56 protein-coding genes, 1 tRNA gene and 1 pseudogene (1 of these 58 only partly in view) are annotated in these 56,102 nt (G+C 48.4%); 26 read left to right on the forward strand and 32 right to left on the reverse strand.

Annotation, left to right across the window (positions count from 1 at the left end):
- The first annotated feature begins 33 nt into the window (after positions 1 to 33).
- The 5 genes from PSE6802_RS0115950 to nuoK all read left to right on the forward strand — a co-directional run bounded on the left by PSE6802_RS0115950 (position 34) and on the right by nuoK (position 3,952).
- The gene (locus PSE6802_RS0115950; protein ID WP_019501049.1) at positions 34 to 1,212 is read left to right on the forward strand and encodes an NAD(P)H-quinone oxidoreductase subunit H; all 1,179 of its coding nucleotides are present in this window, start codon (positions 34 to 36) and stop codon (positions 1,210 to 1,212) included.
- A complete protein-coding gene (gene nuoH, locus PSE6802_RS0115955; protein WP_019501050.1) occupies positions 1,212 to 2,330 on the forward strand; it encodes an NADH-quinone oxidoreductase subunit NuoH in 1,119 nt (372 codons plus the stop codon). The genes PSE6802_RS0115950 and nuoH overlap by 1 nt, the downstream gene beginning before the upstream one ends.
- An 81-nt stretch (positions 2,331 to 2,411) precedes the next feature.
- Complete coding sequence (ndhI, locus tag PSE6802_RS0115960; protein ID WP_193372434.1) at positions 2,412 to 3,002, forward strand: NAD(P)H-quinone oxidoreductase subunit I; 591 nt, start codon at positions 2,412 to 2,414, stop codon at positions 3,000 to 3,002.
- A 3-nt stretch (positions 3,003 to 3,005) separates the two neighbouring features.
- Entirely contained in the window at positions 3,006 to 3,617 is a 612-nt protein-coding gene (locus PSE6802_RS0115965) for an NADH-quinone oxidoreductase subunit J (RefSeq protein ID WP_019501052.1), read from the forward strand.
- A gap of 29 nt (positions 3,618 to 3,646) precedes the next feature.
- Complete coding sequence (gene nuoK / locus PSE6802_RS0115970) at positions 3,647 to 3,952, forward strand: NADH-quinone oxidoreductase subunit NuoK (protein ID WP_019501053.1); 306 nt, start codon at positions 3,647 to 3,649, stop codon at positions 3,950 to 3,952.
- Between the two features lie 124 nt (positions 3,953 to 4,076).
- Here the strand turns inward: nuoK and PSE6802_RS0115975 are convergent, their stop codons facing one another.
- The 4 genes from PSE6802_RS0115975 to PSE6802_RS0115990 all read right to left on the reverse strand — a co-directional run bounded on the left by PSE6802_RS0115975 (position 4,077) and on the right by PSE6802_RS0115990 (position 6,944).
- Positions 4,077 to 4,517, reverse strand: coding sequence for a GNAT family N-acetyltransferase (locus PSE6802_RS0115975; protein WP_019501054.1), 441 nt, complete (start codon positions 4,515 to 4,517; stop codon positions 4,077 to 4,079).
- A 42-nt stretch (positions 4,518 to 4,559) separates the two neighbouring features.
- Positions 4,560 to 5,894, reverse strand: a complete 1,335-nt coding sequence (locus tag PSE6802_RS0115980; protein WP_026103336.1) for an FAD-binding oxidoreductase — start codon at positions 5,892 to 5,894, stop codon at positions 4,560 to 4,562.
- Between the two features lie 76 nt (positions 5,895 to 5,970).
- Positions 5,971 to 6,417, reverse strand: a complete 447-nt coding sequence (locus PSE6802_RS29235; RefSeq protein WP_019501056.1) for a hypothetical protein — start codon at positions 6,415 to 6,417, stop codon at positions 5,971 to 5,973.
- The gene (locus PSE6802_RS0115990) at positions 6,414 to 6,944 is read right to left on the reverse strand and encodes a hypothetical protein (RefSeq protein ID WP_156815552.1); all 531 of its coding nucleotides are present in this window, start codon (positions 6,942 to 6,944) and stop codon (positions 6,414 to 6,416) included. Before PSE6802_RS0115990 ends, PSE6802_RS29235 begins: the two co-directional genes overlap by 4 nt.
- Before the next feature lie 345 nt (positions 6,945 to 7,289).
- Between PSE6802_RS0115990 and PSE6802_RS0115995 the strand changes: the two genes are divergently transcribed.
- From PSE6802_RS0115995 to PSE6802_RS0116010, 4 genes are all read left to right on the forward strand, one after another.
- Entirely contained in the window at positions 7,290 to 7,628 is a 339-nt protein-coding gene (locus tag PSE6802_RS0115995) for a slr0373 family blue light stress response protein (RefSeq protein ID WP_019501058.1), read from the forward strand.
- Between the two features lie 123 nt (positions 7,629 to 7,751).
- Complete coding sequence (ycf46, locus tag PSE6802_RS0116000; protein WP_019501059.1) at positions 7,752 to 9,263, forward strand: stress-responsive protein Ycf46; 1,512 nt, start codon at positions 7,752 to 7,754, stop codon at positions 9,261 to 9,263.
- A 136-nt stretch (positions 9,264 to 9,399) separates the two neighbouring features.
- On the forward strand, positions 9,400 to 9,750 hold the full coding sequence (locus PSE6802_RS0116005) for a DUF1257 domain-containing protein (protein ID WP_019501060.1): 351 nt from the start codon (positions 9,400 to 9,402) through the stop codon (positions 9,748 to 9,750).
- Between the two features lie 231 nt (positions 9,751 to 9,981).
- The gene (locus PSE6802_RS0116010; RefSeq protein WP_019501061.1) at positions 9,982 to 10,332 is read left to right on the forward strand and encodes a DUF1257 domain-containing protein; all 351 of its coding nucleotides are present in this window, start codon (positions 9,982 to 9,984) and stop codon (positions 10,330 to 10,332) included.
- A 39-nt stretch (positions 10,333 to 10,371) separates the two neighbouring features.
- Here PSE6802_RS0116010 and PSE6802_RS0116015 read toward each other — a convergent pair whose 3' ends face one another.
- Positions 10,372 to 10,746, reverse strand: coding sequence for a hypothetical protein (locus PSE6802_RS0116015; RefSeq protein WP_156815553.1), 375 nt, complete (start codon positions 10,744 to 10,746; stop codon positions 10,372 to 10,374).
- A 113-nt stretch (positions 10,747 to 10,859) separates the two neighbouring features.
- Here PSE6802_RS0116015 and PSE6802_RS34110 point away from each other — a divergent pair, with 113 nt between their 5' ends.
- Positions 10,860 to 11,231 (forward strand): hypothetical protein, encoded by a 372-nt coding sequence (locus tag PSE6802_RS34110; RefSeq protein WP_019501063.1) that lies wholly within the window; start codon positions 10,860 to 10,862, stop codon positions 11,229 to 11,231.
- A 95-nt stretch (positions 11,232 to 11,326) separates the two neighbouring features.
- Here PSE6802_RS34110 and PSE6802_RS0116025 read toward each other — a convergent pair whose 3' ends face one another.
- From PSE6802_RS0116025 to PSE6802_RS0116035, 3 genes are read right to left on the reverse strand one after another with little or no spacing between them, the layout of a single operon-like run.
- Positions 11,327 to 12,508: an NAD(P)/FAD-dependent oxidoreductase gene (locus PSE6802_RS0116025; protein WP_019501064.1), complete on the reverse strand. Its 1,182-nt coding sequence runs from the start codon at positions 12,506 to 12,508 to the stop codon at positions 11,327 to 11,329.
- A 20-nt stretch (positions 12,509 to 12,528) separates the two neighbouring features.
- Complete coding sequence (locus tag PSE6802_RS0116030) at positions 12,529 to 12,735, reverse strand: hypothetical protein (RefSeq protein ID WP_019501065.1); 207 nt, start codon at positions 12,733 to 12,735, stop codon at positions 12,529 to 12,531.
- A gap of 60 nt (positions 12,736 to 12,795) precedes the next feature.
- On the reverse strand, positions 12,796 to 14,517 hold the full coding sequence (locus PSE6802_RS0116035) for an ABC-F family ATP-binding cassette domain-containing protein (protein WP_019501066.1): 1,722 nt from the start codon (positions 14,515 to 14,517) through the stop codon (positions 12,796 to 12,798).
- A 167-nt stretch (positions 14,518 to 14,684) separates the two neighbouring features.
- Here PSE6802_RS0116035 and argF point away from each other — a divergent pair, with 167 nt between their 5' ends.
- Positions 14,685 to 15,599, forward strand: coding sequence for an ornithine carbamoyltransferase (argF, locus tag PSE6802_RS0116040; RefSeq protein ID WP_019501067.1), 915 nt, complete (start codon positions 14,685 to 14,687; stop codon positions 15,597 to 15,599).
- Positions 15,600 to 15,810: 211 nt separating this feature from the next.
- Entirely contained in the window at positions 15,811 to 16,518 is a 708-nt protein-coding gene (locus tag PSE6802_RS0116045; RefSeq protein WP_019501068.1) for a hypothetical protein, read from the forward strand.
- Between the two features lie 139 nt (positions 16,519 to 16,657).
- Here PSE6802_RS0116045 and PSE6802_RS0116050 read toward each other — a convergent pair.
- The 5 genes from PSE6802_RS0116050 to rpe all read right to left on the reverse strand — a co-directional run bounded on the left by PSE6802_RS0116050 (position 16,658) and on the right by rpe (position 20,483).
- Positions 16,658 to 16,729: transfer RNA gene (locus PSE6802_RS0116050), tRNA-Val, on the reverse strand.
- Positions 16,730 to 16,850: 121 nt separating this feature from the next.
- Complete coding sequence (locus PSE6802_RS0116055; protein ID WP_019498766.1) at positions 16,851 to 18,152, reverse strand: NF041680 family putative transposase; 1,302 nt, start codon at positions 18,150 to 18,152, stop codon at positions 16,851 to 16,853.
- 368 nt (positions 18,153 to 18,520) lie between these two features.
- Positions 18,521 to 19,270 carry a HEAT repeat domain-containing protein gene (locus PSE6802_RS0116060; protein WP_019501069.1) on the reverse strand — a complete coding sequence of 250 codons (750 nt, stop codon included), beginning with the start codon at positions 19,268 to 19,270 and terminating at the stop codon, positions 18,521 to 18,523.
- Between the two features lie 48 nt (positions 19,271 to 19,318).
- On the reverse strand, positions 19,319 to 19,687 hold the full coding sequence (locus tag PSE6802_RS0116065; protein ID WP_019501070.1) for a hypothetical protein: 369 nt from the start codon (positions 19,685 to 19,687) through the stop codon (positions 19,319 to 19,321).
- Positions 19,688 to 19,793: 106 nt separating this feature from the next.
- Entirely contained in the window at positions 19,794 to 20,483 is a 690-nt protein-coding gene (rpe, locus tag PSE6802_RS0116070; RefSeq protein ID WP_019501071.1) for a ribulose-phosphate 3-epimerase, read from the reverse strand.
- A gap of 218 nt (positions 20,484 to 20,701) precedes the next feature.
- Here rpe and nrdR point away from each other — a divergent pair, with 218 nt between their 5' ends.
- Both nrdR and PSE6802_RS0116080 read left to right on the forward strand, forming a co-directional pair.
- A complete protein-coding gene (gene nrdR, locus PSE6802_RS0116075; RefSeq protein WP_026103337.1) occupies positions 20,702 to 21,172 on the forward strand; it encodes a transcriptional regulator NrdR in 471 nt (156 codons plus the stop codon).
- A 137-nt stretch (positions 21,173 to 21,309) separates the two neighbouring features.
- A complete protein-coding gene (locus tag PSE6802_RS0116080; RefSeq protein WP_019498649.1) occupies positions 21,310 to 22,101 on the forward strand; it encodes an IS5 family transposase in 792 nt (263 codons plus the stop codon).
- Positions 22,102 to 22,397: 296 nt separating this feature from the next.
- Here PSE6802_RS0116080 and nagA read toward each other — a convergent pair whose 3' ends face one another.
- The 4 genes from nagA to holA form a co-directional block, all read right to left on the reverse strand.
- Positions 22,398 to 23,432: an N-acetylglucosamine-6-phosphate deacetylase gene (gene nagA / locus PSE6802_RS0116085; protein ID WP_019501073.1), complete on the reverse strand. Its 1,035-nt coding sequence runs from the start codon at positions 23,430 to 23,432 to the stop codon at positions 22,398 to 22,400.
- A gap of 179 nt (positions 23,433 to 23,611) precedes the next feature.
- Positions 23,612 to 24,622 (reverse strand): S1C family serine protease, encoded by a 1,011-nt coding sequence (locus tag PSE6802_RS0116090; protein ID WP_019501074.1) that lies wholly within the window; start codon positions 24,620 to 24,622, stop codon positions 23,612 to 23,614.
- 104 nt (positions 24,623 to 24,726) lie between these two features.
- On the reverse strand, positions 24,727 to 26,667 hold the full coding sequence (locus PSE6802_RS32030; protein WP_019501075.1) for a hypothetical protein: 1,941 nt from the start codon (positions 26,665 to 26,667) through the stop codon (positions 24,727 to 24,729).
- A gap of 416 nt (positions 26,668 to 27,083) precedes the next feature.
- Positions 27,084 to 28,070, reverse strand: a complete 987-nt coding sequence (gene holA / locus PSE6802_RS0116100; protein ID WP_019501076.1) for a DNA polymerase III subunit delta — start codon at positions 28,068 to 28,070, stop codon at positions 27,084 to 27,086.
- A 40-nt stretch (positions 28,071 to 28,110) separates the two neighbouring features.
- On the opposite strand from holA, the gene PSE6802_RS0116105 reads away from it, so the two are divergent.
- Together PSE6802_RS0116105 and PSE6802_RS0116110 are read left to right on the forward strand one after the other, a co-directional pair.
- On the forward strand, positions 28,111 to 28,839 hold the full coding sequence (locus PSE6802_RS0116105; protein ID WP_019501077.1) for an undecaprenyl-phosphate galactose phosphotransferase family protein: 729 nt from the start codon (positions 28,111 to 28,113) through the stop codon (positions 28,837 to 28,839).
- Positions 28,840 to 28,897: 58 nt separating this feature from the next.
- Positions 28,898 to 29,518 carry a precorrin-8X methylmutase gene (locus tag PSE6802_RS0116110; protein ID WP_019501078.1) on the forward strand — a complete coding sequence of 207 codons (621 nt, stop codon included), beginning with the start codon at positions 28,898 to 28,900 and terminating at the stop codon, positions 29,516 to 29,518.
- Positions 29,519 to 29,794: 276 nt separating this feature from the next.
- Here the strand turns inward: PSE6802_RS0116110 and PSE6802_RS33540 are convergent, their stop codons facing one another.
- A complete protein-coding gene (locus PSE6802_RS33540; protein WP_156815555.1) occupies positions 29,795 to 30,121 on the reverse strand; it encodes a hypothetical protein in 327 nt (108 codons plus the stop codon).
- 151 nt (positions 30,122 to 30,272) lie between these two features.
- Between PSE6802_RS33540 and ilvD the strand changes: the two genes are divergently transcribed.
- Positions 30,273 to 31,958: a dihydroxy-acid dehydratase gene (gene ilvD / locus PSE6802_RS0116125; protein WP_019501081.1), complete on the forward strand. Its 1,686-nt coding sequence runs from the start codon at positions 30,273 to 30,275 to the stop codon at positions 31,956 to 31,958.
- A gap of 78 nt (positions 31,959 to 32,036) precedes the next feature.
- On the opposite strand, the gene PSE6802_RS0116130 is transcribed toward ilvD, so the two are convergent.
- Positions 32,037 to 32,432, reverse strand: a complete 396-nt coding sequence (locus tag PSE6802_RS0116130; protein ID WP_019501082.1) for a DUF2358 domain-containing protein — start codon at positions 32,430 to 32,432, stop codon at positions 32,037 to 32,039.
- A gap of 138 nt (positions 32,433 to 32,570) precedes the next feature.
- Between PSE6802_RS0116130 and PSE6802_RS0116135 the strand changes: the two genes are divergently transcribed.
- Together PSE6802_RS0116135 and PSE6802_RS0116140 are read left to right on the forward strand one after the other, a co-directional pair.
- Positions 32,571 to 32,822 (forward strand): CopG family ribbon-helix-helix protein, encoded by a 252-nt coding sequence (locus PSE6802_RS0116135; RefSeq protein ID WP_019501083.1) that lies wholly within the window; start codon positions 32,571 to 32,573, stop codon positions 32,820 to 32,822.
- 5 nt (positions 32,823 to 32,827) lie between these two features.
- Positions 32,828 to 33,106: a type II toxin-antitoxin system RelE/ParE family toxin gene (locus PSE6802_RS0116140; RefSeq protein ID WP_019501084.1), complete on the forward strand. Its 279-nt coding sequence runs from the start codon at positions 32,828 to 32,830 to the stop codon at positions 33,104 to 33,106.
- On the opposite strand, the gene PSE6802_RS0116145 is transcribed toward PSE6802_RS0116140, so the two are convergent.
- On the reverse strand, positions 33,103 to 34,227 hold the full coding sequence (locus tag PSE6802_RS0116145) for a THUMP domain-containing class I SAM-dependent RNA methyltransferase (RefSeq protein ID WP_019501085.1): 1,125 nt from the start codon (positions 34,225 to 34,227) through the stop codon (positions 33,103 to 33,105). The genes PSE6802_RS0116140 and PSE6802_RS0116145 overlap by 4 nt on opposite strands.
- Positions 34,228 to 34,481: 254 nt before the next feature.
- Between PSE6802_RS0116145 and PSE6802_RS0116150 the strand changes: the two genes are divergently transcribed.
- Both PSE6802_RS0116150 and PSE6802_RS31195 read left to right on the forward strand, forming a co-directional pair.
- The gene (locus PSE6802_RS0116150; RefSeq protein WP_026103338.1) at positions 34,482 to 35,189 is read left to right on the forward strand and encodes a DUF3386 domain-containing protein; all 708 of its coding nucleotides are present in this window, start codon (positions 34,482 to 34,484) and stop codon (positions 35,187 to 35,189) included.
- Positions 35,190 to 35,675: 486 nt separating this feature from the next.
- On the forward strand, positions 35,676 to 36,293 hold the full coding sequence (locus tag PSE6802_RS31195) for a DUF5684 domain-containing protein (protein ID WP_019501087.1): 618 nt from the start codon (positions 35,676 to 35,678) through the stop codon (positions 36,291 to 36,293).
- A 34-nt stretch (positions 36,294 to 36,327) separates the two neighbouring features.
- On the opposite strand, the gene PSE6802_RS0116160 is transcribed toward PSE6802_RS31195, so the two are convergent.
- From PSE6802_RS0116160 to PSE6802_RS0116195, 8 genes are all read right to left on the reverse strand, one after another.
- Positions 36,328 to 37,104 (reverse strand): energy-coupling factor ABC transporter ATP-binding protein, encoded by a 777-nt coding sequence (locus tag PSE6802_RS0116160; protein ID WP_019501088.1) that lies wholly within the window; start codon positions 37,102 to 37,104, stop codon positions 36,328 to 36,330.
- A 239-nt stretch (positions 37,105 to 37,343) separates the two neighbouring features.
- Positions 37,344 to 37,958 carry a hypothetical protein gene (locus PSE6802_RS31200; RefSeq protein WP_156815556.1) on the reverse strand — a complete coding sequence of 205 codons (615 nt, stop codon included), beginning with the start codon at positions 37,956 to 37,958 and terminating at the stop codon, positions 37,344 to 37,346.
- Between the two features lie 111 nt (positions 37,959 to 38,069).
- The gene (locus tag PSE6802_RS0116170) at positions 38,070 to 39,647 is read right to left on the reverse strand and encodes a calcium-binding protein (RefSeq protein WP_019501090.1); all 1,578 of its coding nucleotides are present in this window, start codon (positions 39,645 to 39,647) and stop codon (positions 38,070 to 38,072) included.
- Positions 39,648 to 39,913: 266 nt separating this feature from the next.
- Positions 39,914 to 40,996, reverse strand: coding sequence for a hydrogenase expression/formation protein HypE (hypE, locus tag PSE6802_RS0116175; protein ID WP_019501091.1), 1,083 nt, complete (start codon positions 40,994 to 40,996; stop codon positions 39,914 to 39,916).
- Between the two features lie 38 nt (positions 40,997 to 41,034).
- A complete protein-coding gene (locus PSE6802_RS0116180; protein ID WP_019501092.1) occupies positions 41,035 to 41,454 on the reverse strand; it encodes a putative toxin-antitoxin system toxin component, PIN family in 420 nt (139 codons plus the stop codon).
- A gap of 81 nt (positions 41,455 to 41,535) precedes the next feature.
- Positions 41,536 to 41,796, reverse strand: a complete 261-nt coding sequence (locus PSE6802_RS0116185; RefSeq protein ID WP_019501093.1) for a hypothetical protein — start codon at positions 41,794 to 41,796, stop codon at positions 41,536 to 41,538.
- A gap of 18 nt (positions 41,797 to 41,814) precedes the next feature.
- On the reverse strand, positions 41,815 to 42,957 hold the full coding sequence (gene hypD / locus PSE6802_RS0116190; protein WP_019501094.1) for a hydrogenase formation protein HypD: 1,143 nt from the start codon (positions 42,955 to 42,957) through the stop codon (positions 41,815 to 41,817).
- 150 nt (positions 42,958 to 43,107) lie between these two features.
- On the reverse strand, positions 43,108 to 43,335 hold the full coding sequence (locus PSE6802_RS0116195) for a HypC/HybG/HupF family hydrogenase formation chaperone (protein ID WP_019501095.1): 228 nt from the start codon (positions 43,333 to 43,335) through the stop codon (positions 43,108 to 43,110).
- A 190-nt stretch (positions 43,336 to 43,525) separates the two neighbouring features.
- Here PSE6802_RS0116195 and gyrA point away from each other — a divergent pair, with 190 nt between their 5' ends.
- The 4 genes from gyrA to PSE6802_RS0116215 all read left to right on the forward strand — a co-directional run bounded on the left by gyrA (position 43,526) and on the right by PSE6802_RS0116215 (position 50,615).
- On the forward strand, positions 43,526 to 46,135 hold the full coding sequence (gene gyrA / locus PSE6802_RS0116200) for a DNA gyrase subunit A (RefSeq protein ID WP_026103339.1): 2,610 nt from the start codon (positions 43,526 to 43,528) through the stop codon (positions 46,133 to 46,135).
- Positions 46,128 to 46,712 carry an NUDIX hydrolase gene (locus tag PSE6802_RS0116205; protein ID WP_019501097.1) on the forward strand — a complete coding sequence of 195 codons (585 nt, stop codon included), beginning with the start codon at positions 46,128 to 46,130 and terminating at the stop codon, positions 46,710 to 46,712. Before gyrA ends, PSE6802_RS0116205 begins: the two co-directional genes overlap by 8 nt.
- Before the next feature lie 514 nt (positions 46,713 to 47,226).
- The gene (locus tag PSE6802_RS0116210; RefSeq protein WP_026103341.1) at positions 47,227 to 48,801 is read left to right on the forward strand and encodes a calcium-binding protein; all 1,575 of its coding nucleotides are present in this window, start codon (positions 47,227 to 47,229) and stop codon (positions 48,799 to 48,801) included.
- 254 nt (positions 48,802 to 49,055) lie between these two features.
- Positions 49,056 to 50,615, forward strand: a complete 1,560-nt coding sequence (locus PSE6802_RS0116215; protein ID WP_026103342.1) for a calcium-binding protein — start codon at positions 49,056 to 49,058, stop codon at positions 50,613 to 50,615.
- Between the two features lie 430 nt (positions 50,616 to 51,045).
- On the opposite strand, the gene PSE6802_RS0116220 is transcribed toward PSE6802_RS0116215, so the two are convergent.
- From PSE6802_RS0116220 to PSE6802_RS35860, 4 genes and pseudogenes are all read right to left on the reverse strand, one after another.
- Positions 51,046 to 52,536 carry a DPP IV N-terminal domain-containing protein gene (locus tag PSE6802_RS0116220; protein WP_019501099.1) on the reverse strand — a complete coding sequence of 497 codons (1,491 nt, stop codon included), beginning with the start codon at positions 52,534 to 52,536 and terminating at the stop codon, positions 51,046 to 51,048.
- Entirely contained in the window at positions 52,526 to 53,308 is a 783-nt protein-coding gene (locus tag PSE6802_RS0116225; protein WP_019501100.1) for a TIGR03943 family putative permease subunit, read from the reverse strand. The genes PSE6802_RS0116220 and PSE6802_RS0116225 overlap by 11 nt, the downstream gene beginning before the upstream one ends.
- A gap of 127 nt (positions 53,309 to 53,435) precedes the next feature.
- Positions 53,436 to 54,488, reverse strand: coding sequence for a permease (locus PSE6802_RS0116230; RefSeq protein ID WP_019501101.1), 1,053 nt, complete (start codon positions 54,486 to 54,488; stop codon positions 53,436 to 53,438).
- Between the two features lie 99 nt (positions 54,489 to 54,587).
- A pseudogene (locus PSE6802_RS35860) lies at positions 54,588 to 55,081 on the reverse strand (IS1 family transposase).
- Between the two features lie 393 nt (positions 55,082 to 55,474).
- Between PSE6802_RS35860 and PSE6802_RS0116240 the strand changes: the two are divergent.
- Positions 55,475 to 56,102 carry the 5' portion of a site-specific integrase gene (locus PSE6802_RS0116240; protein WP_019501102.1) on the forward strand. 503 nt of this gene lie beyond the right edge of the window, so 628 of the gene's 1,131 nt are visible here — the first part of the coding sequence; the start codon lies at positions 55,475 to 55,477; its stop codon lies off the right edge, out of view.

Raw genomic sequence — 56,102 nt, forward strand, 5'->3', positions numbered from 1 at the left:
GCACATTAACTGTTGAGAGGCGATCGCGCTTATATGTTGATCGAGACCAAAGCCGAACGCATGGTAATTAACATGGGGCCACATCACCCATCCATGCACGGCGTACTTAGACTCCTGGTAACGCTTGACGGCGAAAATATCGTGGATTGCGAGCCAGTTTTGGGCTATTTGCACAGAGCAATGGAGAAAATAGCCGAAAACCGCACGATCGTGCAGTACCTGCCCTATGTGACGCGGTGGGACTACCTCGCTACTATGTTTACCGAGGCGATTACCGTCAACGCCCCCGAAAAGCTGGCAGACGTACCCATTCCCAGACGCGCTAGCTACATTCGCATGATTATGCTGGAACTAAGTCGGATTGCCTCCCACCTGCTCTGGTTGGGAACGTTTGTGGCAGATATTGGCGCGCAAACTCCCTTCTTCTACGTGTTTAGAGAACGGGAGATGATCTACGACCTGTTTGAAGCTGCCACTGGTATGCGCATGATGCACAACTACTTCCGCATCGGTGGCGTAGCAGCCGACTTGCCCTATGGTTGGGTCGAAAAATGCGAAGATTTTTGCAATTACGTACTTCCCAAAATTGACGAATACGAACGCCTGATCACGAACAACCCCATCTTCCGCAAGCGGGTTGAAGGTGTAGGCACGATTACGCGCGAAGATGCGATTAATTGGGGGCTTTCAGGACCAATGCTCAGAGCATCCGGCGTGAAATGGGATCTGCGCAAGGTCGATCGCTACGAGCTTTACCATGAAGTGGATTGGGAAGTACAGTGGGACACTGGTGGCGATTGCCTAGCTCGCTACTTTGTACGAGTGCGGGAAATGCGCGAATCGACAAAAATCGTGCTGCAATCCCTAAAAGCTTTACCAGGCGGCTCCTATGAAAACTTGGAGGCACAGCGCGTACTGGCTGGGCCAAAGAGTGAGTGGAATGCGATGGACTACCAGTTTATTAGCAAAAAACCCTCACCTACCTTTAAAGTTCCCTCTGGCGAACACTACGTACGTGTAGAAGCTCCCAAAGGCGAGCTAGGAGTCTATCTGATTGGAGAAGACAGTGTCTTCCCCTGGCGTTTCAAGATTCGTCCACCTGGGTTTATTAACCTGCAGGTTTTACCACAACTGGTAAGAGGCATGAAGATTGCAGATATTATGGCTATCTTAGGTAGCGTTGACATTATTATGGGTGAGGTGGATCGCTAGTGAGTACAGGTATCGATCTCCAACAAGCATTAATTGATGTTTTAGTTGGTTTAGGGCTAACCCCTGGGGTAGCTAAGGCAATCTGGATTCCCATCCCCATGATTGTTATAGTCTTAGTTACAACCATTTTCGCTTTAGTTTGCACCTGGCTGGAACGTAAAATTTCTGCCGCCGCCCAGCAAAGAATTGGACCAGAATATATGGGGCCGTTTGGGATGCTGGTTCCCCTGGCTGACGTTGGCAAACTCATCATTAAAGAGAATGTAATTCCTGCCAAAGCCGATCCATTGCTATTTAGCTTGGCACCGATAATTGTATTTATATCCGTCTTCCTCTGCTATTTGGTCGTTCCCTTTGGTCAGAATCTGCTGATCTCAGATTTGGGCACTGGCATCTTCTTCATGATTGCCATTTCCAGTGTTGCCCCCATTGGCTTGTTAATGGCAGGTTATTCCTCCAACAACAAGTACTCGCTCTTGGGCGGACTAAGAGCGGCAGCACAATCCATTAGTTATGAAATTCCACTAGCACTGGCAGTACTCGCCGTTGTGATGATGTCCAATTCTCTCAGTACGGTTGACATTGTCAATCAGCAAGGAAATCTCGGTATTTTGTCGTGGAATGTGTGGCGGCAACCAATTGGCTTTGTCATCTTTTTAATCGCGGCACTGGCGGAATGCGAACGCTTGCCCTTTGACTTGCCAGAAGCAGAAGAAGAACTGGTGGCGGGCTATCAAACTGAGTATTCGGGCATTAACTTCATGCTGTTTTATGGTAGCTCCTATGCCAATCTATTCCTGGCTGGTCTTTTGGTGGCAGTTTTGTATCTGGGCGGATGGGAACTACCTTTCCCCATCGATACTATTGCCAATTATTTAGGAGTGAGTGAAGGTACGCCCTGGTGGCAAATTATTGCCGCTTCCCTGGGGATTACCATGACGCTGCTAAAAGCATATGCCTTTGTGTTTCTGGCGGTTCTGTTGCGCTGGACTGTGCCGCGCGTACGGATCGATCAGCTACTAGATTTAGGTTGGAAGTTTCTACTTCCCGTAGGCTTAGCGAACTTATTAATCACAGCAGCTTTGAAACTCAGTTTCCCCTCTGCCTTTGGTGGTTAAGCCTCCCAGTTTAGGCATTCTGGATATTCTGCTTAATAGATCTAAAAAAGATTCATAAGATTCACAAATAGAGGCATTATGCTGAAATTTCTCAATAAAGTAGGCGACTACGCCAAGGATGCAGTTCAAGCCGCCAAGTATATCGGTCAAGGGATGTCGGTTACGTTCGACCACATGCGCCGTCGTCCCATTACCGTGCAGTATCCTTACGAAAAGCTGATCCCCTCTGAACGATTTCGCGGGCGCATTCACTTTGAGTTTGACAAGTGTATCTCTTGCGAAGTTTGCGTGCGAGTATGCCCAATTAACTTACCCGTCGTAGACTGGGAGTTTAATGCGGAAATCAAAAAGAAAGAACTGAAGAGCTACAGTATTGATTTTGGGGTATGTATTTTCTGCGGTAACTGCGTGGAGTATTGCCCCACGAATTGCCTTTCCATGACCGAAGAATACGATCTGTCCACCTACGATCGCCACGAGTTGAACTTTGATAATGTAGCGCTCGGTCGCCTCCCCACTAAGGTAACGGACGATCCGATGGTGACACCTATCCGAGAGCTAGCCTACTTACCTAAGGGTGTCATGGAAGGTCATGCCGTATCGCATACTGATAAGCGGGCAGGCAAGCGTCCAGAAGAAATTATTGATGAGCTATCAGGCACGGAGAGCTAGTGTATGAATCTAAGTGAGGGAGTCCAGGTCGTATCTCTGATCGTGTTGTCGGCGATGATGACTGCGGCAGCAATGGGTGTGGTGTTACTACCCAATATCGTTTATTCTGCCTTTTTACTGGGGGCAGTGTTTATTAGCATCTCTGGCATGTACGTTCTGCTGAATGCTGATTTCGTTGCTGCGGCACAGGTATTGATTTATGTTGGTGCAGTGAACGTTCTGATTCTGTTTGCCATTATGTTGGTGAACAAGCGCCAGCCCTATAAAGAAGTTAAGTCTAGCCTGCTGCGTAATGGGGTAACGGCGGTTGTATGCTTGGCACTATTTACTTTGCTGACTGTGATGATTACCTCTACGGGTTGGCAATTAACTCCGGTAGTTGCGGTCTTGCCTTCAACTCTGGTGTTGCTGGGCAAGCACTTCTTTACGGATTACCTGCTACCATTTGAGCTGGCTTCCATCCTGCTTTTGGTTGCCCTCATCGGTGCAATTATCCTCGCCCGTCGCGAATTCATTCCTGACATCCAGGAGCCTGGCACAGTTGCAACTGAGGAATCCTTAGAACTATTGGAAAGACCGCGCGAGCAGCTAGCCGCTTCTAGCTCGGAGTCATAGTATAAATAGTACTTTCGCTTAATACAACCATGTCTTTAGAAGCTTTTTTGATTATTGGCGCAGCCTTATTTTGTATCGGTATCTATGGCTTGATTTCCAGCCGTAATGCGGTGAGAGTACTGATGTCAATTGAGTTAATGCTGAATGCCGTTAATATTAACTTGCTTGCATTTTCTAACTTCCTCGACTCCACTAATATTCGCGGTCAAGTATTTGCCGTATTCGTCATTACGGTAGCAGCCGCCGAAGCCGCTGTAGGTTTGGCGATCGTACTGTCGATTTATCGCAGTCGCGACACCGTAGATATGGAACAGTTCAATCTCCTGCGCTGGTAATGCGATCGCCTCCGGCAAAGCCGGGGGCTTATCAACTTTGTCCGTCGTCACAGTGGAGATAGCCTTTGCACCATCATCGATTAACTATCGATGGCCTGCGTGCGTGCAATTTGCTATACCGCCACTACAAGCATAATGTATAGTGATAGAAATCTTCATCCTTGGTATATCCACGTAATTCATAGAGAGCTTGTGCTACAACATTGGAAATTTGCGTTGCTAAAATGATTCGGATAGCTTCTGTTTCTCGCGCAAAATTTTCCGCCGCACTCAGTAACAACTTTGCCAGGCCTTTTCCTCGATAGGTTTCCTCTACAAACAAATCGTTTAATATCCAAACCCGCTTCATTGACACTGAGGAAAAACTGGGATAAAGCTGAGTAAATCCAACAATACGCCCGTCATTACTGACCACAAATATAATCGAGTCACCTTTTTGAAAACGCTCTTGGAGAAATTTTCTAGCAGCTTCTAAATCCGAGGAAGATTTGTAGAAAATGCGATATTGGTCAAACAACTTTGACACTTCTTCAAGATGCTCAAGGCGAGCTTGAAAAACTTCCATCCGCTATCCTCACAAGTTATAGATATATCTTCGTTCTGCAAACTAACGCACCTCCATCCAGGCTCGCATTTTACCCGGATTCATCAAGCCGTAAGGGTCAACCATGCGTTTGAATTCTAGCTGTTCGTAGTTAATCGATTTCATGCCACCATCCTCAAGTATATAGGTGTGAGGATTGGCAATTAATACACCATGTTCTTCATGATATTGGATAATCTCATTTAGACGTTCTGGCGTGGAATAGCGTACCACCTGAATTGCGGCTGGAATTGCGATTCCATTCATGCGAATAAACTCCAGATGCATCATCACTTCGTCACCAAAATGCCCGTACATATGCTGTACCAGCTCCAATTGTGGATCGTTGGGGAAGAGACTTTGCAAATAAGTAAGTGAAGGATCGGCACTGCGAGCGTGCAATGTCGTATGATTCCAAGAGAACTCAACTAAACTCGTTCCTTTGTTTGCATCTTGAGCATTTTTCTCATAGCAGATGTTACCGCCGTACTCGCCGACCAAAGCACGAAATGGATCCAAGTCAGCTTCTGAGACTAAAATCAGAGCGCAGTGCGCCCCATCCAGGATATAGCTGCGGAGAGCGGCAAAATAGGAAGGGATTGGTGTAGCGTGAATGCTGACCATTTTCTTAATTATGCCATCGCAGTTACTTAGCGCCTGCCCAAACCGCGCTGCTGTCATAAAATCTGCAAATGTCACGATCGCCTCTGCCCAAGGATAGGCAGGTGCTAGTGGTATTTCCAATTCGGTAATGATGCCATTGACACCATAGGCATGGTTGACCCTTTGCACGTCGTCTCCGCGTAGAGCGATCGCTCTGGGAGTATCTTCGAGCGTGACAACTCTCACGGCACGGAGATTGCCGCGATCGCGAAGCTGACCGTACATAATCGAACCAATGCCGCCACTACCTCCAGCGATAAACCCACCCACCGTCGCAGTGCGTACTGTGGAGGGCACCATGCGAGTTTCCCAACCAATTTCCTGGGCTTTTTTATCGAGGGCGGCTAGTTTGATGCCCGGTTCTACGCAAGCTAGACCGGGCTTGAGCCATCGCACTGCCTGCATTTTGGTGATGTCGAGAATTACTCCCCCATGTAGTGGTACGCACTGCCCGTAGTTACCCGTACCGCTCCCACGCACGGTCAGGGGTACTTGATATTTCACGCAAGCCCGCGCCACCTGTAGTACCTCTGCTTCGCTAGCCGGGCGTACGACAATATCTCCCACTTTGCCGTTGAGGATTGGCTCTAGAATTGGGCTAAACCGAAAGTAATCCTCTGACAGTTTTGCCACTTGGGGCAATGCGGTAATTACTTCAATGCCATTTAAATCAGAGATAAATGTTGCCCAATCCATGACAATTTTCCTTTCCACGATAACTGTAGGGGCAGCGCCTTTTGCCCTAAACCCTTGTGCCTGCCCTAGATCGATATTATTGCCTTGTTTCGCTGATGGAAAGCCTGTATTGGTGGCGATCGCCATCCTTAGAGCTAACCCAGATTTGGTATTCGCCCGCCGCCCAAGCTCCAGACAATTCTGGATTGCTGCGATCGCGGCAAAAGCTACCATCGGGGCCTTTTACTAGCAAGGATACAGCCCCACCATCGGAGAATACTTTCACGCTCAGAAACCCGAATGGTGCTTTGAGCCTGATTCTATGATTTGGGTTTACGGCAGCAAAGCCCTGGCAATTACCGTTACTGTTAGATCCTGCCAAACTAGAGAGAGGCGTAGAACCGCTAGTTACTCCATTAAGGATCTGAGGATCGGGGGCGAATCTTGGGCTGAGCGCAGTTTGACTAGCGACAGGCAAACCTGCCGCTAAAAAAGATAAGCATGTCGCCATAAAAAGCCCCAACTGACCGCGTGGAAAACTCATTTTTGCTTGATTTCGCTCACAGATAACGTGTAATTAACTGATTGATTCGCATTTCTAGCCCCAACCCAAATTTGATAGCTGCCCTCTGGCAATCTCCTTGTGAGTTGGGGGTTGCGACCTCGATATTCATCGTCTGCACACATGACTAAGCCATTCGGGCCTTTAATCATCATTGTCGTGTCATCATTGACATTCTTTGTATAAACTAAGAAATCAACTAATGGAAAGTTAGCAGTCAGGTTAATGGTATGGTTGGGTTGCTCGCTGGCAAAACCTCGACAATTTGCCTGTCCGGATAAGCTGGTCATGCTGACCGAGCCGCCAGTGCGACCTTGTAATTTCACCGGATCTGGCCGGAAGTTGCGTGCTAAGGCTACCGCAGTCTGAGCGATCGCTGGGTTGAAGATCGCTGAATTGAGAATTATATAAGACGTACCTGCTAGTGTTGCTGCACCCAACCCTAAACTTAACCAAATTCTTTTACGCATTGCACGCATACTATCAGTCTCGAACTGTCTACCAAGCATAATTTTCTCCCGTTAAGCCACCGCGAATTATAGTGTGCCCATAATCGATTTGCATCGTAAACCCTTGCCACTAAACCCTATGACATAATTTATGACACATAGCCATAGATGACCTGGTTAATATCGAGGGTGTGGATCTCCGCCCCCACTCCGTCTTAAGCTTTATAGCGATGGCTGCATTAATTATGTATGCGTAATGACGTAAATCTTGTTTGGCTGTTGCAACGCCAGTCTAATGTTAAGTAATGTAAATATTTTGCCGTCAAGACGGTACGATATCTTGACAGTAACCTGAGTCGCCCATATAGTAACCAAATACCCGGGTATCTCACATATAAAGGAAATATGCAGGAAAAGCAAAAGGTGACACTATACCTCTCGACGGATCTACATCGACAATTAAAGATCAGATCGGCGATCGATCTGGAGTCGATGTCCGATCTAGCTGAGAAAGCGATCTCCTTCTACCTATCCCACGCGGAGGTCGTAGAGACAGCGGGTGTTGGACACGTTCATCAGGTGTTCAATTGCCCAGAATGTTCTCAATCATTGGTATTCAAAGATGGCGATCTGCTCGCTATTGGTGGCAGTCCCTCATTAATTGCCGAACCTAGCCAGAGGGTAAATAACTCGCAGCTCGATCGCAACGAGCTCGCACAAGACGAACAGCTAGTTCCTTGTTGATCTGAAATATTTCTAGATCTGAGTTTAGTAACGCTCTGCTCGCGGATAGCAATCGCGCATTTTTAACTTAAGCATTGGTTAGTAGTCAAGGTTGTATTGGCAGGCTTTATCCAAAGAAGCACTATGCAAGAAGAACTTAGTATCCTGATTCAATCCCAATATCCCTTGGTCTACCTCATCACTTCTGAGGAAGAAAGAGCAGAGCGTACGATCGCGACGGTTGCTCAGATCAAGCCCAGTAGAAGTGTATTCGTGTGGACTGTGACGCATGGCATGATCGAATACGGTCAGCAAAGCGGTACCATAACGCAGCACAATACAGTTTCGCCCGAAGCAGCGCTAGAATGGGTGGTCAGACAGAAGGAACCTGGCATCTATATCTTTAAAGATTTGCATCCTTTTGTGGAAAGCCCTGCAGTGACGCGCTGGTTGCGCGATGCGATCGCCAGCTTCAAGGGCATGCAAAAAACAATTATTTTAATGTCTCCCGTCCAGACTGTACCAATTGAATTAGAAAAAGAAGTAGTAGTGCTGGACTTCCCTCTACCAAAAATTGAGGAATTGGAGGAAGTTCTACTAGAACAGCTTGGCGTAACCCGCATTAAGAGACTGCCGACAGAAACCAAGGAAAAGCTCCTGCGTGCAGCACTAGGCTTAACGAGGGATGAAGCTGAGAAAGTCTACCGCAAAGCTCAGGTGACGACCGGTCGTTTAACTGAAGATGAAGTGGCGATTGTATTGTCGGAGAAGCAGCAACTAATTAGACGTAATGGCATCCTTGAATATCTCGAACATGATGAAGGTATAGATGGGGTGGGTGGTCTGGAGGAGCTAAAGCACTGGTTGACGCAAAGATCGAATGCCTTTACGCAACGAGCCAGAGAATACGGCCTACCTCAACCCAAAGGTATGTTGATCTTGGGCGTGCCGGGTTGCGGTAAATCATTAATTGCCAAAACTGCTTCCAAAGTTTGGGCGTTGCCTCTAGTCCGGTTAGACATGGGTAGAGTTTATGATGGTTCCACGGTTGGGAGATCGGAGGCAAATCTGCGCAATGCCCTCAAGGCGGCTGAGTCCATCTCTCCCATGATTCTATTTATTGACGAACTTGATAAGGCTTTTGCTGGTAGTGCTGGTTCAGCCGATTCCGACGGTGGCACTTCATCCCGCATCTTTGGTACATTCCTCACCTGGATGCAGGAGAAAAGATCGCCAGTATTTGTCATGGCAACCGCTAATCGCGTAGATCGACTACCTGGTGAGTTCCTGCGCAAGGGACGGTTTGACGAGTTATTCTTTGTCGATCTACCAAACTTTGAAGAACGCAGCCAAATTTTCCAAATTCACTTGAGCAAACGGCGCTCAGATGTTTCCCGCTTCGACTTACCCCAACTCTCTAGCGTGAGCGAGGGCTTTTCAGGGGCAGAAATCGAGCAGGCAATTATTGCTGCTATGTATGAGGCATTTGCCCAAGACCGAGAGTTTACCCAGTTGGACATTATATCCGCAGTTAAATCTACAACCCCCCTTTCGCGGACGATGACAGAGCAGGTAGCAGCTTTGCGCGATTGGGCACGACTGCGGGCTCGCCCAGCCGCAACTACCGTCGCTGAGTATCAGCGTATGGAGTTTTAAAAGCTTTCCCGGCTAGTGGCCGGGTAAAGGCTAGCTCATAAGTCGCCATACTTAAGGCTAGCAGCACAATACGTACCTTTTTAGGTAAGTATTCTCCCTCAGTTCACACTTATTCGTTTACAGGAGTATACCCATTATGTCTCACTTCAGCACTCTACGCACAAAAATTACTGATGCCGAAATCCTCAAGACCTCGCTACGCGATCTAGGGATTAGCGTCAAAACTGAAGCAGATGTACGCGGCTACAACGGTCAGCGCATTCGTGCCGACATTGTTGCCACCCTCGAAGGCGACTACGACCTGGGCTGGTCTCGCAATGCTGATGGCAGCTTCGATCTAATTGCCGACCTTTGGGGTGTTGCCAAGAAGCACAACCAAACTGAGTTGATCAACTCGATTAACCAGAAGTACGCCGTTAACAAGACCCTCAACGAAGTCAGACGACCTGGTCTTAGCAATGCTAACGTCAAACTCGTCGTGCAATAGCTCGCTAGGCTTGTTACGCCATAGCATTTGGCAATAGCTTGTCTATACAAATCTATTCTCCGGTAATACCCCAGTAACGCATAGTAAAGGACTGTAACGCGCGATCCGAAAATTAGTTAAGTTGTATGGCTAGATCGTAGCGATCGCGCTCCTCTCTATTAATCTTGGGTATTAGCAATTATTAGTATTATTTCCTAGTTATTTCTTAATTCATTAGGAGCAATCGCAATCATGTCTCACTTCAGCACTCTACGCACAAAAATTACTGATGCCGAAATCCTCAAGACCTCGCTACGCGATCTAGGGATTAGCGTCAAAACTGAAGCAGATGTACGCGGCTACAACGGTCAGCGCGTTCGTGCCGACATTGTTGCCACCCTCGAAGGCGACTACGACCTGGGCTGGTCTCGCAATGCTGATGGCAGCTTCGATCTAATTGCCGACCTTTGGGGTGTTGCCAAGAAGCACAACCAAACTGAGTTGATCAACTCGATTAACCAAAAGTACGCAGTCAATAGAACCCTTAACGAAGTCAGACGGCCTGGTCTTAGCAATGCCAACGTCAAACTCGTCGTGCAGTAAGGAGATCTAAAAGATCGATACTTTACTTACAATCGCAGGCTAGCCACCCTGGCTAGCCTGTTTTCGATCTTGCTGCTGCGGTCGACTTCCCTCTAAACCAATTGTTTCGAGGTATCTACGCTTTAATTCGTCGATGTGTAGTTGAGGAACACAAAAGCGATTGCGTGCATCTTTTTGCCATGTGTGGATTTCTTCGGTACGGCACGAGCGACATACCAAAGCTTCGATATCTCGATCGAAGCTGGAGTAACAGCCGCCGCAAATAACAGTATTGCTAAAGGGAAAGCGCTCTTGCCGCAGCCGTTGCCATACAGGTGTATATCTGTGCATACCCGGTAGGATTGGAACTCGCTCTGTCACGAGCGGTTCTTGGTGGACAGGACATACGCGAACCAGACTCTCTCCTTCGTTCATAAAACACTTGGGTATAAAGAAACCATCTTCCAAGAACATATTCTAATTACATATACCAACCCCGCAAGCAACCATCATGGCAAGATATTTTGAAAAATCCCGCTCAACTGGCGATGCCGAAAATACTGGAAGCACACTTGGAGAATTTTTTCCCATTTATGGGGTTAATGCATGGAGAGAGTAAACTATTGAGTTTCAAGGAATGTCATTTTTATCTTCCTGAAATCGATCGCCGATCTTGCATATTCGTATTGATGTATATGAAGGCACATGCCCCAATCGCGCATTTGCTCAAAGGCAATTTGCTGAAGCTAATTGATGTAGTTATAGAACAAGACGCGCAGATTTTAAGCAAGATTTATCCCAATACACCACAAAGGATTATAGCGGTTTTCAGATCGGAAAAAGTAGGGGGTTTGGGGGGCAACGCCCCCAAGAAGGGGTACCACCCCTTCACCCCGTCAGTGAAACCTGTTCTCAATTGAAAAACGCTATAAGCTGAACAATGAAGTGGGAATGGATTGGGTACGGCGTAATTTTGCCAGCTTCCCAGCAGTCGAAGAACCAAATCTATCACGTTCTATGCAAATCGCAGGGGTGAAAGTTGGGGAATAATATCATCGCTTGCACCGTTGGCAAAGGCGGCGAACCTGCGGGCTAAGGTCGGAACGTAGACCATAGGACTGGTAAAGCCAGAGAATATGTGGATATTGGCATAATCCGGTACCGCTCCAATTAAGGGCAAGCCATCTTGACTAAAAGCCACCAGGCAACTGTGCCACTGACCGGGTAGTGATGCGATCGCGGGTAAAACTTTACCCACTTGCGAGCGAATCTTAGCTTCGCTCTGTACCGCATCTACCTTTGCATGGGGATTAGTCAGGAGGCGGCTCAGTTGACCGATCTCGATCGTGCGATCTAAAAACTGAATTGCCCCAGGATCGATAGATGGCGGCGCTAATTCGCGATCGCTTTCATCCCATAGGGCATCGATTTCCCCTTGACTGGCATCTGTCTCAAATTGCATCCGTTGGTTTGTTGCTGGCATCACTAAGGCGCGCAACTTCAGATCTACGGGCTTTGTTTCGATTAGTTCGGCGTGGGTGAAATATTGCTTGATATGGATGCCAGCATCCTTGAGCAACTGACGGCTCATTCCACCGGCGCAGATCGCAACGTTATTGGCATGATACGTCGTTCCGTTGGCAATTGCACCCTGAGTCCTATGGCGATCGCACAGCAGGCGTTCGAGTTTGGCATGAATCAAGGTGCCGCCATGTCGCTGAAATGCACTACAGTAGGCTGCAACCAACCGCCTGGGATTCACATGGGCATGTTTGAATAGCAAAGCTCCAGCGATCGCCTTGGAATCGAGCAAAGGTTCTAACTCGCAAGCCTGAGATACAGAGACTAAGGTGGGTGCGATCGCGCCATCTCGATAACCTGCCAGAGTTCTTCGCACATCTTCGTCCAGCCCGATGGTCAGAACCAGATCCAGATAGCGAAATTCCGTATCAGCGCCTAACTCATCCGTAAGGTGACTTTGAATATCTATACCCTCAGTACAGAGTTGGCGTGTTAGGGGTGTTGTCCCCGACCAGTAGGGAATACCGCCGTAGCTATAGCGCGTGGCATTCGATGCGCGATCGGAGATGGGATATGGTTCGAGCAGCAGAACGGAAAACCCAACCCGACCTAGCTCGTAGCTGAGGGCAGCACCAGTAATGCCCCCACCCACCACAATCCAGTCATAGGTTTTCATGTTATGCATACCTATAATGCCTAGCGATCGTTTTCTATAGAAGCTCTAGCAAGCTTAACGGCGGTCAGGAAAAAGAAGACGCAGGCAGGTAAGCTAACTCCTAAAATTGCCCAGGTGATCGTGCTACCAAGTTCCGGCTCGCCCGAGGATAGCTCGTATATGCAGCCTACAAAAGCGATCGCGGCTATGACGGAAACTGCTAGCAATAGTTGTGCTTTGACGTACATTCTCGTTCTATCCTACATTTACCATCTCTCATCTTACCTTGAACGATGCTTTGCTTGGTTCTATCGTTTAGTTTTCTCTTTTTGCTTCTCTTTTTGTTTCTCTTTTTCCTTAGCTCGCTTAGCAGCATCCTTAGCAGCTTTGGCAGCCATAGCAGCAGCGTGAGCAGCTTCGCGCTTTTCTTCATCAATTTTTTCGAGATAGTAGGCATAGTCACCTGCATATACCCGCAGATCGCCATCGCGAATCTCGACAATCTTATTTGCCACTTGAGAGATAAAGTAGCGATCGTGGGATACGATCGCTACGGTACCATCGTATTCTTTTAAAGCTTCTTCGAGCATCTCTTTAGCAGGGATGTCGAGGTGGTTGGTCGGCTCGTCTAAAATCAAAAAGTTGACGGGTTGCAGTAGCATTTTCGCTAGCGCCAGACGGGCTTTTTCACCGCCGCTGATATCTGCAACTTTCTTAAATACGTCATCGCCGCTAAATAGGAATCTTCCGAGCAGACTGCGTACTTCCTCTTCCTTCATTTTGGGAAAGTCATCGTGAATCGTTGCCAGGACGGTCTTATGTAGATCCAGAGCCTCCGCTTGATTTTGCTCGAAGTAGCCGGGCAGGACGTTATGACCCAATTGAATTTCTCCATCGTTATATGGCTCTTGACCTACGATGATTTTGAGTAGAGTTGATTTGCCCGCACCGTTAGGGCCGAGAAAGGCAATGCGATCGCCTTTCTCTATTAATAGGTTTGCCCCCAAAAACAGAATTTGCTCGCCGTACGCATGGGTGAGGTCTTTAATTTCCACCACAACTCGACCGCTGCGACTGGCGGGTGGGAAGCGGAATTTTAACGTACGAACTCCGCCATCTGGAGCCTCAATACGCTCGATTTTATCGAGGAGTTTCTCGCGGCTCTTTGCCTGCGTGCTGCGCGTGGCACTAGCGCGAAATCTCTCTACAAACACCTGTTGCTTTTCTAAGTATTTCTGCTGGCGCTCAAAAGCACCAAGTTGCGCTTCTCTAGCTTCTTCCTTTTGGGTTAAGTAGGCGGAATAATTACCCAAATAAGTAGTAGATACGCCGCGCTCGGTTTCCACAATTTGAGTGCAAAGTCGATCGAGAAACTGACGATCGTGAGAAACAATCACCATAGGGGTTTTGAGATTCTTGAGATAGGTTTCCAACCACTCAATTGTTTCTAAGTCGAGGTGGTTCGTCGGTTCGTCCAGTAGTAGTAGATCTGGTTCTTGTAAGAGAATCTTGCCCAAACTCACGCGCATCTGCCAGCCACCGCTAAACTCATCTACAGTGCGATCGCTATCGCCCAATTCAAATCCTAGCTCCGGTAAAATTTTATCGATGCGACTCTCTAGCTCGTAGCCATTGAGGGCTTCAAATTGCCGCTGCAATCGATCCATTTGCTTGAGCAGTTTCTCAAAATCATCCCCAGGTTTGAGATTTTCTAGCTTATGGCTGACAATCGCTAAGTCTGCCTGAATCTGATTTGCCTCGTGGAATACCGTCCAGAACTCTGCTTTGATCGTACGCTGCGGATCGACCTCAAACTCCTGGGTCAGGTAGGCAATCTTGAGGCTAGAGGGTTTCACTACCTGTCCGTCAGTTGGTTCGATCTCCCCCGCAATAATTTTAAGCTGCGTCGATTTACCAGCGCCATTTACGCCTACCAGACCAATGCGATCGCCCGGTTTAACCTCCCAGTTTACATCTTTCAACACTTCGCCTGTCGGGTAAATTTTCTTGATATGTTCGAGGCGCAGCATATGGATTTCGCAATAAAACTTAACTTTATTTTAAGATTAGCATTGTTTGTGGCTGCGCATACGAACGACTTATGCTTTCTAAGTTAGGTAATAATGAGCGATAATTTATAGCTTCACAGCTTTTCGCTAGCTCATAACCAGCCACTGTAATAGCAGGTACACAAATAATGGGAAGTTTGCAGGGTCGAGATCTACTTAGCCTGGCCGATCTACAAAGTGCTGAAGTACAAGCGCTGCTTAATTTGGCGCACCAGCTTAAAAAAGGGGAATCAACAGGCCCAGACCTTCGCCACAAGACGCTGGGCTTGGTATTCCGTAAAGCTTCGACCCGTACGCGAGTTAGCTTTACGGTGGCAATGCACCAACTAGGCGGGCATGTTATTGACCTTGACCCTAGCGTGACCCAGGTGAGTCGGGGCGAACCGCTTGAGGATACAGCACGGGTACTCGATCGCTATGTCGATGTTTTGGCAATTCGTACCTTTGCCCAATCCGACCTGGAAACGTTTGCCCACTATTGCCAAATCCCCATCATTAATGCCCTGACCGATCTAGAACACCCCTGCCAAGCCCTTGCCGACTTGCTTACAATCCAGGAAAATTTTGGCAAGCTTCAGGGGCTGACCCTAACCTATGTCGGAGATGGCAACAATGTGGCACATTCACTGCTACTGGGATGCGCTCTAGTGGGTATGAACGTACGGGTAGCAGCGCCAAACGGGTTTGCCCCCGATCGCGAAGTCGTCGCCAAAGCTAAAAGCATTGCCCAAAATTCGGAAGCGATCGTGACTGACGATCCCAAATTAGCGGCTCAGTCCGCCCACGTACTCTACACCGATGTGTGGGCAAGCATGGGGCAAGAAGCCGAAGCCGACGATCGCATTCCTATTTTTCAGCCATTTCAACTAAATGCCGATCTGTTGTCCTTAGCCGATCCCAGCGCGATCGTCCTGCATTGTTTGCCCGCCCATCGCGGCGAGGAAATTACCAACGATGTAATTGAGGGTAGCCAGTCGCGGGTCTGGGATCAAGCCGAAAACCGCCTCCACGTGCAAAAGGCTTTGCTAGCAAGCATACTTTAGTCAGTCAACTAGAAAAAAACTGATTGCCCGACCAAACCTTGAGAGGTGGTTGTATGACTACTCAGGCGATCGCAATTCATACATATAGCGGTTTTCAGATGAAAACAAGAAGGGGGGGTGGGGGCGTTGCCTCAAGAAAGGGTTCCACCCTTCACTCCGTCGATAAAACCCGTTCTCAAGTGAAAACCACTATTGTAGGGAAAACAGCGTTATGGTAATGCAATTGGAGGGAGTAGTTCCTTTCGGGCGCTCTTTCGATGAGTACGTCAAAATATTCGATCTCACGGCACGCGATCTAAGTAAAACAATTTTGAGCGTGGCTGATGGGCCAGCTAGCTTTAATGCCGAAGGGACAAAGCTTGGATATCGCATCAAATCCATTGACCCGCTTTATAGCTTTACTGCAGAGCAAATTAGAAATCGCTTTTACGAAGTCGTTGACAATATTATCGAGCAGGTAGAGCGTACCCCAGACGACTGGTTGTGGGCGTATCACAGTTCTCCCAGGGGATTGAGGGAAAATCGAGAGCGAGCAATAAGCCTCTTTTGCGATGATTACGAGAACGGTAAGGAACAGGGACGGTACGCAATCGGTGAATTGCCCGGATTAAAGTATCGAGACTGCGAATACGAACTGGGTTTGTGTTCCCATTTCCTGTTCTTGTATTCCGACCATTTTGATGAGGCGTTTCATTTAGATTCCATTTTGGAAATGCTGAGAGTCTGCCAAGAGGTGAGAATTTTTCCATTACTAACCTTAATGCTACAACCGTCGCCGCATCTAAGAACAATAGTAGAATATCTAGAGAAAACAGGATATACCTGTGAAATCAGGAGAGTTTCGTATGAGTTGCAGCGCGGAGGGAATGAAATGCTGAAGATTACAAAAATTGCATCCTACACTGCCACACTGTGTTAGCTGACGGCTTAAGGGAATAACTCAAAAACCCGATCGCCTGGAACTAAAGCCAGAAGCCAAAAAATGAGAACGATTATCATTCTTATAAATATGATATATTGCTTCTAGCAAATATGGCTATACCTGGCTCCCAAACCAATGGGCGATACTGGACTCGAACCAGTGACCCCTTCCGTGTGAAGGAAGTGCGCTACCACTGTGCTAATCGCCCTCAGGCGGTTAATTATAGCAAAGATCGACAGGTTATAACTGGAGTTTAGACTAAAAGGCAACAAGAAGCATCTCGCTAGATAGAAACTAGCGAGAGAGAGGATAAAAGGGAAGAAGTTGAGCTAAGCAGTTGCAGCGGAAGCTTTTTTGAGGGGCTTGGCATAGCGTTTTTTGACAGTAGGATAACGAATCCGTTGGGTTCGTTTTTTCCCAAGAGGCCAACCTGGAGACTTACCGCGAGGTTTAGGGTCAGGGGAAGGAGAGCCAATCCTGACCAAAACTAAAGCAAAAGCATTTGCAACTCGACCAGGAGACAATTTAGTCATCGGTTTCTGCCAAGGCAGAGGAGAGTCTTGGACAAGTTCACGAGCGAGCCACAATTGCCAAGTAAGTAAAGGCATCAAGTCCGACCAAGTCTCCATCTGAGCAGGGGTAGAAAGCTGAGGGATTGTCCAATGGAGACGTTGACGCACCAAGCGATACCAATGCTCAATGGCAAATCTGCGCAGATATTTTTGCCATACCTCACTCAAGATTGGCTCGTCTTTAGCGACCCAAATCAACCACAGGGGTTTCGATTCAGGCATATCAAGACGTTCGACCAGAATGAGTGTAAAGGGATGGTCTGCGGCTTGCTTTAAGTGCAGGTTTGGCCATCGACGAATTTGCAATCGTCCCAGTTTAGGCTCTGCAATTGTGATGTCTGCTTGGGGAATAGACCAAGTGTCAGAGTCTTTGAGGCTAAATTTCTCTCCATGCTTATGGGGTCGCCCATGCCCCTCGTAATCCTTTGGGGCATGATACAGAACCCGGTTGGGGCGTAGCCTGAGCAGCTTGATACACGGGATGTCTGCTGTTTGCTGCAAAAATGGTGCGCACCCATACTCGCCATCCCCCAGGAAAAGCACAGTCCCAGGAATTTCCGCACAAACCAAGCGTAACTGACTAGCGGCTTTCTGAATCGGGTTCTCGAAACTGGTGATCCGCTCATGCCGCAACGGTAAGGCAAAACTCCCTTCTGACTCTGGAATCCAGGCAATTGTGCTGTATCCTTGCCCCACCGTAACAGGTTTGCTTCCTACTCCCGGTTGAGGTTGATGTTCGTAGGTGCGTTCTTGTAATGTCACCGCATAGGGACGCGACCAGGCTGTATGGTCGCCCGCCAATATCGTCACCTCTGCTGCCGGCATTTGCTGTATGTATTGCTTCATCAAGTCTTCACGTGGAGGATGACTATCTTGCAGTGCTTCATAGATACTCGACCACTCCCTCCGAAATAATGGGCTTAACGAAAGTTCCACAAACGATGAAACACTCCGACTCGTCAGTACCGCATCCATCAAGTCGAACAGCGCATCTCTCCCGTTCCCTATAATTTCGTACGTGTACTTGCGAAATTGCTCAAGTTTATCCAAACTAATCATGATGAAGCTGTTGATTTTATAGTCTTTTCAGCTTCCATCATCAAGCGGTCAGTCTGCAATGGCTGGCTGCTTTTTACCACTTTTTAGTCTAAACTCCAGTTATAATACCTGCCATCCTCGAAATTAAAGCGCATAGAGCAGCTACTTTTTTACAAAAAAGGGGCGCTGGTTCACCGTAGCTCATTTTAGATCTATTAAAAAACTGGCATCCGTACTGCCTTTTAACCAAAAATTGGTACGAACTTGGTACGAAATGTCCCCCAAAAGGCTCTGTAGCTATGGAAAAACACGATAGTCGCATTGGTGGCAAGTAAGGAAAGCCTGCCCTGCGTTCTGCCATCTTTATGACCCGTCAAACTGACGTTAACTTAAAATAAATCGCAATAACCTTGCTCTATCTCTATTTGCTCCAACACCCTCAGTCCACGCGGATCGCCTAGTTTTCTGATAGTGATCTTGGCATCATCCTGGACGCTGAGATCGTCGTCTTCCAATGCTCCAATCAGGGCATCTAAAGCATCATGATAGATATCGTCGCGGCGATGAGGGGCATCGGCAACTCTAAGCCGCAACAGCTTCCCTAATGACCAGGCACAATTACTTCGGACTGCAGCGATGCGATCTGACTGTAAAGTCTCAGTTAAAGATTCTATAGCACTGAGGTCGCCCAACTGCCCAAGCGCGCTGGCGGCCCACAGCCGCACTGCAGCAATATCATACTTTAGGGCAGAGATTAATGGGGCTAATGCGCGTCGATCCTTACAGGTACCTAAAGCCCACACGATACCTTTACGCACGTAGCCGTTCCATTCCTGGTCTAGCTTGGCAATCAAGGGCAATACGGCAGTAGTCGAGGGATTGCGCCCCAAAGCATAGGCAGCACTGACGCGTACTAGCGTGCAGTCATCTTGCAGCAGATCGATCAAGTGAGGGATAGCTCGTCGATCTTCAAGCTCGCAAAAAGCTCTGGCAGCCTGCATTCTTTCCAGAACTGACTCAGAATCTAACAAAGCCAACATTTCATCTGGATCGGGGCGCGGCAATTCCTCCTCTGGACGATCCAGCGGGCTGGCGAACGATGTTTCTATGTCTAGTAAAGCGATATCTTCATCGATCATGTTTCCTAGATTAGCGCTTAATAGTCCGCAACACAATTAGATCGCGAACTAGATTCGCGGGCTTTTGGAACGATTCGATCCGGGCAGCCCGATCTTTTGCCCCCTGTACAACCTGAACATAAGGTATATGGAGGTGACGAAGTAAGCCGAAGTAAAAGTCCCTTTTAGCAATTCTGTTGCGATCTGCAAGCTGTCCCCACCGCGATCTGGACTGCCTAATATTGCTGTAGATGCTAGCCAGACCAGAGCTAACAATATAGCTACTTTGCTAGTATCTTTGACTTCCTGACTGCTGCGATCGCCGATCGATGCCATCAATGCAGGAACTACCCCAAATATAGGTACAAGAGCGGCATACATCCACACTTTATTGGATAAGGAAAAACTGCGCGGTACTTTTGCTTTCGAGTTATTCATACGCTGTCCTCAGACCGGTTTTCTAGCTCTAAGGTGATTGTAAACCTTACACACAAAGTAGGGTGGGCATTGCCCACCCTACTACTATAAATTTTGTTATGCGCCTCTAGGCGTGAACTAATTCTGGACGCTTGCTGTGGCGGATATCGCTAATTGCTTTAGTGTAGTCGCTGGCTTTGAATACTGCCGAACCAGCCACAATGGCATTGGCTCCAGCTTCGAGGACTTGCCAGGTATTGTTGCCTTTTAGACCACCATCTACCTCAATCCATGGATCGAGACCGCGCTCGTTGCACATACGACGCAGGGCAGCAATCTTAGGTACTACTTCAGGGATAAAGCTTTGACCGCCAAAGCCGGGATTAACGCTCATGATTAATACCAGATCGCAAAGTTCTAGAACGTGTTCGATAAAGCTTAATGGCGTGGAGGGGTTGAGCGAAACGCCTGCCTGCTTGCCTAGTTCGCGAATTTGCCCTAAATTGCGATGCAGGTGAGGGCAAGCATTGTGTTCGGCGTGCACGGTGATGATATCAGCCCCTGCTGCCGCAAAGTCCGGCACGTACTTCTCCGGTTCTACGATCATTAGGTGCACGTCCAATGGCTTGGTTGTAGTAGGACGAATTGCCTCAACGATTAATGGCCCAATCGTAATATTAGGCACAAACCGACCATCCATGACATCGACATGAATCCAATCCGCGCCTGCTGCATCAACTGCACGAATTTCCTCTCCCAGACGGCTGAAATCAGCAGATAGGATCGATGGGGATATTACAGTGGTTTTTTGAGGCATGTTTTTTTCGTAGTAGTTATAAACACAGATTTATTTAATATTAACATTTGTAGAGTCGTAAAAATACTTATTGCTTGCAGCAGTCAGCGGTCAGCCTTAGTGAAGAAGTTTTGAACCTGGAGAACGATCGCACAAGATTTTTAAAAAGCTCAAAGCTGAAAGCTGAAAGCTATAATAATTGCCTAGGCTGCCTATTTTACGGATGTTTGGGACATTCCATGCTCTGCCCTTTCTGCCAACATACTGATAGTCGAGTGTTAGAGTCGCGCTCTGCGGAAGAGGGTCATAGTATCCGTCGCAGGCGGGAATGCCTGAAATGCAACCGACGCTTTACCACGTACGAACGTATTGAATTCGTGCCAATTACAGTGATCAAGCGCGATGGCACCCAAGAATCCTTCGATCGCTCCAAACTGTTACGCGGGGTCATCCGTGCCTGCGAAAAAACGGGAGTACCGCAGGAAAAGCTGGAAGCGACGATCGACGAGATCGAAGCACAGCTACAAATGCGGAGCGATCGCAACGTCCACAGCGTAGAGATTGGCGAGGCAGTTCTAGAGCAATTACGAGGAATCAGCGAAGTTGCTTACGTCCGGTTCGCCTCGGTCTATCGCCAATTCAAAGGAGTTCGGGATTTCGCCGACGCGCTCAGCCATCTCACAATTGATAACCAACTAACAAAAAATTAAGGGCACTCAGAGGCGCAGCCCCTACTGGTCGAGAAATCTCTTTATCAGAAAATTGGGTCTAAGAAGCCATTTAGGAAGTAAAAGGCGCACCAAAAGCAGGTATAAATACTGATGAAGTCTAGTATAAACCTGAAGAGATGCGCCGATCCTATAATACCGATTTATCCAACCAAGAATGGGAAATTATCGCACCCATGCTACCCAAACCATCAAAATGGGGTAGGCCACCCAAAACAAATATGCGAGAGTTACTGAATGCCATTTTCTATATACTCAAAAATGGTTGTACATGGCAGAATCTACCCCATGACTTTCCGCCTTACTCAACGGTCTATTTCTACTGGCAAAGGTGGGAAAGAACTGGGCTACTGGAGGAGATTAATCGCAAATTGAGCCAACAATTTAGGGAAAAGGTTAGTAAAGAGGCGACCCCAAGCTTGGTGAGTATCGATAGCCAGAGTGTGAAGACAACAGAAAGTGCGGGCAGTCGAGGTTTTGATGGCGGTAAGCAAATCAAGGGCAGAAAACGCTTCGCTATGGTTGACACCTTGGGCTTAGTTGTAAAGGTGTTGGTGTGTGCAGCTAACATCGGTGAAAGAGCAGGAGCTAAGCAGTTGTTACAGAATCTCACATCTCCATTACCACGATTAGAGAAAATTCTGGTTGATGCTGGATTCTCTGGTGATGAAATCACACAATGGGTCAACGACAACTTCGGATGGCTTTGGGAAGTTAGCAAACGGGCAGACAATCAGAAAGGTTTTGTAGTGGAGTCAAAGCGTTGGGTGGTAGAGCGAACCTTTGCTTGGTTAGGTAATTGTCGTAGACTAAGCAAGGATTATGAATTTTATGAGCAAATGTCTGAATCGTTTATTTACTTGGCTTTAATCCGCAAAATGCTAAGAAATCTGGCAACTGCGACTTCCTAAATGGGTTCTTAGGTAATTGTCGTAGACTAAGCAAGGATTATGAATTTTATGAGCAAATGTCTGAATCGTTTATTTACTTGGCTTTAATCCGCAAAATGCTAAGAAATCTGGCAACTGCGACTTCCTAAATGGGTTCTAAAACCCCGTGCTTCTAGCACGGCTTTTTGGTAAGATGTAGCTAGTCGCCATAGGGCATTGGGAGACTCTAAACGGACGTGGAGCGATGGTAAGACTACTTCGGTAGCGCGTTGCTGTGAAGCGTCAAGAATCACCGTTGCTTTAGCTCGGTGAGTATGTCAACCGACGATCCCATATCCAAACCAAGTCGTGGGCAGTGGTGGGGGTGCATTGTAAGACAACTGATACCACATCACCCGCCTAGGGGCTTGGGGCTCGATCTCTAGATTCATCGCAAGACGCGGCGCGGCGATCGCCAAATTAATTGCTTGTTCTTCTGCCTGAATAATCCCCCAATCCAGGAGATTCTTGATTGCGTTGAGCAAAGGAACGGTCGTACCTGAGAGCGTACCATCGGGTAACCTTGCCGTGCCATTGGCAACTGCGATTTGTCGATCGTCCCAAGGGTAGCTGCCATCTGGCAACCCAAGTGGCGCCAGGGCATCGCTGACCAGAAAAATCTTGCTTGTCATCCGATAGAGCAATTTCACCATTTGCGGCGAAACGTGAACGCCATCGGCGATTAGCCCGCACCAAACTCGATCGCTTAAAATTGCTTCTCCCAATAACCCCACATCGCGATGATGCAAACTGGGCATGGCATTAAAGGCATGGGTAACCATTGTGGCGCCGCGCTCGATCGCAGTTCTGGTTTGTTCGGCATTGGCCGTGGAATGTCCCAAGCTGACTACGATCTGGCGATCGCATAAAAACTGAATCGTGTCGCCCGTGGGATCGAGTTCGGGCGCGAGCGTAATTAGTTTAATAAATGCGGTGAAGTCGCCCAGTACTTTTGACAACGTATCGAGATTAAGCGGTAACAAATGTTCCTGAGGATGCGCCCCGCGCTTATCGGGATGTAGAAAAGGCCCCTCGAGATGAATGCCTAAGATTTTTGCTTCGAGCGGATCGGGAGCTTGCTGTTGTCGCTCGATCTCGGCGGCTAAGATTTCTAGCGATCGATGCAATTGCGCGATCGAAGTAGTTACGAGGGTGGGCAAAAATCCATCAATACCCTGATGATACAAGAAGCGACAAATCTCAGGCAGCTTGGTGGCGCGATCGCGATTCAGGTCATTAAAGGAAATGCCTAAGGCTCCGTTGATCTGGAGATCTACCGCGCCCGGTGAATAACAAATAACCAGACCTGTCATGTTTTAAAAAAGTTGAAGAATAGTTCTACTCCCATCAACCAGTCTGACCAACTCTCGACCTCATCTCTACTGAAATTGTCTTTTGCAGTCGCGAGCGAGTCAGCGGTATGACAGACAGCAAGGTCGTACCGCTGACACCACTGGGGATTCAGGGCATCCGGTGTCAGGTGAGGTAAGTCTCAAAACCTAACCCGCAAATTGGCAAGGCGGCGGTTGCGAGCGATCGTAATTACGGCTGACGATGGTCGTTGTTCCAGAAATTGGATAATTTGGACGACATCAAATAAGCGCTGACCATTTAAGGCTAGCAGGCGATCTCCTGGTTGCAACCCCGAATTACTAGCCACCGAACTGGGTTGTACGTCCTCTATTATGAGAGTTTCAGGATCGACGGTTACGCCTAAACGGTACCCCCCTCGCCGATTGGGAGAGCTAAACTCAGGTGCCCCAAACGGGTTGACTCTAAATTCTGGTTGTCTTGATTGTGGTTGTCTTGCTGCCGTGCGAAAATCCGCCGGAGAATTATTGCGGTTGCGTTGAATAAATTCGTTGGCAATAACCGCGCTGGTAGCAATGCCAATATTGGCACTGCCGGGGAACCCAGGTCTGACTACGGCCTTATTGACACCAATCATCTCGCCACGGGAATTTAGCAAAGGCCCGCCCGAGTTACCAGGGTTGAGGGAGGCATCGGTCTGTAAATTGCCATCGCGTCCCACCCGGCTGAGAATACCTGTAGTTAAAGTCCCAGACTGCCCAAATGGGCTGCCGAGCGCGAATACTCTCTGACCCACCAGGATGTTATCAGCCCCAGCGATGCGGATGGCAGGCAGGCGATCGCTAGTCTGCAATCTAATTAGCGCTAGATCGTTGCGGCGATCGGTGGCAATCACGGTGCCAGTGTACTGTTGACCTGAACTGGTAATCACCCTAACCTGTCCGTTAGAATCGCGCACCACGTGATCGTTAGTTATAACCAGGCCATCAGTACTGACTATACTGCCGGAGCCTGTTGCTCCACCCGCTCTAATTGTTACTACAGAAGGGTTTGCCAATCTGAAGACATCAATACCAACATTTTCTTGTCCTGAAAATTGAGATGGGGCTGCTACGCTAGACAACCCCAACACATTTGCATAACCAATTAATCCGGCAGAAAGTACCCCAATAGTAATCAATCTCAGCTTCATAGCAGTAGTACAACCAAATTATTGCCACTAGGCTAGCATTTAGCGATTGTATCTGGGGACAGGTTTTTGCAGAAATTAATACCAATTTGAACAGTTTCGTAGGGCTATATTACAGTTCTTAGTAGATAAGAACGAGTTCCAGTTTGAGTAGTGCCTGTGGCATCTTGGTAAGTAAATGTGCCATAGGCAGCAACATCACCAAAGTTGTTGATGGCGTTGGCGCGAATCAAAGTGACGTTACCACTGTTAAAAGTGGGACGTGCGGTCACCAGATTGTTCAGATCGAACATTATGCCATTTTGCCAGATAAAAGCAGCATCTTGCCCAGATGCATTTTGAGAGAAGCCAACCACTTGACCAAACTGATTAATCCCAGATGTTTCACCTCGGGAGCCCCCAAAGCTACCCAGGTCGATTTTAATGCCATTCTGCCAGAGGAAAGGAGAGCTAGTTGCTAGAGAGCCAGTACCATTGCTAGTCCAGCCAATAATTTGACCGACATCATTGATATCGCGGGCAACGCTCTGCTCGGCACCAAAAGTACCCAGATCGGTCAGGTTATATTCACCACCAACTTCTTGCCAGAGAGCGGCAGTGTTTATTGTTAGATCGTTAATTCCATCGCGATCGATTTGTCCGACGATTTGTCCTTTGCTATTGATGCCGCGAGCAGTCCCTGTATCTCCATCTAGATCTTCCAGGTTGACGATCTCACCATCCTCCCAGTAAATGGGGGAACTGCGATTGGAAGCAGTTGGAGTGGAACCCGGTCCGTAGATATGACGACCAGCAATCCGATTTTGATTGTTAATATCAAAGAAATAGCTCTCTACGCCGCCAAAATCGGTAATTTCTAAGCTATATCCACCTGATTCAGGTTCCCACCGCGTGGCGCGATCGGTAGACTGCCCTAAAATCTCGTCAGCCGCTCCAACAAGAACCGAGCGATCGTTGATGCCATTGACAAAGCCGCCCGCTCCAGGCAGTGTAATTGTCTGTCCGTCGTTGCTGCCACCAACTTTGAGTCCGGTACTGGGGAGCGGAGCGATCGCACCATTTTGCCAAATGAATCCCTGAGACAGATTAAATGTTCTGGTACCCACTGTTTGGGTTTGACCAGTTTCCGAGCGCCCTGAAATTTGACCTAGATCGTTAATTGTATTGGCTCGAACATTCTTGGCATTAGTGTTGAGCGCACCTAAATCGATCGCTTCATAACGATACGGTAGAGTGCCCGTAACCAGTACTTCCGAGCCAACGCTGACTCCCTTCAGTTTTGCTAGCAGGTCATTGCCTGCCTTAACTAGCGTGTTGCCGTTTTGAGTTGTAAATGCGAGCGATCGCCCCAACAAACTACTGCCCAAGTACAGGTTGTCACTACTAGCATTGAAGCCAGTTACAGTCACAGAGCCAGAGCCAGCTTCTAGAATAATGCGATCGATACCACTACCAACAGTAACGCTATCCTCGCCATTTCCAGCACTGATAATGTTGTTGCCATTGCCAGCGGCGATCGTGTCATTACCTCTGCCCGTGTAAATTACATCATTGCCACCACCCGTAGAAACATAGTCATTGCCTTTACCTGTGAGAATGCGATTATTGCCATCACCAGCGTAGATCGTGTTCTTTCCATCCCCGGCATAAATCACATCATTTCCAATTCCAGCAAAGATCAGATCCTTACCAACTCCACTAGTAATAATGTTATTGCCTGCACCAGCATCAATCCCATTACGTCCATCGCCAGCGTTAATAATGTCACGCCCACTGCCGGCGTAGATAATGTCATTACCTAAACTACTGGTCACAACGTTGTTACCTTCACCGGCATAGATCGTATAGCTGAGGTCGTCAACTGTAATTACATCATCGCCTGCTTGATAGTAGAGGATGGAACCCGCACCACTGCCACTACTACCATTGCGATTGGCAATTAGCAGCGTATCCAGGCTGGAGGGATCGCCAGTGGGTAATCCCGATCCCATTGATGTGGGGATAGGTAGTCCAGAAACATCATTAGAGGTGTTCGTTAAGTCGTCCATCGTCAATCAAAACTCCTTTGCCAAGTTTGGCTGTCATTAGGACATGTGAAACTAACTCTTAATTCAGAAAAACACTAAGCATCTCTAATTAAGAATATTTATTAATAACAAATTATTTTTCAAGACAATTTTCCCAACCCTGAGTTGGTAAAATGCGTCGCAATTATTTATAGCTGTAGACAAATCTGTTAAGACAGCGGGTGTAGGAGCCGCGCCCCCCACGTAAGGGATTTATCCCTGCACTCTGTCATTAGCCTCTTGGCTATAGCCATATCGAATAAGCCATGACATCAGCTTGTTCTTAAGTAGTAATTGAGAACAGTTGCAATTACTGATTAAGGATATAATCATAATTAAAAATTAATGTCAACTATGAATCATAGTTATTGATAATGACTTCAGAAACAAAACTTGCTTTAAGCTTTGCCAAGTAAGGTACATAGCTCTATAAGTGCAGTTTGCAAGGCGGCGGATTCATCCATACCGCGCTTTAAGCTAAATTCTAATCTCAACAAAATTGCTAGCGATCGCACGAGTTTGTCGCTGGTTAGGAACCTTACCTCTTGCTTGAGGAAATACAGTCGTTTGGGGTTGCCAATTTCAGCAGCGGCAGCAATTACTTTGTCGTCGCGCTCGCCAGACTCTTGCATCAGCTTGACCCAGAGCCAGGTGCGAAATTGTCCGGTTAAGGTGGCGCAGATTTTCAAGGCAGCTTCGTTGTTGCTTAATAGTTCAGCTAGTAGTGACAAAGCACGACTGGTGTTGCCCTCGCGGATGGCTCCAGCCAATTGCAAGCTGTTATGGGCGCTCGATCGCACCAACGGTGCAATATCTTTGGCATTAAGCGGTGCTGACCGTCCTTGGTGCCACAGCTTAAGTTTTTCCATCTCCATTACCAAACGGCGCGAGTCGCTTCCCACAGACTCGACCATCAGATCTACGCCATCGTCAGTAAGCTCTAAACCAAGATCGGCAGCTAATCGTCTAATTAATTGCGCGATCGCATTGCTATTCCAAGCGGGTATAGGCGAAAATTCCTGAATGGACGCATATTTTTGCAAAAGCTTGGTAGACTTTAGCCGATTGTCTGGCTTACTGGGTGTGGTAAACAAAAGATATGAGTTAGGTGGCAAGTGTTCTAAAGTCCTCTCTAGTTCTGCTAACACCTTTTCAGAACACCGCTGGGCAATATTAGTCTCAGACAACCAGGTTAAACGATTACCTATACCCAAAGGAGGAGTTGCAGCTTGATTGAGTCCATCTACGATCTGTATATCGTTAGTTGCAGAAAGCTTGACGTAGTTAAAGTCTAGCCATGCGGGGTCGAGTAAATCCGAGCGCAGTTTCTGTACGGCCTGTGCTAATTGATACTCATCTTCACCCCAGAAGAAGTAGGTTGGCATTGTATGATTGAAAACATGTGGTGTGAATGCAAGAGGTTAAATGATTACAAAAAGCCGATATGGAAAGGCTAGAGCAAATCGAACGCAGCTACGGGCAACCGAGCGCGTGATTGCTGCTACAGCCAAACATGTAAGACGACGAGCAGATGCCTATTCTAGTGGAGGGAAAAGGCTCTTCGATATTTTATTTTCTTTAAGCGTACTGATCTTATTTTCTCCGATTTACTTAATTATCGCGCTGTTAATCTATATAAACTCCCCCGGCCCCATCCTTTACGTGCAAAGGCGTGTGGGGCGTAACGGTCGTTTATTTGGCTGCTATAAGTTTCGGACAATGGTAGTCAATGCCGATCGCATTCTGACGGATATGCTCAATACCTGTCCGATCAGTCGCGCCGAATATGAGAATAGTTTTAAGCTCAAGGACGATCCGCGTATTACGCCGATTGGCAGATGGCTGCGCGTCACCAGCCTTGATGAGTTTCCTCAGTTCTGGAATGTTTTGGTGGGAGATATGAGCGTGGTTGGGCCTCGCCCATTAGTAAAGGAAGAATTACCCAAATATGGCGATGCCATCGATCGGGTGCTTACCATTAGACCTGGACTGACCGGGCTGTGGCAAGTGTCCGGGCGTAATGATATTCCTTATCCGCGTCGCGTGCAGATCGATATGCACTACGCCAAGCATCACTGCTTCTGGATGGATCTCTACATTATTGTGAAAACCATCGGCGTTGTGATATTCCCTAAGGGTAACGGGGCTTATTAACCCCATCACCGCGCTTGTCATTAGCTACGATCTCAATTAAAGCTTTTTAAGTTAGCTAATGTCAGATTGCTTGATTCACCCCATCACGGCTCAAAGTTTTGCCATCATCGATCGCGAAATTGGCGAGCATAGTTTTACCGCGCCTGAATATGCCATTGTCCGCCGGATTATTCACACCACAGCGGACTTTGAGTTCAAACAATTAACCAGATTTACCGATGGGGCGATCGCCTTCGCCTTAGAAGCGATCGCGCACCGTACCCCGATCGTGGTTGATGTCGGCATGGTCAAGCAAGGCATCGTCGGTTTATTAATTAAAACATTTGGCAATGAAGTAATTACCGCACTGGACTTTAGTTCCGAGCAAGCAGATCGCGGCGATCGCACCAGATCCGAACTCGGGATGCGGCAATGTATGCAGGCGTACCCCGAAGCAATATTTGCGATCGGTAATGCCCCAACCGCTTTGCTTGCCCTCTGCCAGCCTACAGATTTTATCTTTACGCCCAAATTAATTATTGGTGCCCCTGTGGGGTTTGTCTCTGTACTTGAGTCGAAAGCAGCACTGGCGCGATCGCCCCATCCACATATTCGCGTTGAAGGACGCAAAGGCGGCTCCCCTGTTGCCGCTGCCATCGTTAATGCTTTGGTGACACTTGCCTGGGAACGGCGATCGTAGTCGATCGATTTTCATCAGATTGGCGACAAAATTCTTTGTAGCTCCGCACAAGCGTCCTGCATGGAAGGTGGAGTGTCATTTGCGACGCATTTATGCCCAACGCATAACCAACCCTAGAGGCTCGAATTATATAGCCATAGACAGATTTGTTAGGACAGGGGGGTGTGGGGGCTGCGCCCCCAGGCAGGGGTGGAACCCCTGCACCCCGTCCTAAGCCTGTTGGCTATAGCTATACCTATCAACTTCGAGGTTGAGATGCCAAAGTCTTATGTTGACTTAGTCGCCGTACAATTCCCGATCGAATTTGTGGATGACTGTCATGTCATACTCATCCTGTGCTTCTGGGCTTTTTACCCTTGTGGTTGGTTCGCTAAGGAGATCTTTCTCTGATTCCAGTACGTCCGATTTTTTCCTAGGGTTAACGATTGTCCGATCTTTTTCAGTGCTTTTTAGCTCTGTGGATGGTGGGGTGGGGCCATCTGGAGATGGGGTAACTTGGGCGAAAAGAGGAGGGCTGAATGCCAAATTACTAAATATCAATGCGATCGCCAGTAAGGAGAAAGCTAGGCATCGCAGTGCTAATTGCCTGAATGATTTCAACATGGCTGCTTTGTGGTTTGCGTGCGAAGGCTTGCTGTAACTGAGTCATGACTAACAGGAGTTTAAAGAATTCCTAATAGCTTCAAAGACTTGTTAATCAATCCTTAGAATATAGGTTTAGTATAAACGATCGCACTTAAGGATATTAAAACCTATGCCAGATAACCGCAGAAGCAAGGTTGTGACTGAAGGCGTGCAGCGATCGCCCAATCGTGCCATGTTACGCGCTGTTGGTTTTAGCGATGCAGACTTTCACAAGCCAATTGTGGGGGTTGCCAATGGCTATAGCAATATTACTCCCTGTAACGTCGGTCTTGGCGATCTGGCCGATCGAGCTGTCGCCGAGTTAAAAGAGGGGGGTGCTATGCCGCAGGTATTTGGCACAATTACGATCAGCGATGGCATTTCAATGGGTACCGAAGGGATGAAATACTCGCTGGTCTCTCGCGAAGTGATTGCCGACTCCATTGAAACAGTATGTAACGGTCAAAGCCTCGACGGTGTCATCGCGATCGGTGGCTGCGATAAGAATATGCCTGGCGCTATGATCGCAATAGCACGCATGAATATTCCATCGATTTTTGTTTATGGCGGCACGATTAAACCCGGACATTACAACGGGCGCGACCTTACTGTAGTTAGCGCGTTTGAAGCAGTCGGTCAGTACAGTGCTGGCGAAATAGACGAGCAGGAACTCATGGAAGTAGAGCGCCGCGCTTGCCCTGGCGCTGGTTCCTGTGGCGGCATGTACACTGCTAACACCATGTCGTCTGCATTTGAAGCTATGGGCATGAGTTTGATGTACTCCTCGACTATGGCAGCCGAGGATGCGGAAAAAGCAGATAGTACGGCTCAATCGGCTGCCGTTCTGGTAGAAGCAATTAAAAAGCAAATTCTACCCCGCCAAATTCTCACTCGCCAGGCATTTGAGAATGCCATTGCGGTAATCATGGCAGTGGGCGGCTCGACTAATTCAGTGTTGCATTTACTGGCGATCGCCAACGCCGTTGGCGTACCGCTGACGATTGATGACTTTGAAGCGATTCGGGCGCGGGTGCCGGTGTTATGCGACCTGAAACCCAGCGGTCGCTATGTGGCAACGGATTTGCATAAAGCGGGTGGCATCCCGCAGGTAATGAAAATATTGCTTGTCAATGGGGTGCTGCATGGAGATGCCCTCACGATTACTGGTAAAACTGTGGCGGAACAGTTAGCGGATATCCCAGATCGACCCGATCCCGATCGGGATGTGATTCGTCCTTGGGATAAGCCGATTTACACCCAGGGGCATTTAGCGATTCTCAAGGGGAATCTGGCAACCGAAGGCAGCGTCGCTAAAATTACAGGGGTAAAAAATCCCAAAATTACTGGCCCCGCCAGGGTGTTTGAATCGGAAGAGGCTTGCCTTAGGGCTATTCTGGACAAACAAATTAATCCTGGCGACGTAATCGTGATTCGCTATGAAGGGCCAAAGGGCGGTCCCGGCATGAGAGAAATGCTGGCTCCCACCAGTGCCATTATTGGTGCGGGTTTGGGCGATTCGGTGGGATTGATCACGGACGGACGATTTTCTGGCGGCACCTATGGGATGGTAGTCGGACACGTAGCACCGGAGGCATTTGTGGGCGGGGCGATCGCCCTCGTCCGCGAAGGCGATTCAATTACAATCGATGCGGAGGCCAGATTATTACAACTGAACATCTCAGATGCCGAACTGGAGGAGCGCCGCGCTAACTGGAGACCTCCTGCTCCTAGATATACGAAGGGCGTATTGGCAAAATATGCCAAGCTCGTATCCAGTAGCAGCGTGGGGGCGGTTACCGACCTAAATTTGGGATAAGTTATTGACGCTCCCTTTCAAACTTCCATATCCTGGTGGTAAGGTGGGCATTGCCCACCCTACCTATTGATTTTCGATTCAGTTCTGCGATCGCCGGAATAGGGCGTGCTGTTTGATTACATCCCAACGCGAACAGTCCCAATAGTCAATGTGAGAAGCTATGAGATTGTCGGCGTTGAGCTTTAGCTCGCTCCAACCATCGACTGAGATGCGCGGCTTCCAGGGTAAAGGAGCATCCCAACTCATCGTCCAGCGGGTTTTAATTGTCGTATCATCAACGCGATCGATTTCGTGCAGTTCTAATTTGAGTGCTCTGAACCAGGTCGTGATAAATCCGATCATTAACTTATAACGACCCAAGCCACGAAATTTAAACACCGGATCTTGAAAGTAAACATCTTCAGCATAAATGCTGTAAGTCTGTGCGGCTGGAAATTTTTGATAATCCGCTTTGACAACCTCAACAAGATCCATGAAACCTTCTCCAACTGTAGCTTAGTTTTTCCCCATTCAATATAACAATTCGTTATTCCGATCTAGTGGAAGCTTTGTTTACAATGTTTACTTTGCAGATCGTGCTGCTATACTTGAAGCAGAGATATAAGCAAAGCCATGACGAAAGAAATTACTATTTCAACTCGCGTGACGGAAGAGATGGCAGAACAGGTGGATCGGCTCTCCGAACAGATTGGTCGAACACGTGCTTGGATTTTACATGAGGCACTACAGGCTTACGTTGCTTCCGAACAGGAGTTTATTGATGCAGTTCAAGAGGGTTTAAACGATCTGGCGCAGGGGAATGTAGTTGACCACGATCGGGTTGTGGCAGATTGGTCTCGTCGGCGTAATGAGTCTGGACAATAGTACTAATGTCTATTGTCTGGACTACTTCAGCTCGACAAGATGTGAATGCCATCTGGGATTTTATCGAGCAGCGGAACCCAGATGCAGCTGAGTTGGTAGAGAGTGCAATTTTGAAGTCAGTTGAAGGGTTGTTGCAGTTTCCAAAGCGAGGTAAGCCTGGGCGCGTTAAAGGAACGCGAGAACTTGCCCTACCAGGTTTACCTTATGTGGTGGTTTACCTGTTGGCGGAGTCTAGAATTGTAATTCTGCGGGTGCTGCATGGGGCGCAGAATTGGCCTGGCTAATAGAGTTCGTACTGCATCAACTGGCAGGGAATAGAGCCATTATGCACCGGAATTTGTCGCGACGATTTTAAGCCTATCGTGCTGGCAAGCGCTTTATTACCGCTGAGGATATATACTGCCCAGCCCTTAAACCGTTGCTTTAATACGCGACCCAGTTGCTTGTAAAACTCGCCCAGCTCGCGATCGCTTCCCAGACGTTCGCCATAGGGGGGATTGCATAGCAATACGCCGCAATCGGCAGGAGGTTCAACCCGATCGAGCGCGGTTTGAGAGAATTTCACGTGTTGAGCAACGCCGCACTGCTTGGCATTTGTACGAGCTTGCTGGATCGCGCTGGCATCGCGATCGCTGCCCAAAATCTTCGCTGGCAGGCGATCTAGCTGGCTGGCTATTGCTTCCCGTCGCAGGCGCTCCCACAGCAGTTCGTCAAAGTCCGGCCAGGTTTCAAACCCAAAGCGATCGCGAAACAGCCCCGGCGCGATCTGCAAAGCTGTTAAGCTGGCCTCCAAAGGCAAAGTTCCGGAGCCACAGAGCGGGTCGAGAAATGTCAAATCCGGCTGCCAGCCGCTTAGTTGAATGAGGGCAGCGGCGAGGGATTCCTTGAGCGGGGCTTTACCAACAGCGGGGCGGTAACCGCGACGGTGCAGACTGCTACCCGAACTGTCGAGACTAACCGTACAGCTCTCGCGCTCGATATGCACGTTAATTCGCACGTCCGGAGACTGGGTATCAACATTAGAGCGATCGCCTGAAGTTTGTTGCTGCCGATCGACAATGGCATTTTTAACCTGAAGCGCCGTGAAGTGGGTATGGTTGAGTCGATCGTTCTTACCCGTGGCATTGACTGCCAGGGTACGATCGGGCGTGAGGTATGCCTGCCAGTCGATTTTTTGAATACTGCGATAAAGTTCTTGCGCGTCGTGGCAGGGAAACTCGCCCAGTTTTAGCAAAACTCGAAAGGGAAGTCTAGCCCATAGATTAACGCGGTATAGGAGGGTGCGATCGCCCTCAAATGCCACCCCGCAGAATCCGGGAGCAATCGAACGCGCCCCCAAGCTTTCCAACTCTTGAGCAGCTAAATACTCCAAACCACGAGCTACCGTCGCAAAATATTCACCCATAGCTCAGAAGTATACCGACAAGTTGCCTATGGTTGGGCAAAAGTAAGCGAGGTATTCTGGTAGGCTTGAATAACTGATGTAACGAGGAACTATAAAGGTAATTTCTCGTAAATATAGCCATAGACAGATCTGTTAGGACAGGGGGTGTGGGGGCTGTGCCCCCACGCAGGGGTTCTACCCCTGCACCCCGTCCTAAGCCTAGTGGCTGCAGCTATAAAATACCAATTGACAAACCTCGATCGACAATTATTGACATGATTACTACAGAAAAAGTAGATAACAAAGCCCGCGATTTATTCCGCGCCGCCTATGAAAATCGCTATACCTGGGACGATCGCTTCCCTGGTATGACCGCAGATTTGAGCGTGACGATTGATGGCGAGACCCGCACGGGTAAGGCAAGCATCAACCCCGATCTATCTGTAAGCGTAACCATGGACGAGCCTAAATTGGTCGAGCGTACGACTCGTGCGCCCAGCGGCGAAGAAAAAACCGTCACTGTCGATGAAGGGCAAGAATGGCTGACCAATCAGTTGAGAGATGTCGTTACCCACCGCAAGCGCAAGTCCTTTGAAGACGCGCATGGTAAGTCGGAATTTTCCATGGGTGCAACGGATGAAACTGGAGCGGTAGAAATTCTGGTTTCCGGCGATAGTATGGGTTCCAACTACAAGGTGCGCAATAACGAGGTTTCTATGGTTAGCCGCGTCATGGGGCGTATCGGCTTTGTCATCAACCACCTGGCTCACCTCGACACGGGCGAAGGCTATATCTCTAGCGCCTATAGCGCCGTCTTCCGCAATCCTCAAACCAATGAGATCGTGCGGCAAGCCAAGTTTGAGGATAACTACGAAAAAATAGGCGACTACTATGTCATGACCAGTCAGGTCGTTCATTCCAACGAACAGGGTCAGCAAAAAAACTACGAAATCAATTTTACGAATATTCAGTTGCTAGCTTAGTACGTTAAGACTGACTGGCAGCACCCGTTTTTGTCACCTATTCTTTAGTCTTCAGTATCTAACCTTGGCAACCCTGCTGAGGTATTTTTGTTTAGTTGAGGACAGATTCTGTTATACCAAATCAGTACGCATTATCCCTACATTGCCTGGCGACTAGAAGTCGCGGCTATGCAAATAAAATCTGCCTGCGCAGACTGCAAGAAAAGGGGTTAACAGATCGGGATTTGGTATTAGTCCAAGAGTTATGAGGGTTGCGGTTCCATGCACGGGTTCTGTCAGTGTATTCCATCTTAAACATGTTGACTGTTGCTATAACTTTAGTGCGGCTAGCCTGGGACAATTGCCCGATATTTAGGAGAGCGGTCGTCGAAGATAGCAGCAACAGTCTGGCAATTCGCTATAAATTAATTTAAGCCATTTGCACTCTCGATATGGTAAATAAGGTAACGTTATTTCCCAATCTTTAGCTTTTTAGGAGTGTGGAAAGTGAATTTTGTTAAATATTTAGGCTTCAGGCATGTAGATGTAGTTTATCGCAGAATCTCACTATTTTTGATCTCGCTATTTGCAGTTATTGGCTTACAGCATTTTGTTGCCGAGCCAATCCTATCGGCTCCTGGTTCGATATCTAATGCGATCGCACCATCTGCATCGATTGCATTAATTACCCATTTTAACGAGCAAATTGTCGCTCAGGATAGTACACAAGACAATACATCTAGCGAAAATAACCCCACGACTGCTCCCCTCACTGAAGAACAAAAAGCCCTTGCAGACAAAATCCTCCTTTTTAGTGGAGTAATTGGTCTTTTGGCTTACTTGTTTGTCAGTTTCTGTTTGATGAAAATTGCGGAGAAACTGAGTATCCCTAATAGCTGGCTGGCCTGGGTACCAATTGCCCAAATTTGGGTCATGATTCGCGCTGCCGGAAAGCCAGGATGGTGGCTGATCTTGTTGTTCGTGCCCCTGGTCAATTTTGTTATTGGCTTAATCGTTTTATTCTCGATTCCGCCAAATCTGGGAAAATCTTCTCTCTTAGGACTATTGATCTTCTTACCCGTACTTGGGGTGTTTCTATACTGGGGTTTGCTAGCATTCACCTAAATCTGCAATTTCCGGACAACTGGCGCTTCCGAAACTACAGCGGCAGCTTGGGTGCGTGGTCGATCGCGCAGTAAGGACGACTGTAGCTCAGTGGCATTTCGAGGCCACGATCGAGCAAAAAGTCCCGATCGCTCAACACCTTTTCCGTTTGACCGTCATAGGCAACTCGCCCTTCGCTGAGGACGACAGTGCGATCGCATAGTTCTAAGGCCAGATCAAGATCGTGAGTGGCAATTAGCTGAGTCTCTGGCAGGCTTTGTAATAAATGAATTAACTGGCGGCGCGATCGCGGATCGAGTTGAGCGGAAGGCTCGTCAAATACTAAGATCTGCGGTCGCATTGCCATTACCCCCGCGATCGCCACCCGCTTCTTTTCTCCTCCAGATAAATTACCAGCTTGGCGTTTAGCGTAAATATGGGGATCGAGTCCAACTGACTGCATCGCCCCTATTACCCGCTGTTGTAGTTCTGCCCCTCGCCAGCCCTGATTCATTGGCCCAAATGCCACATCCTCCCAAACCGTGGGCATAAATAGCTGATCGTCTGGGTTTTGGAAAACCAGTCCTACAAAATTGCGAATTATTTGCAGATTTTTTGATTTAACCAGGTTTTCTCCCACCATCACCTCACCCTTTTGCGGCATCAATACACCATTGAGGTGGAGAAGTAGCGTTGACTTGCCAGAGCCATTCGCTCCCACCAGCGCTACCCGCTCTGTAGCTCGAATTGATAGATTAATTTCCCTAAGTGCGTGCGTCCCATCGGGATAGGTATAGCTAAGATTCTCAATAAAGATGGGATTGTGGTGCATAAATGGCAAATTTAGCGATCGGGAGGAGAGGCGTGTCGAATTGACCTTAGCAAGCTGACCGCTATTCTATTAAAAAAATACCCCAAATAACTTTGGGGCAGTGAAAGAGGATTCGTAAGTGTTGAATTTAGTTTATGCGGGAATAAGCTCCTGCCACATCACCTCGTCGAGCAGACAGAAGCATGAAACTTTCCTCGCCCAATTGGGTGAAGTGTTTGGTACTTAGAATTCCGAACCCGCTACTTTTTCATGCCCTTCGCCATGTTGCGGAACATATCCATGCTCGTGTCTCTGCGATTGCGATCGCTACTTTCCTTGGTGGGTTTAATCTCAGGTGCAGGCTCCTTTGGTGCTTGACCAAAAGAACCGGCAGTGCCTTCTGTTTTGTTTAGAGAAGAAGTAACTTCTACCACTTCAGCACCTTCTGCACGACCACCAAATCTAGGGAAGGTTTTTTTGATCGTCTTGGTGGTACGCATGTAGTCAATATTACCGAAGGTCTTGGCTGAGTCAGCATCCAAAAAGTAGGAATTAGCATCTTCTGTGGGTTGGTAAGTCCACTTTGGTTCTGCCTCTGCCTCTGGCTCTGGGGTTGGGTCGCTTTTCTTAGAGTTAAATAAACCACCAAGCAAGCCCTTACCCTTCGCTTCAGGGACTGAGGTAGGTTCTGCTTCTGCAGCTTTTGCCTCTGCTTTAGCTGGAGCAGCTGGTTTCTTTGTTTCAGCTTTCACCTCCGCTTTAGCTGGTGCAGCTGGCTCTTCAGACTTAGAAGGTTCTGCCTTCTTCTTGTTAAACAATCCTTTAATAAAAGTCATAATATCCTTGTGAATACTGTCTTGAATATTTGTTAACACATACTAAATTTTATTAAAAACGCGCCCATCTGTATACTTGATTGATAAAAAACAGGGCAAGCACTGCTTGCCCTGTAACAGAAATTACTTTTATATCCCAACCTGCGCGCCCTAAGCCACAATTCGGAAGAATGGGAAACCAGGGATTCCAGGAGGTGCCGGAACGGGTGAAAGCTGCGCAAATTGCACGAAGCCAGTACCTGAGCCGCCACCATCGCGATCGAAGTAAAGACCGCCACCAGTTACGTCATAGTAGAAAGCAGAAGTGCCAACTGGTATCCCTAATACAGATGCATCAGCCGGTGCTGCTCCAGGAGTGGGGGGGAAGAAAAGAAACTGCCCTATGCCTCCAGTTTGTCCGGCAACTAACGAACCACCAAACGCCGCTGCGCTAACTTCAATAATATCGAGATCGCCTATAGGTGGGGGAGAAAATTTATAGTCAGTGATAACATCAACTTCACCCGGAGTGAAGTCAGTGAACCGGAAAATATCAGAACCCGAGCCACCCGTAAGCGTATCGATACCGCGACCGCCAATTAGCGTATCGCCGCCTTGGGCATCGCTGCCAGGAATCTGTAGGAAAATAGGATTAATAGTACTGCTATCGCCACCATTGATGCTGTCATTACCATCGCTGCCGAACATAAAGTCATTGCCAGCATTGCCAGCTAAGGTATCGTCGTTGACAGTCGTGACTAGCTGAATCCCGGCAGCGGTAGTAGCAGCGGTCGGATCGTCAGTAAAGCTATCAGCAGTAGGGCTACCTACTAAGCTCTTACCCTTGATATCGCCTCCAGGTAGACGATTGCCCACCGTGAAGGTAGAAGTGCCACCGTTATCACCCGTGTTGATAGTGTCGTTGGTGGTGATGAAGCTACCGTTGATAGCGAATAACTGCGATCCAGGTGCCAATAGCTGCTCTCTCGTGACACCAACAACCGTAATCGTTTGGGCTGCCGACGTACCGTCGCTAGCCGTTCCTGCAATGGTAATCACCGCCGCGCCAGCAGAATTGGTGGTAACTGTTACTGTGGCATTGCGGTCTAGTTGGGAAATTGAAATCGTGTCACCAGTGGCGAAGTCGAAGATCGTGTCAGAGCCACCAAAGCCGCCTCTGCTGCGCACCACCTGCTCTGCACCTGTAAATGCCACTAGATCCTGCGGTACGGCGGTAAAGAATTGGAACTGGTCGTTGCCAGCTTCGCCGAACATGTCGTTGTTGCCTTTGCCACCGATGAGGGTGTCGTTACCATCGGCACCCAACATGCGATCGCTTCCGTTACCAGCTACCAATACGTCATCGCCGAGGTCGCCGTTCATCGTATTGGCATTGGAGACGCTACCGTAGATGGTGTCATTACCTTGACCGCCAAACAGAGTGTTACCACCGTTAGTAGAAGCGACTAGCAAGTCTTCGCCTCTGTTGCCACCTAGGCTATCGGCGCTAAATCCGAAACGAGCGCCCACCAGGGTGTCAGCGCCTTGACCGCCAAACAGGCTGTCGTTGCCACCTGCGGTTTGGGTTAAGCTGTCTGCAAATAAAAGGTCATTGTCAGCATTTCCGTTGAGCGTATCTCTGCCGACATTACCAATTAAAGTATCGTCGCCTCTGAGACCTCTAGCGTTGTCGCCTTCGGTAGTTGCTAAATAACTATCGTTGGCATTAGTGCCTGTAAAAACTGCCATGGTGCTCCGTTCTCCTCACAAATGTTCAAGTTGCGCGCTCAACCCGCATTGAAATTCTATGTTTATTGAATCTATCACGAATTTGGGCACATATACTTACAGGTTCCCGCACTTTTCACTACCAGAAATACTAAGCTTGCGAAACCTCATATCCCTTGCTAGGGAAAGCTTGCCCAACGATCGCTGCAGGTTGAGAATACCAGATGGGAGAGGTTTGGATTGAACGAGCGATCGCTTCTCTCTCATCTCTATCCGTTTCTCATTTATCAGCAAATGCGAGGTAGTTGCTCGCCGCTCAGCATATCGATAATGCGAGTTACACCAATCCGACTAACCATAGTTACCAAGCCTTTCATAGTATTATTGTCAGTCGCTCTGCCGATTTGGCAGGCACAACTATTGGAATCATCGCTTGCATTATGCGATCGCATAATCTCTAAAGCCTTTTCTGCTTGCGTCTGAGGCACGAATGCGATAAATCTCCCTTCGTTAGCGATGTAGATCGGATCGAAGCCGAGAATTTCGCAGGCTCCCTGCACGTCTTCGCGTACGGGAATTAGATTCTCGTCAATCTCAATACTCATCCCAGCAGCAAGGGCGATTTCATTGAGGGCGCTGGCCAGACCGCCCCGCGTTAAATCCCTTAGCATGTGGATTTCAATTTCTGCTGCTAGCAGTTCCAGAACGAGATCCGCCAATGGAGCGGCATCGCTTTGGATGGTCGTCTCAAATCCCAAGCCCTCGCGTACTGCCATAATCGCAATGCCGTGACGACCGATATCCCCACTCAGTAATATGGCATCTCCCGATCGCACGGATTGAGATGAAATGATGCGATCGCATTCAACAATACCAACTCCAGCAGTATTGATAAATATGCCATCTCCTTTTCCTTTGTCCACGACTTTGGTGTCGCCTGTCACGATTTGCACGTTCGCGATTTGTGCCGCAGATCGCATGGATTGGATGATTTGCCATAACGTTGACATGGGCAATCCCTCTTCCAAAATGAAGCTGGCACTGAGATAAAGCGGGCGCGCTCCTGCCATTGCCAAATCGTTGACAGTGCCGTACACCGCCAGCGCGCCAATATCACCACCAGGGAAGAATAACGGTTTCACGACATAAGAATCCGTTGTAAAAGCCAGCTTGGGCGATCGGTTACTAGGAGTTAATTCCAACACTGCGGCATCGTGTTGGAGAGATGTGGGCACGTCGAATGTTGGCAAGAACATTTGAGAAATTAACTGGTGCATGAGCTTGCCACCGCCACCATGCGCCATCAGAACGTGGGGATATTGTTGGATAGGAATAGGACAGGATAAATTGAAATCTGTAGGATCTGACATAAAGTAGGGCTTGCTTATAGACTGCGTTTTTAAAGAATTTACTCCGGGTAATAACGATTGAGAAAGTCTTGTGGGTTCAGGATTGGAATGCCATTTACTTTAATCAGTACTAATAAGTCCAGATCTCCAGTAATTAGAGCTTCAGCATTAGCACTTAAGGCAGTACCTAGAATCTTATTATCCTTAGGATCGCGCAATTCAGCTATCCTGATAGGAACTGTTGGGCATATTTCTGATAGTTCTCGCACGACAGCCATTAGAGTCTCTACTGTACAAGCCCGCTGTTGTAAGCGTTGTTGAAATTTGGCATGTCTTAATGTAGTTTCTAGTTCCAAGAGCAGGGTATCTGAGACAAAGAGGGAAATTTGAGTGTTGCGAGCAAGACGGAATAAGCGGCTGGGGGTTCCTCCCCACAATAGACCTGAAATCCAAACATTGACATCGAGTACAATTCTCATACCAAATCGATCCAGATTTATTTTTTGATAACGCCATAGTCTTTCAGAAGCAAGGTGTTATAGTGTGCAGATTTGTTATTATTAATCAGACCATAGCTCCTGTCGCACTTCTTTCACAATCTCGCTAATCTCTTGAAGTGCTGGCTGACTTGGATCTATTTCTAGCTCCTCAAGTTCTTGAAGAAATGCATCTAGATCTACAGGTGGCTTGAAGATTTTTTCAAGTACAATACCATCCACTTTTACAATCGCTCTGTATTCATCGCCTGCTTTAAGTTGCGATCGTATCTCTGGAGGTAGATCCAGGTGACCTTCATTAGTTACTTTTACAATTGCGTTCATAGTTTACAATCTACCTCATTAGCTATTAGATACCCAACTTGGCTGTATGTCAGCATTAGGCAAATGCTGTCTATATCTATAGTATGCCGCACATGCTCCTTCTGAGGAAACCATCGGTGCTCCTAAGGGGTGTTCTGGCGTGCACTGTATGCCGAAAGCCGAGCATTCATGCGGCTTCTTCGTGCCTTGTAAAATAAGGCCGCTAATGCATAAATTTGCATCCTTTGGCTGGATCTCATGCCGCACTATGGAATCTAATGAAAAGCGTTTTTCGGCATCGAATTCAGCATATTCATCCCTAATCCCTAAACCGCTAGCAGGGATTTCACCAATCCCGCGCCATCGACGCGGCACAATTTGAAATACTTCATTCATTAGTTGCATGGCTTTAGCATTGCCATCTTGATGCACGGAACGGGCATACTGGTTCTCAACTACTGCTTTTTCCATCTCCAATTGTCGCACGCACATGTGAATGCCCTGTAAAACATCTAACGGTTCAAAGCCCGTTACGACAATGGGAACACCGTACTTTTTCGCAATTGGCGCGTATTCGTTGTATCCCATCACGGTGCAGACGTGACCCGCAGCCAGAAATCCCTGTACGCGGCAGTCGAGCGCGCTGAGGATGGTCTCCATCGCAGGAGGTACCAGAACATGGGAAACGAGCATGGAGAAATTCCGAAGCCCCAATTTTTTTGCTTGATAGAGGGTCATCGCAGTAGCTGGAGCGGTCGTCTCAAATCCAACTGCGAAGAAAACTACTTGTCGATCGCAATTCTGTTGCGCGATTTTCAGACTATCTAAAGGAGAGTAGACAACGCGAATATCGGCTCCTGTAGCCTTGACAGATAGCAGATCGATCGCGCTGCCGGGCACGCGCAACATATCGCCAAACGAACACAAAATTGTATTGGGCTGAGAAGCGATCGCGATCGCGCGATCGATAATTTCTATAGGCGTAACGCAGACTGGGCAACCTGGGCCATGAACGAGCGATATCTCTTTAGGTAGTAGTTCGTCAATGCCATACTTTACAATCGCATGGGTTTGACCGCCACAAATTTCCATAATCGTCCAGGGACGAGTTGCGAGCGCGCTAATTTCTCTACCTAGCTGCTTTGCAATCTTGGCATCGCGGAATTCATTAACGAATTTCATATCGATTCTCCTTGTCAAATTTGTTCCATCGATCGCAACACTTACGGGTGGTAGGGGCAGGTTTGGCTAGAGATCGCGGTTTTGCCAATAGCGCTCGTACAAAACCTACCCCTACACTACGGATTTTTACGATGAGAATTCGTTCGCACCTCACTCATTCATTTGAGCTAGATCGCGGAGCGTTTGTTCGGCTTCGGTTTCATCTAGTATTGACAGCGCAAACCCAACGTGCACGATCGCATAATCTCCTACCTGCGCTTCGGGGACGTATGCCAAACTCACTTCTTTGACAACGCCACCGAAGCTGACCCTGCCCGATCGCGTCAGGTCATCATCACCGCTAATACTGAGAATTTTGCCTGGAACTGCTAGACACATACATTTAGGAACCGCTGCTATTAGTTGCTAATTAAAAGGGGCATAGCGGAGGAGTTGTTTGTCCGATTTGGAAAACTGGGCGATCTGACGATCGTGCTCTGCGGTCGAATATAATAGTTAGGTGATATAACCATAACCAATAAGCACCCGATCTTGATTATAAGGTGCTAAAAGGAGCCAGGACGCATTTATGACCAACTCAACTCATACCCCAGAGGATCGTATTATACCTACCGATCTTCGAGGTGAGATGTCAAGGTCTTATCTTGAATATGCCATGAGCGTGATCGTCGGTCGCGCCCTGCCGGATGCTAGAGATGGACTCAAACCAGTGCATCGCCGCATCCTCTATGCCATGCACGAGCTGAACCTCAGCCCCGATCGCCCGTTCCGCAAATGCGCCCGCGTAGTGGGGGACGTAATCGGTAAATATCACCCCCATGGCGATACGGCAGTGTACGACGCGCTGGTGCGGATGGCGCAGGATTTTTCCATGCGCGATCGCCTCGTAGACGGGCATGGCAACTTTGGCAGCGTCGATAACGATCCGCCAGCGGCGATGCGGTACACGGAATGCCGCCTCACCCGTGTTTCCCAAGAGGGGATGCTCCAGGATATCGAGTATGAGACGGTTGACTTTGGCGATAACTACGACGGCTCGCAGCAGGAACCGTTGGTAATGCCTGCTCGCATCCCGCAACTGCTGCTGAATGGCTCCTCCGGGATTGCCGTGGGGATGGCGACGAATATTCCACCCCATAATCTGGGTGAATTAGTAGATGGACTGGTAGCCCTAATTGCCGATCCGCAATTGAGCGATCTCGACCTCATGCAGTATATTCCCGGCCCCGATTTCCCCACGGGGGCGCTGATCCTCGGCAAAGAAGCCATCCGCGAAACCTATACAACGGGGCGGGCTTCGATTACCATGCGGGCGGTGGCGGACTTTGAAACGATTTCCGCATCGGGGCGGCAGGATCGAGAAGCTATAGTAGTAACGCAACTGCCCTATCAGACGAATAAGGCTGCCCTAATTGAAAAAATTGCCGAACTGGTTAACGAAAAGCGCATTGATGGCATTTCTGACATTCGCGATGAAAGCGATCGCGATGGTATGCGCGTCGTCATCGAACTCAAGCGCGATGCCTACCCCAAAGTCGTACTGAATAACCTTTACAAGAGTACGCCCCTGCAATCGAATTTTGGTTGCAACATGCTGGCGCTGGTAGACGGCGAACCGCGATTGTTAAGACTTAAAGAAGCTCTGCAAGTCTTTCTAGATTTTCGCTCGGAGGTGATTACGCGCCGCACGCAGTACGAATTGCGCAAAGCGGAGGAACGCGATCATTTGCTGCAAGGCTTACTAACTGCGCTTGCCAACCTCGATAGCGTCATTGCCCTGATTCGCGGTGCCGAGGATACTGCTACTGCGAAGGCGGGTCTGATTGAAACTTACGGTCTGTCAGAAGCCCAAGCCGATGCCATCTTGCAAATGCAGTTACGCCGCCTCACGGCTCTAGAATCTGACAAGATCGAGTCGGAACACAATGAGTTAGTTCTAAAAATTGCTGACCTGCGCAATATTCTTGCCAATCGCGATCGCGTCCTGGCTATTACCAGAGAGGAACTGGAAAAGATCAAGGCGGAATTTGCCACCCCCAGAAAAACGGTGATTCTACAAGCGGAGGGGGACATCGACACCGCCGATCTAATTGCAAACCGCGAAACTTTGGTTTTGGTCACAGAGCAAGGCTATATCAAACGCTTGCCGCTCGATACCTTTACGGCACAAAGTCGGGCAACGCGCGGTAAATCTGGCACCACCATGAAAGAAGATGATGCCGTCGATCATTTCTTTGCCTGCCGCAGCCACGACAGCGTGCTTTTCTTTACGGATCGCGGTAAAGTTTACAGCCTCAAAGGTTACGAAATTCCCGAAGGTAGTCGCACTTCTCGCGGTACGGCAATCGTACAGATGCTGGCGATCGCCAGCGGCGAAAAAATTACATCTGTAATTGCCGTTAGCGAGTTTAGCGAAGACGATTACCTGGTCATGCTGACGACGGGCGGGTATATCAAGAAAACCAAGCTATCAGCTTTCGTCAATATTCGCACCAATGGCTTGATTGCCATTTCCCTAGAAGAAGGCGATCGCCTGCGCTGGGTGCGTCGTGCCAAAGCAGACAACACGATTATAATTGGCTCCCAAAATGGGATGTCCATCCGTTTCCGCACTGATAACGATCAGTTGCGACCTATGGGGCGCGATACTAGAGGTGTCCGCGCTATGAAGCTGAGCGCGGGCGATCGCCTGGTCAGTATGGATATCCTTCCCGCTGGTTTAGCTGAGATTGAAGGAGAGGAAACAGAAGAAGAAAATCCCATCTTGGAAACCACCGTTACGGAAAGCGATGACGAATCCTTAGAACAATGTAACGATAAATCCCAAGGCCCTTGGGTACTGGTCGTGACCCAGGGTGGTTTTGGCAAGCGGGTGCCTGTAGACCAGTTCCGCATCCAAAGGCGTGCTGGTAAGGGATTGCGCGTCACTAAATTCAAAACCGGCCAAGATCAGTTAGCAGCATTACGTTTAGTCAATGTTGACGATCAATTGATGATCGTTACCAATCGCGGCATTGTCATGCGCCAATCCACCGATGCGATCTCCTGTTATTCCCGCGCTGCTAAAGGCGTACGGTTGCAAAGACTAGATGCCGACGATGCGATCGCGGCTGTAACCCTCGTACCGCAAGCTCTAGAAGATGATGGCGAATTAGCAGTGGAGGGCGAGAATGAGTAACGCCAAGTCGCGATCGGGGGATGGGATAATCCCTAGCAAATTGCTCGACAACCGCCTGCATTATCAGGGACATAAATTCACCTATCGGGTCGATCGCCTCCAGTTGCCCAACGGTGCGCAAGGGGAATACGAACACATCCGCCACCCTGGTGCGGGCTTAGCAGTTCCGGTGAACGCCGACGGCAAGTTTTTATTGGTCAAACAATATCGCTTTGCCGTACAGCGCTATCTTCTGGAGTTCCCTGCCGGAACTTTAGAGGCAGGCGAAAATCCGGATAATACGATCCAGCGCGAATTAGAGGAAGAAACGGGCTACCGCGCCCATCGTTGGCAAAAGCTCGGCTCCTTTTTCATTTGCCCCGGTTATTCCGATGAAATCATCCATGCCTATCTCGCCCAGGATCTGGAGCTACTGGACAATCCACCGCCACAGGACGATGACGAGGAAATCGAAGTGGTTTGTTTGAGTGCCGATGAAATTCAGGCTCTGATCGCCGCCGGTGATGCCGCAACCAGCCTTGACGCTAAATCAATTACGAGTTTTCACATGGCTTTGCCCTATCTGCGATCGCACTAGGGTTGAGGGGCAGGTTTAGTCCAAATTCAACATCCAAGATGTATGCAGTATTGTAGCCATCTGGCGATCGCTACATTTATAGCGGTTTTCATCTGAAAACGAGAAGGGGGTTTGGGGGCAACGCCCCCAAGAAGCGGAGGCAGGGCGGTCTTGGGGGTTCCCCGCTAGAGCCACTGCCGTGTGGAACCCCTTCACCCCGTCAATAAAACCTGTTCTCAATTGAAAAACGCTATAGCAGGCAAGTTTAGCTGCTTCAACGCCGAATATTGCTGAAAACTGCACAATTACCTAGTACATATTGTGATATTACTAGAAGTTTAAGGTGGCAAGTTTCTAATTTCGTGCAAATTACACCTGTTTAGTTAATTGCTTGTTAGGGCAATGGCGCTACAAAAGCGATCGTCCAAAGTTATTGCCCTAGATGGTATGACGAGGTTTGTACTGCCTCATCGCAACCTATAGCAACCCCCGAGCAAGAACTTTTTAACCCCCAAAACTTGAGGAGTATATATTAATGGCAGTTTTTACAGGAACCAACGCTAACGATAGTTATTTAGCAACCACCGAAGGCGACAACGCTAGAGGTCTCAGAGGCGACGATACTTTAATTGGTAATGTCGGCAGAGATACGCTCAACGGAAATGCTGACAATGACCTTTTATTTGCAGACAGCTTAACCCAAACCGCAGGTGGCAACGACAGCCTGTTTGGCGGTCAAGGTGCCGACACCCTTGTTGGCGCTCGCTTTGGCTTCAGCGCTGACAGTTTGGGCGGTAATAGGGACGCAGACTTGCTAGTCGCTTCTACCAATGGTGGTAACACCCTCTTTGGCGGTCAAGGCAATGACACCATCTACGGTAGCGTCTCCAATGCCAATACGATGAACGGCGACCTCGGCGATGACGTATTGGTAGCTGGTAATGGTAGCGATCGCATGTTGGGTGCCGATGGTAACGACACCCTCATCGGTGGCAAAGGCAACAACGACATGTTCGGCGAAGCTGGCAACGACCAGTTCCAATTCTTTACCGCCGTACCGCAGGATCTAGTGGCATTTACAGGTGCAGAGCAGGTGGTGCGCAGCAGAGGCGGCTTTGGTGGCTCTGACACGATCTTCGACTTCGCCACTGGTGACACCATTTCAATTTCCCAACTAGACCGCAATGCCACAGTAACGGTTACCACCAACTCTGCTGGCGCGGCGGTGATTACCATTGCAGGTACGGCTAGCGACGGTACGTCAGCAGCCCAAACGATTACGGTTGTTGGTGTCACGAGAGAACAGCTATTGGCACCTGGTTCGCAGTTATTTGCAGTCAACGGCAGCTTCATCACCACCAACGACACCGTCAACACAGGTGATAACGGTGGCACATCCAAATTCACCGTTGGTCAAGGTGCTCCCGGCGCTAATATCAAGGGTTCTAATCTGATTGGTAGTCCTACGGCTGATACTTTTACCGACGATCCGACCGCTGCCACCACTGCTAATGGCATCGTATTGTTAACCACAGTCAACGACGATACCGTCAATGGTAACGCTGGCAACGATTATATGTTTGGCAGTGATGGTAACGACATCCTCAACGGTGGCGATAGCTCTATTACTCCTCCTCGTAATTTTGCAGATGGTGTAGCTGAACTCGCACCTGTAGATTTGATTATCGGTGGCAGAGGATTTGATACCATGACTGGTGGTACAGGTAGCGACTATTTCAAACTAGATATTTTTGAGCCTGGTGTGATTGATACGATCGCTGATTACAAGCCTGCTGCTCCTCCTGCTGGTGAGATTGATAGAATCTTGATCAGTGCTTCTGGATTTGGTGGCTCCCTAATTCCCAATCAACGAGCTGTTTTAGTTACAGCACCAGCTGGCTTCTTTGGTACCCTTGGTGCAGGTGGTGTAGAGGGGCAAAATGCCACCAATGCTATTGGCACCTCTGCTTTCTACTACGATACTGTTGGCGGCGGTCTCTACTACGACCAGGATGGTGGCGGCACAGGCAAGACATACACCCAGGTAGCTCAGATTACACCGCAGTTTGGCAATCCTTTCAGCTTTACTCAAGTTGGAATTGTTGCTTAGGATGTAAATAAATAATTCATGTTTTTTGCAATCTGAATAAGTTACAAAGAGGCGATTAGCAACCGCCTCTTTAAATTTGTGAAAATTTCTGATGTAGGAGCGTCTTTGCAGGCGATTTTACGTGCTTCGGCGCAGAACATTGCTGAAAACTGCATAACTACTCAGCGTGTATTGTGATATGCGTAGTGATTAAGGTGGTAAGTTTTTAAGCTCGTGCAGGGTTATACCTTAAGACTTGAGGAGTGCAAAATTTAATGGCAGTTTTTACAGGAACAAATGCTAACGACAGTTATTTAGCAACTACCGAAGGCGACAACGCTAGAGGTCTCAGAGGCGATGACACTCTCATCGGTAACGTCGGCAGAGATACGCTTAACGGTAATGCTGACAACGACCTTCTGTTTGCCGATAGCTTAACCCAAACCGCAGGCGGCAACGACAGCCTGTTTGGCGGTCAAGGCGCTGACACCCTGGTGGGCGCTCGTTTCGGATTTAGTGCTGACAGTTTGGGCGGTAATAGGGACGCAGACTTGCTAGTCGCTTCTACCAATGGTGGGAACACCCTCTTTGGCGGTCAAGGCAATGACACCATCTACGGTAGCGTTGCCAATGCCAACACAATGAACGGCGACATCGGCGATGATGTGGTAATTGCTGGTAACGGGAGCGATCGCATGTTGGGTGCGGACGGTAACGACACCCTGATTGGTGGCAAAGGCAACAACGACATGTTTGGAGAATCTGGCAACGACCAGTTCCAATTCTTCACCGCCGTACCGCAAGATCTAGTGGCATTTACTGGTGCAGAGCAGGTGGTACGCAGCAGAGGCGGCTTTGGTGGCTCTGACACGATCTTCGACTTCGCTACTGGCGACACGATTTCAATTTCCCAACTAGACCGCAACGCCACAGTAACGGTTACCACCAACTCGGCTGGCGCAGCGGTAATTGCAATTGCGGGCACAGCTAGCGATGGCACTCCTGCCAACCAAACCATCACGGTCGTGGGTGTAACTAGAGAGCAGCTACTGGCACCAGGATCGCAGTTATTCGCTATCAACGGTAGCTTCATCACCACCAATGACACCGTCAACACGGGTGATAACGGCGGTACGTCTACCTTCACTGTCGGTCAAGGTCAACCTGGTGCCAACATCAAGGGTAAGAACCTGGTAGGAGCGCCTACACCTGACACATTCTCCCCTATTGCTGGCGTAGCAACGACGGCTAATGGCATTCTGCTCCAATCTACTGTCAACGACGACACCCTGGCTGGTAATGCTGGCAACGATGTTATGGCTGGCGGCGCTGGCAATGACAGTATCAATGGTGGCGATAGTATTACTACTCTTCCTATTGATGCAGGGAATACGGTTGATGAGTCAGGTGGAGATCTGCTAATTGGTGGTAGTGGATTTGATACGTTGGTTGGCGAGCGAGGCACTGACTATTTCAAGCTAGATGTCTTCGAGCCTGGTGTCATCGATACGATCGCTGACTTCAGACCCATAACGGAGTTCGATCGCATTCTGATTAGTGCATCTGGCTTTGGCGGCTCTCTAGTGGCTGGTCAAGGGGCTTTTGGTGCTGCACCAGTTAGCTTCTTCCTCACAACTGGTGCAAATAGTGTAGAGGGACAGAATGCTCCTGCTGCTAACATCGGTACTTCTACCTTCTTCTACGACACAGCAGGTGGTGGACTCTACTTCGACCGAGATGGTGGCGGTACTGGCACTACATTTACCAAAGTCGCTCAGATTACACCTCAGAATGCTAATACGTTTGCTCCCACTCACATAGTAATTGTCCCTTAAACCTGTGTAATAACACTTTGGTACCAAGCCAAGTAACAAAGAAGCGGTTAATAACCATCTCTTTCAGGAGTTAGGCAAAACAGATCCCCAACCCCCTACCCTTATGGGAAGGTAAAGCCTAGAAAAAGGGGGCTTTGGGATTTCCCCCTTTTTTAAGGGGGGCCAATCGAGATAGTTAAAGATGGCAAAGTTCGAGGGCGAGGGCAGATATAGCGGTTTTCAGATCGGAGGTGAGCAGGGGGTTTGGGGGCGTTGCCCCCAAGAAGGGGAGGCAGGGCGGTCTTGGGGGTTCCCCGCTAGAGCCACTGCCGTGTGAAACCCCTTCACCCCGTCAATAAAACCCGTTCTCAAGTGAAAACCGCTATAAGTCATCGAACTGATGTCAGGATCAGAAGGCGAATATTGCGCGAACCTTTCACGGTTCCAGTCCTTAAGGGAACCATTGAGGGCGTATCCCGAATAGTGGAAGTAGCTGAGCTTCAGATTCAGATGCGATCGATGTCAGAGGTAACAGGCTGAGCTGCGGTTTTATCTCGATCTCCGCCGTTCCCAGCAGAGTTTGTGCCTCTGTGGTATCGGCCTGTATATTGATTTGCTTGTTTCTGGAATTACCTGTTTGGTCTTTAGGAGAGGGTATTTTCTGCCTAACTTGCTCGAACAAGAGATATTGCCCATCGGGAGCGATGCTGATTTGGAGATTGCGCTGGTTGGGAAAATCGAGAAGCCGCGTTAGATTCCTGGTCTTGAGATTAATTACCGCTAGGTACGGCAATTCGCGATAGGTTTCTTTAGTCTGCTTGACATCCGTTAGCAGACAATAAAGGTTCTCTGCCTGCGGATCGAATTGGGCGCTGAGAATAGAACCATTAGTTTGAAAAATCTCCTGCTGAACTCCCTGATTGGTGACGCGGAAGAGCGATCGCGTATAGTTATTGCCGTATTTCACCATCGCCGCCTGCGCTCCATCCCGACTAAAGCTGAGAATCGTGCCAAATTTAGGTAAAAAATCCAGCGGTTTCGCCTGTGGTTCCAGAGGGAGAATCGCTACTCCTGCCCCTTGAAGGATGGCGATCGAGCTACTATCGCGGGTGAACGTAAAATCGCCACCAGGTTGATTTTCAAGTGGTTTGGGCGGTTGGTTATCTTTAATTATCCAAAGCCCGTACTGACCGGGAACGAGACGATTTAGTCTCTGAACCAGTATGGTTGAGCCATCAGGAGATAGATCGAATTTGAAATTCTGGTATTCATTACTATCTAGAATGAGCTTCACTTCTGGCTTGGGCTGAAGCGAGACAGTGTAGAGCTTGCGGTCGAGCGGATCGATGACTGGTGCTTTCTCTGTCGCAATAAAGAGCATCCTTTGACGATCTGGGTAAATGCGAAAGTCAGATACCAGTAAATTCTCTGGTGTCAGCACTTGTTTCGACTTCTTCGTGAGATCGTAGACAACCAATCTCCCCAATTCCCGATCGCCAGTACCAATATAAGCAAAAATGGGCTTAGGAGTATGGAAAGTGCCAGTAAATGGCTGGATCGGCGTATGGTTTCCGGCTTCGTTCGCAAAGCGATCGTAGGCATTCTCCAGCTTGACCTGATAGGATTTGCCATAGACGGCTGGCGATAGCAGAGTATACGCCATTCTTCTTCCCGCCCAACTGAATTTCCCACGGAGTTCTGGACTGAGCTTGAGATTCTTCTCGACAGTCTCATGGTTCATGGGGCGGTTAAACGTCAATACGAAACCCGTGTCGTCAGAGCTTACTTCCTGCCCTTGCCAACTAAAATCCCTCACCAGCGGCGCAGTGCGATCGCCGCTCCACAGGAGGATCGCAATCAAAATACTCAGGACTGCAACTGCTGCGATCGCCGCTCGATCCAGAGGTTGTGTTAGCGATTTGAAATTCCTTTTAGTACTCATATGGATTTCTAGGCGGTGAAATCGGAACGATCTTTGACGCTTGGATCGCCAGTTGACGCTTGCCGTTATTTTCGATAGTAATCATTTGACCTTCTACTTCCAGCCAGCGATCGCTAGGGTAGGCGGAGCGTCCTTGCTCGGTCTTGACGGGAAGGCTGACTGGATAAACATCGGCGGCACAGCAGGTAATGACAAAGCGCGAAATTAAGAAATATTGTTCTGGTAAGTCTTTGGGATAGACCACAAACCCCTGTACTTTAGCTTTTTGGCCGACATAGGTATCTGGCTCTGGATAAACGTTGATGGTACGAATCCAATCTACGAGCGATCGCTCTTCGGATCGACTGTTAGCCCGAAAAGACTGCGGTACGGCGCGGGTAGCCGTGAGGCTATCATTTACGCCGCGCTGGATGGCGGTATCGCTAGCAAATGGTTGCGGTGTCACGATCAGTCCCAGTAATGCCGTAATCAGCAGGAGGCTGCTACTCCAACCTGGTAATAGTAAGGTAACGTGCTGAACTGTCTGTCCTGTTTGTTGGGAACGGTGGCGACGCATGACTTGTCTGGCTTCTGCTGCTGCGATCGCCACTAAGAAAAATCCCGCCACAACCGTCATCCAGAAATAGTTGGGATGAACCAAGAGACTCAGTTGGTCGAACAACCATAATTTGAGGAGTAGAATTCCCCATCCCCCAATTGCTAGTACGTCCAACCAGGGAGCTACGGAGCGAAATAGTTTGGGATATTGTTGACTGCGAGTTCCCATTTTCATGTCATCAATCTAATTCATATTACGCAAATTGGTATAAGGAGCGCAGGGGCGTAGCCCCCGCTTTAGTTTTCTCTCTCCCTGAGAGAGAGGATTAGAGGTGAGGGTAAAATCTTTCGCATAGGATGAGTTATCTAACATGTAAATTAATGAATAAGCAAGCGAGAAATGTGAGTTGTCCAGCTAAGAGAAAAAGATACATTACCGCTCTCTTTTTGAAGATTGTCAGCATTAGCCCAATGCCTTTAAGGTCAATCATAGGGCCAAATACGAGGAAAGCAAGCAAAGAACCACTAGTAAATGTGGAAGCGAAGGAGAGGGCAAAGAAAGAATCTACAGTAGAGCAGATCGACACTACCGCAGCCAGGATCATCATCGCCACAATTGAACTAACGGGACCCTGGCCCAAACCGATGATAATTTCCCTAGGGATACCGACCTGAATAATAGCAGCGATCGCGCTGCCCACCACCAATACTCCCCCCAATTCGCGAATTTCGGCGATCGTATTATCGATTAGCAAGCGCATTTTATGGGTTAAGTATTTTCGTTTGCTTGCGTTCGCCTTTGTCCCCGACATTGCATCCGAGGCACTTGCTGGCATGACAGAGCCAAGCGCTGTGTCCAACTGCAATGGCTGCGACTCGCCCAAAATAAATGTCCCCGTTGGCACGCGCGCTCCCGCTACTGCTAGAGCAGGTTCTTGTGGAATTTTTTGGCTAAATCGCAGCGATCGCGCTACGGATGGTTGCAACAAGGCACTTATATCCTCCTGAGCGCTGAATATCCAGCCTACAATCGTGGCGATCGTCAAAGATAGACCCACCCGTAAAAACACGATCTCCGGCTGGTCGCGGAATGCCGTCCAGGTTGCCCAAAATACAATTGGATTGATCGTAGGTGCTGCCAATAGAAACCCGATTGCCACGGCTGGAGGCACGCCTTGCACGATTAGCCGCCGCGCCACCGGTATATTGCCGCACTCGCATACGGGAAAAAGAAAGCCCACCATGCTGCCTGCTAGCGAACCCAGCAACGGATTTTTGGGAATCATGGTTAACAGCTTGCGCTCGTCTACAAAGATCAGTAACAAACCGGAGAGCAATACGCCCAAGATTAAAAATGGTATAGCCTCAACCAAAAGGCTGAGAAATAGGGTGAAAGCACTATCGATCTTATTCATCCCGGATCGCCATTTCCATGCAAAACTGTTTTAGTTTAACCGACGCAGAACGGTTAATGTTGCAAACTTGGGTAGTGTTCTAGATCTGTGGTAATCATTTTAGACAGCACACTTAAATTCAAATCGATTGATGAACAGACCAATCACAATATCGTGCATCACAATAGATTTAGAAAAGCAAATAGTTTTGCGCACTAAGCGCTTGATGCGGGTACGAAACGTTGCTGTGTTTGCGCTCAATTTTTTGAGTATTTTGTGTGCCCACTGTATGTTCAGCAGGGTCAAGATGGCGTTCATAGGCTCCCCAGCCATCTGTGTAAAACTGGCTGATGCCAAAAGGTTCTAACCACGTTTTGAGCTTTACAAAAGCTTCGTCTGCATGGGACGCTAAGACGTAGGCTAAAATTCGCCATGTCACTAATCTGTTGTTTGACCTCAGCTAAATGACCTCGGTAGGTGTAGTTCAGGATCGAGGTGCAACGATCGCATTCTGGATTACGACATCTATAGCGTGGTTTTCCCTCACCAGATGAACCATGTCTGACGACATCGCTACTTTACCAAGTTGGACAAAGAACTGGTTCCAATACCATTAAAATTTCTCGCCTCAGAATTTTGAGATATTATCCCCCATTTCCACAGATTCAGAACATTACCGATTTAACGATGAGCTACTGCGAGACTGGATGCAAAACCGTCACGACGAACTTGCCCACCAACGTGCGATCGAGATTTACCAAGCTAGTCTGCTAAGCAACCGGAAAAAGAAAAACAACCCATACACCCGATAGCTTGGGTCAAAAATGGGGCGATATGAACTATGCTTTTGTGAAACCAATCGGAGCGAAAGGATTTGAACCTTCGACCCCCACTACCCCAAAGTGGATTTCAATTGAATTGCGTACGCAATTTGAGTGCTTTTAACCTATACTGTTAGCTAATTTACAGGCTTTTTTAGGTCACTTTAGTAGCATTTTGAGTACGCAATGAGTACGCGAGGCGAGAAGGGTAAGGTTGCAGTTGAAGCGATCGATGGGTGGCTGCGGTTGCGATGGCGAGTGTACGGTACGCAATATGCCTTACGAATTGGTCTGCCAAATACCAAAGCCAACCGCATGGTTGCACAGAGCAAGGCTCATCAAATTTATCTCGATGTTATCAGTGGCAATTTCGATCCGACGCTGGATAAGTATCGCCCACCACGCCAAAATGATTGTGGGCAAGTCAAAAGCACTAGGGTTAGCCTCATCGATGCTTACGAACAGTTCTGCAAGTACAAATCCAAACAGCTTGACCCGCGTACCTATGAGAAATACCAAACGTTGGGCAAGCAATTGAAGGCATTTCACCAGAATAAGGAATTAGCTGCGATCGCTCCTGAAGATGTTGAGGGCTTCTGGAATTATTTGGAGGAGTTAGGACTAGAGAAACTTACCCGCAAGGGGAAAGCGGTGCTCCTAGCTGCTTTTGGTAAATGGGCATTTGAGCAAGGTTTTATTAAGGATAATTTCTGGCGAGATGTGCCTAAGTGGGTCAGGTTACCTGCTCCAGAGTCTCCGAAGCCATTTACTCCCGAAGAAACCCAGAAAATTTTGGCTGCGTTTAAGTCCCATC

The sequence above is a fragment of the Pseudanabaena sp. PCC 6802 genome, from assembly GCF_000332175.1.
Taxonomy (GTDB): Bacteria; Cyanobacteriota; Cyanobacteriia; order Pseudanabaenales; family Pseudanabaenaceae; genus PCC-6802.

What these genes read in the sequence shown, in the direction of transcription:
- PSE6802_RS0115950 (WP_019501049.1), top strand. Translation starts at nt 34, where the DNA reads ATGTTGATCGAGACCAAAGCCGAACGCATGGTAATTAACATGGGGCCA.
- PSE6802_RS0115965 (WP_019501052.1), top strand. Translation starts at nt 3,006, where the DNA reads ATGAATCTAAGTGAGGGAGTCCAGGTCGTATCTCTGATCGTGTTGTCG.
- nuoK (WP_019501053.1), top strand. Translation starts at nt 3,647, where the DNA reads ATGTCTTTAGAAGCTTTTTTGATTATTGGCGCAGCCTTATTTTGTATC.
- PSE6802_RS0115975 (WP_019501054.1), bottom strand. Translation starts at nt 4,517, where the DNA reads ATGGAAGTTTTTCAAGCTCGCCTTGAGCATCTTGAAGAAGTGTCAAAG.
- PSE6802_RS0115980 (WP_026103336.1), bottom strand. Translation starts at nt 5,894, where the DNA reads ATGGATTGGGCAACATTTATCTCTGATTTAAATGGCATTGAAGTAATT.
- PSE6802_RS29235 (WP_019501056.1), bottom strand. Translation starts at nt 6,417, where the DNA reads ATGAGTTTTCCACGCGGTCAGTTGGGGCTTTTTATGGCGACATGCTTA.
- PSE6802_RS0115990 (WP_156815552.1), bottom strand. Translation starts at nt 6,944, where the DNA reads ATGCTTGGTAGACAGTTCGAGACTGATAGTATGCGTGCAATGCGTAAA.
- PSE6802_RS0115995 (WP_019501058.1), top strand. Translation starts at nt 7,290, where the DNA reads ATGCAGGAAAAGCAAAAGGTGACACTATACCTCTCGACGGATCTACAT.
- ycf46 (WP_019501059.1), top strand. Translation starts at nt 7,752, where the DNA reads ATGCAAGAAGAACTTAGTATCCTGATTCAATCCCAATATCCCTTGGTC.
- PSE6802_RS0116005 (WP_019501060.1), top strand. Translation starts at nt 9,400, where the DNA reads ATGTCTCACTTCAGCACTCTACGCACAAAAATTACTGATGCCGAAATC.
- PSE6802_RS0116010 (WP_019501061.1), top strand. Translation starts at nt 9,982, where the DNA reads ATGTCTCACTTCAGCACTCTACGCACAAAAATTACTGATGCCGAAATC.
- PSE6802_RS0116015 (WP_156815553.1), bottom strand. Translation starts at nt 10,746, where the DNA reads ATGAACGAAGGAGAGAGTCTGGTTCGCGTATGTCCTGTCCACCAAGAA.
- PSE6802_RS34110 (WP_019501063.1), top strand. Translation starts at nt 10,860, where the DNA reads ATGCCGAAAATACTGGAAGCACACTTGGAGAATTTTTTCCCATTTATG.
- PSE6802_RS0116025 (WP_019501064.1), bottom strand. Translation starts at nt 12,508, where the DNA reads ATGAAAACCTATGACTGGATTGTGGTGGGTGGGGGCATTACTGGTGCT.
- PSE6802_RS0116030 (WP_019501065.1), bottom strand. Translation starts at nt 12,735, where the DNA reads ATGTACGTCAAAGCACAACTATTGCTAGCAGTTTCCGTCATAGCCGCG.
- PSE6802_RS0116035 (WP_019501066.1), bottom strand. Translation starts at nt 14,517, where the DNA reads ATGCTGCGCCTCGAACATATCAAGAAAATTTACCCGACAGGCGAAGTG.
- argF (WP_019501067.1), top strand. Translation starts at nt 14,685, where the DNA reads ATGGGAAGTTTGCAGGGTCGAGATCTACTTAGCCTGGCCGATCTACAA.
- PSE6802_RS0116045 (WP_019501068.1), top strand. Translation starts at nt 15,811, where the DNA reads ATGGTAATGCAATTGGAGGGAGTAGTTCCTTTCGGGCGCTCTTTCGAT.
- PSE6802_RS0116055 (WP_019498766.1), bottom strand. Translation starts at nt 18,152, where the DNA reads ATGATTAGTTTGGATAAACTTGAGCAATTTCGCAAGTACACGTACGAA.
- PSE6802_RS0116060 (WP_019501069.1), bottom strand. Translation starts at nt 19,270, where the DNA reads ATGATCGATGAAGATATCGCTTTACTAGACATAGAAACATCGTTCGCC.
- PSE6802_RS0116065 (WP_019501070.1), bottom strand. Translation starts at nt 19,687, where the DNA reads ATGAATAACTCGAAAGCAAAAGTACCGCGCAGTTTTTCCTTATCCAAT.
- rpe (WP_019501071.1), bottom strand. Translation starts at nt 20,483, where the DNA reads ATGCCTCAAAAAACCACTGTAATATCCCCATCGATCCTATCTGCTGAT.
- nrdR (WP_026103337.1), top strand. Translation starts at nt 20,702, where the DNA reads ATGCTCTGCCCTTTCTGCCAACATACTGATAGTCGAGTGTTAGAGTCG.
- PSE6802_RS0116080 (WP_019498649.1), top strand. Translation starts at nt 21,310, where the DNA reads ATGCGCCGATCCTATAATACCGATTTATCCAACCAAGAATGGGAAATT.
- nagA (WP_019501073.1), bottom strand. Translation starts at nt 23,432, where the DNA reads ATGACAGGTCTGGTTATTTGTTATTCACCGGGCGCGGTAGATCTCCAG.
- PSE6802_RS0116090 (WP_019501074.1), bottom strand. Translation starts at nt 24,622, where the DNA reads ATGAAGCTGAGATTGATTACTATTGGGGTACTTTCTGCCGGATTAATT.
- PSE6802_RS32030 (WP_019501075.1), bottom strand. Translation starts at nt 26,667, where the DNA reads ATGGACGACTTAACGAACACCTCTAATGATGTTTCTGGACTACCTATC.
- holA (WP_019501076.1), bottom strand. Translation starts at nt 28,070, where the DNA reads ATGCCAACCTACTTCTTCTGGGGTGAAGATGAGTATCAATTAGCACAG.
- PSE6802_RS0116105 (WP_019501077.1), top strand. Translation starts at nt 28,111, where the DNA reads ATGATTACAAAAAGCCGATATGGAAAGGCTAGAGCAAATCGAACGCAG.
- PSE6802_RS0116110 (WP_019501078.1), top strand. Translation starts at nt 28,898, where the DNA reads ATGTCAGATTGCTTGATTCACCCCATCACGGCTCAAAGTTTTGCCATC.
- PSE6802_RS33540 (WP_156815555.1), bottom strand. Translation starts at nt 30,121, where the DNA reads ATGTTGAAATCATTCAGGCAATTAGCACTGCGATGCCTAGCTTTCTCC.
- ilvD (WP_019501081.1), top strand. Translation starts at nt 30,273, where the DNA reads ATGCCAGATAACCGCAGAAGCAAGGTTGTGACTGAAGGCGTGCAGCGA.
- PSE6802_RS0116130 (WP_019501082.1), bottom strand. Translation starts at nt 32,432, where the DNA reads ATGGATCTTGTTGAGGTTGTCAAAGCGGATTATCAAAAATTTCCAGCC.
- PSE6802_RS0116135 (WP_019501083.1), top strand. Translation starts at nt 32,571, where the DNA reads ATGACGAAAGAAATTACTATTTCAACTCGCGTGACGGAAGAGATGGCA.
- PSE6802_RS0116140 (WP_019501084.1), top strand. Translation starts at nt 32,828, where the DNA reads ATGTCTATTGTCTGGACTACTTCAGCTCGACAAGATGTGAATGCCATC.
- PSE6802_RS0116145 (WP_019501085.1), bottom strand. Translation starts at nt 34,227, where the DNA reads ATGGGTGAATATTTTGCGACGGTAGCTCGTGGTTTGGAGTATTTAGCT.
- PSE6802_RS0116150 (WP_026103338.1), top strand. Translation starts at nt 34,482, where the DNA reads ATGATTACTACAGAAAAAGTAGATAACAAAGCCCGCGATTTATTCCGC.
- PSE6802_RS0116160 (WP_019501088.1), bottom strand. Translation starts at nt 37,104, where the DNA reads ATGCACCACAATCCCATCTTTATTGAGAATCTTAGCTATACCTATCCC.
- PSE6802_RS0116170 (WP_019501090.1), bottom strand. Translation starts at nt 39,647, where the DNA reads ATGGCAGTTTTTACAGGCACTAATGCCAACGATAGTTATTTAGCAACT.
- hypE (WP_019501091.1), bottom strand. Translation starts at nt 40,996, where the DNA reads ATGTCAGATCCTACAGATTTCAATTTATCCTGTCCTATTCCTATCCAA.
- PSE6802_RS0116180 (WP_019501092.1), bottom strand. Translation starts at nt 41,454, where the DNA reads ATGAGAATTGTACTCGATGTCAATGTTTGGATTTCAGGTCTATTGTGG.
- PSE6802_RS0116185 (WP_019501093.1), bottom strand. Translation starts at nt 41,796, where the DNA reads ATGAACGCAATTGTAAAAGTAACTAATGAAGGTCACCTGGATCTACCT.
- hypD (WP_019501094.1), bottom strand. Translation starts at nt 42,957, where the DNA reads ATGAAATTCGTTAATGAATTCCGCGATGCCAAGATTGCAAAGCAGCTA.
- PSE6802_RS0116195 (WP_019501095.1), bottom strand. Translation starts at nt 43,335, where the DNA reads ATGTGTCTAGCAGTTCCAGGCAAAATTCTCAGTATTAGCGGTGATGAT.
- gyrA (WP_026103339.1), top strand. Translation starts at nt 43,526, where the DNA reads ATGACCAACTCAACTCATACCCCAGAGGATCGTATTATACCTACCGAT.
- PSE6802_RS0116205 (WP_019501097.1), top strand. Translation starts at nt 46,128, where the DNA reads ATGAGTAACGCCAAGTCGCGATCGGGGGATGGGATAATCCCTAGCAAA.
- PSE6802_RS0116210 (WP_026103341.1), top strand. Translation starts at nt 47,227, where the DNA reads ATGGCAGTTTTTACAGGAACCAACGCTAACGATAGTTATTTAGCAACC.
- PSE6802_RS0116215 (WP_026103342.1), top strand. Translation starts at nt 49,056, where the DNA reads ATGGCAGTTTTTACAGGAACAAATGCTAACGACAGTTATTTAGCAACT.
- PSE6802_RS0116220 (WP_019501099.1), bottom strand. Translation starts at nt 52,536, where the DNA reads ATGAGTACTAAAAGGAATTTCAAATCGCTAACACAACCTCTGGATCGA.
- PSE6802_RS0116225 (WP_019501100.1), bottom strand. Translation starts at nt 53,308, where the DNA reads ATGAAAATGGGAACTCGCAGTCAACAATATCCCAAACTATTTCGCTCC.
- PSE6802_RS0116230 (WP_019501101.1), bottom strand. Translation starts at nt 54,488, where the DNA reads ATGAATAAGATCGATAGTGCTTTCACCCTATTTCTCAGCCTTTTGGTT.